The following is a 49,564-nucleotide window of genomic DNA, read 5'->3' on the forward strand; positions in this document are numbered from 1 at the left end:
AATAGAAAAATAGTAAATGACATTAGAGATTTAATGAAATTTAGAAATACTAATCCTGCTTTTGGATTAGATGGAGAATGCATTACAGAAGTTAATGGAAGTGAGCTTGTAATTACTAGAAAATGTGGGGAAAATACTGCAATATTAAAGGCTGATTTGAAAACTCATAATTTTACTATTGAAGCATAGTTTAAGAGGGTATAATTATGGAAAAGTCATGGTGGAAAGAAAGTGTTGTTTATCAAATATATCCAAGAAGTTTTAAGGATTCAAATGGAGACGGAATTGGAGATTTAAGAGGAATTACGGAAAAATTAGATTATTTAAAAGAATTAGGTATAGATGTAATATGGCTATCGCCAGTATATAAATCACCAAATGACGATAATGGGTACGATATAAGTGACTATGAGGATATAATGGACGAGTTTGGCACAATGGAAGATATGGATGAGCTAATTAAGGAAGGTAAGAAGAGAGGCATAAAAATTCTTATGGATTTAGTAGTTAATCATACTTCAGATGAACATAAATGGTTTATTGAGTCAAGGAAATCGAAGGATAATTCATATAGAGATTATTATATATGGAGAGAGCCGGTTAATGGGGAGGAGCCTAATGATTTAACTTCTGCATTTGGCGGCAGTGCATGGGAATATGATGAAGAATCTGGGCAGTATTATTTACACTTTTTTAGTAAAAAGCAGCCAGATTTAAATTGGGAAAACGAAGAAGTGCGTAATCAAGTTTATGATATGATGAATTTCTGGATAGATAAAGGTATTGGTGGATTCAGAATGGATGTTATTGATCTTATAGGTAAGGTACCTGATAAAAAAATAAAAGAAAATGGGCCTAAGCTTCATGAGTACATTAAAGAAATGAATAAGAAGACCTTTGGAAATAAGGAATTACTAACTGTTGGAGAAACTTGGGGGTGCACTCCAGAAATAGCTAAGCAATACTCAAATCCAGACGGCAGTGAGCTTAGTATGATATTTCAATTCGAGCATATCTTATTAGATCAACAGCCAGGTAAAGAAAAGTGGGATTTGAAACCATTAGAATTACTGGACTTAAAGAAAGCATTATCAAGATGGCAAGTTGAATTAGATGAAGTGGGATGGAACAGTTTATTTTGGAATAATCATGATCTGCCAAGAATAGTTTCAAGATGGGGAAATGATAAAGAATACAGAATAGAAAGTGCAAAAATGTTAGCTGCATTACTTCATGGAATGAAGGGAACGCCATATATATATCAAGGTGAAGAGCTTGGTATGACAAATGTAAGGTTTGAAAATATTGAAGATTATAAAGATATAGAATCTCTTAATATGTACAAAGAAAGAAAAGAAAAAGGTTATAGCCATGAAGAGATAATGGAGTCCATTTATACAAAGGGAAGAGATAATGCACGTACTCCAATGCAGTGGGATGATAGTGAAAATGCAGGTTTTACAAGTGGAAAACCATGGATGAAGGTAAATCCTAATTATAAAGAGATAAATGCAAAATCACAACTAAATGATGAAAACTCTATATTTAATTATTATAAGAAATTAATTAGAATTAGAAAAGAAAATCCGGTTGTTGTATATGGAGCATATGAGTTGGTATTAGAGGATAATAAAGAAGTATTTGCATATACAAGGACTTTGAAAGACGAAAAGTTACTAATTATATGTAATTTTACAGAAAGAAAAGCAGTATTCAAATGCGATGAGTTAACCAAGTTTGAGCATAAGGAACTTTTAATTTCAAATTATGATGTAGAGGCAAGTGGATCAATAGATAACATGGAGCTTAAACCGTATGAATGTAGATATTATAAGCTTTTTATGTAAAGTTTATGATAGGGTAAGTTTATAATTAAATATACTCAAATGTATAAGGAGCATGAAAAATATGAGTACAAATATTTTTTGCATAGGAGAACTTTTAATCGACATGGTTTGTGTTGACAATAAAGGATTAATCCTTGGAGAAAAGTTTGAAAAAAAGGCAGGTGGAGCACCTGCTAATGTAGCGGCTAGTATTTCTAAATTAGAAGGTAATGCATATTTTTTAGGTCAAGTAGGGGATGACTTCTTTGGAACATATTTAATTAATTTGTTAAATGACTTAAATATTAATACCGAAATGACAGTAAAAAAGGGTAGCACAACAATAGCTTTAGTTGGAATCGATGAAAATGGCGAACGTAATTTTGATTTTTTAAGAGGCAGTGATGGTGAATATTCATTTGAAAATATTAATTTACCGAAGATAACTAATTCAGATATAATTCACTTTGGATCAGCTACGGGATTTTTAGAAGGTGAGCTAAAAACCACATATTTTGAATTGTTAGAATTTGCAAAAGCTAATAACGTATATGTATCATTTGATCCAAATTATCGCGATGCACTAATCACAGCGGACAAATTAAAGGGATTTATAGAAGACAGTATTTTTTTTCTAGAGCAAAGTGATTTTGCTAAGTTAAGTGATGAAGAATTATTTCTATTAACAGGAGAAAAAGATATTACAAATGGAGTTAATAAACTACATGATTTAGGTGCGAAGGTTGTCACTATTACTTTAGGATCTAAAGGAACCTATTTAAGTGTTAACAAAAAGAATGTTATAGTTCCATCAATTAAAATTAAACAAGTGGATTCCACAGGAGCTGGAGATGCTTTTGTTGGAGCTGTATTAAAGCAACTAAGTGATATTGAAGATAGAGAGAACATTTCATTTGAAGAATGGAGTAATATAATTGCCTTTGGAAATAAAGTAGGAGCAATTACATGCACAAATTATGGGGCAATAGCTTCAATGCCTGTGTTAAGTGACTTAATTAGTCAATGATATTTTTAATTCTCAATCTAAAAAATACGTCATCTAATTTTTAGAATGGCGTATTTTTATCATTTAATTTATTTTAAGTTAAGTTATTTAAAATTCTCTGATTATCCAAGTAATACTTTGATAATCACCTTCCAAGTAAGGAATAGTTATACCACCATACATTAGTTCATCTCCGCCAAACACTCCATCTATTCCGGAGATTGAGTAATTTTTATCTGGATCTAGTCCTCTTAAGCATAATTTTCTTATTGGCTCATTTGGAATTGCAAGAACTCTAAAATATGTTGCAAAAGCTTCTGCTTTGTCTTCTGATACAATTATCCAAGAGGCTTCATTGCTATTAAATGGGTTAAGTAATCTATGCATATCTCCAAATTGAATAAGCTCGCGTAATTCCTTATAAGCTTCTACTTGCTTTTTAACAGTCTCTTTCTCTTCTTCAGTAAATTTAGTAAGATCAAGTTCGTATCCAAAGTTGCCTGACATGGCAACATCGCCTCTCATTTTTAAAGAAGTGTTTCGGTGAACCTGATGATTTGGGACAGCGGATACATGGGACCCCATAGTACTAATAGGGTAAACTATACTTGTCCCATATTGAATTTTTAATCTTTCTACAGCATCGGTATCATCACTTGTCCAAATTTGAGGCATATAGTATAAAATTCCTGCATCAAATCTGCCCCCGCCTCCAGAACAGCCTTCAAATAATATGTTTGGAAAATCGGTTGTAAGTTTCTCATATATCTTGTATAAACCTAACATATATCTATGAGCAGTTTCTCTTTGTCTTTCTGAAGGAAGGCTTGGAGAGCCTATTTCAGTCATATTCCTATTCATATCCCATTTTACGTAACTAATATTAACGGTGCTCAAAATATTAGATAAGGAATTTATAATATAATCACATACATCTTCTCTAGAGAGATCTAATATTAATTGGTGTCTTGCTTGAGTTCGAGACCTTTCAGGAACGTGAAGGCACCAATCAGGGTGGTTTCTATATAAATCACTATCAGGAGAAACCATTTCAGGTTCAAACCATAAACCAAATTGCAGGCCTAAATTATTTATACGCTTAGCCAAATCATCCAGTCCATTAGGAAGTTTCTTCTTATCAACGATCCAGTCGCCTAAAGAGCAGTTATCGCTATCTCTTTTTCCAAACCAGCCATCATCAAGAACAAAAAGTTCAATTCCAAGTTCTTGCGCAGTTTTTCCGATATTCTCAATTTTTTCAGCATTAAAATCAAAGTAAGTTGCTTCCCAGTTATTCACAAGAATAGGTCTGGTTTTATCTCTATAAGTGCCTCTGCATAATCTCTTTCTGTATAGTTTATGATAAGTTCTTGACATTTCACCTAAGCCTTTTGAAGAATAAATCATTACAACTTCGGGTGTTTGGAAACTTTCGTTTGGATTAAGCAGCCAAGAAAAATCAAATGGATTTATACCTATTGAAACTCTCGTGGTCTTATATTGATCCACTTCTGCTTGTGCTAAAAAGTTACCACTATACACGAGGTTAAAACCATACACATCACCATATTCTTCATTTGCATCCTTGCTAAGAAGTGCAATAAAAGGATTTTGGTTATGACTGCTTGAGCCGCGTCTACTCTCTACGGATTGCGTTCCAACTAGTAAAGGCGTTCTTTCAATATGTCTTTCTCTAGCCCAGGCACCATGAAGATGTAGAAAATCATAGTCAGAGCCATTAAAATCTATACTCATACTTAGCGCTCTTAGTAATTTTAAATTTTCGCTGCCACAGTTTATAAAACGTACATTTCTTGTTATAGCATCATAATTTTCGTAAGCTGTATAAGATAGAATTACTTTAAGTCCAATTAATGAATCTAATAATGTTATTTCCAAAGTTTGAGCTTCAGCCTCATCTTCCACATAAGTTGCTGGAAGACCTTCTAATTTTGGCTTTCCTTTTATTATTTTGTGAGATTCATACCTAAGATCAGTTATTGTAGATCCATTTTCAAGTTGAACTGAGTAAGCAGGAGTGCGAAAATCACTAGTTCCATAAGAAGGGTATTCTTGTGGAAGGGAGTCTAGTGAAAGCCTAGTATTGTCAGGATTAGGGTTTGGGGAAAAAGAACTCCTTTCTCTAAGTGATAATAGGTTACCACAATTAAAATTTCTTAATTTTTTTCCAAAGTAAAGATGTGAAAGATAACCATCTTCATGAATGTTTAAAACGTAGCTAATATTCCTGGTTGTTAAGTGAAAACATTTTGTGTCATTATTATATATAATGCTCATATTTATTCCTCCAACGTAATTATATATTTGTTATTAAAGAGTTTATACTTATGTTTAAGTATAACAATGCCAGTAAAAAATCAAATGGAATAATTTAAGATTATTATGGTATAATCTAAGAAATTAATTTCAGTTGCTTAAAATAAAGGGGATTTTTAAATGGAAAAAGATATGCAAATGACAGTTTTACCAACGGAAAATAGAGACGGATTTGATCTGCTAGTATATCAATGTGGTATGGAAAAATGTAAGTCATCCCATTCTTATGGACCGGCGATTAGAGATCACTTTTTAATTCATTTTATACTTAAAGGAAGCGGAAGATTTTTTGTAAATGGAAAAACGTATACTATAAAAGAAAATCAAGGATTCCTTATCTGCCCTGATGTTGTTACTTATTATGAAGCAGATAGTGAAGAGCCATGGACATATACATGGGTTGGATTTAAGGGAATAAAGGCCGAAAATTATCTGAAATTAGCTAATCTTAACCAAGAAAATCCTATTTTTCAATGTGAGAACGGTGAATTTATTAAAAAATGCTTTGATGATATGATAAATGCTACTGAACTAAGATACGGAAGAGAAGTTAGATTACAAGGACTACTAGGTGTATTTTTATCAGAGCTTATTGAGGAAGCTGGAAAACATGTGGTTATAAGCAGTAATTATAAGGAATTGTACATAAAAAAAAGTCTGCAGTTTGTTGAAACAAACTATTCTAGAAAGTTCAGTATAGCAGAAATGGCTAAAAGTGTAGGACTTAATAAAAATTATCTTAGTGGATTTTTTAAAGAAAATATAGGAATACCTCCCCAGCAATATATAATGAAATTTAGAATAAATAAAGCATGTGATCTTATGAGTAATAATGATTTAACAATAAGCGATATTTCACGCTCGGTAGGATATGAGGACACTCTTGGGTTTTCAAAGATATTTAAAAAGGAAAAAGGAGTTTCGCCTAAATATTATAGAGAAAGTTTAAAATATCAAATAAATATAAATAAAAAATAGAACATCTTAATTAACTTGTTAATATACATTTTAAAAGAAAGACTAACTATTCTCTAGCAACCGAGCAATATAGTTAGTCTTTCTTTTTTCAAATGCATATTTAAAAGTAAATTATATGAAAAGGATTAAGGTTTTTGTATTACTTGTTTTGCAATGTTAATTTTATATTAACATTAACTTTACAAATTTTTACTTAAGGATAAAACTCTGTTAACTTAGAGACAATATACTAAATTTAGAACTTTGAATGTAATAATACACAAAAAGACAGGCTTGCTACGGAATAAACTTAAAATGTGTCTTATGGATTAAAAAGTTGATAATTAAATAATAAGGGGGATGTTAATCAGGAATGAATAAGACTGTGAAAAGAATCTTAGGTTCAGTGTTAGCTCTAGCAATTATAGTAGGTGCGGGTTACACTGTAAGCAGTAGGATAAAACCTGAAGAGGCAAAAGCAGTATCAAGTTCAAGCTGGAATGGTAAAACACCAAAGTATATCTTTATGTTTATAGGAGATGGTATGAGTTTTTCACAAATTCAGGCTGCTGAATATTATAAAGGTGTACAAGAACATGGGGCAATTGATCCAAAGAACGGTAATTATCCAAATCCAGAGAAATTATCATTTATGAATTTTCCGGTAGCAGGAACGGTAACTACTTATGATTCAACATCAGTTTGTCCGGACTCAGCATCAACAGCAACTTCGCTTTCGACAGGTAAAAAAACTTTGAGCAGTGTTATTAATATGGATGAAACTAAAACAAAGTCTTATGAAACAATAACTGAAAAATTAAAAAAGCAATTAGGGTATAAAATTGGAATAATATCATCAGTAAATATAGATCATGCGACTCCAGGTGCATATTATGCTCATGTCCCAGCTAGAAGTAATTATTATGATATGGGACTTCAACTTGTGGATTCGAATTTCGACTTTTTTGCTGGTGGAAAATTCTTGTCAGATGACTCTAAAGAAGTAAAAGAACAAGGTAAAACCAAGATACAAGACTTGGCAAAAGAAAAGGGATATAAAGTAGTCAATACAAAGGCTGATATAGAAGGGTTAAAAAATGGGGAGAAAGTAATAGCAGTTTGCCCTGATGATGAAGTAGAAAAAGAGAGTGGTGCATTAAAATATAATATAGATAGAACTGGAGATGAACTTACACTTGCTGATTACACTAAGAAGGGTATAGATGTACTTAACAATGATAAGGGATTTTTTATGATGGTTGAAGGTGGGAAAATCGACTGGGCTGGTCATGCTAATGATGCTGCTGCTAATATTAGTGATACAGAAGCCTTTAGTGATGCAGTTCAAGAAGCTATTAATTTTTACAATGCGCACCCAAATGAAACTTTAATTTTAGTAACTGGAGACCATGAAACAGGCGGACTTTCAATAGGATTTGCAGGAACTAATTATGATACTTATTTGCAGGATTTATCTAGTCAAAAGGAATCATATACTTCATTTGATAGGAAAATTGCAGAATATAGAGATAAGAAGACGTCTTTTGATGACGCAATGAAAGATGTTGAGGCGAGCTTTGGTCTTAAAAGGGCAGGATCAAGCGGGGAATCAACAAAGGGCGGAATGGTATTAACTCAAGGGGAAGAAGCAAGGTTAAAAGCGGCATATGAAAAGAGTATGATTCCTAAGGAAAGTAGAAAGTTAGATGAAAATGAGAATATTTTATATGGAACATATGAACCATTTTCAGTAACTTTAACTCATATTTTAAATAATAAATCAGGAATTTCCTTTACTTCATATTCCCATACAGGAATACCAGTAGCAATGATGGCTAAGGGCGTAGGACAAGATTTGTTCAGCGGATATTATGATAATACAAATGTATTTGATAAGCTTAAAGCTATAACTAAGATACAATAATTGGGTATAAAAGAAATTAAAATTGGGTATAAAAAATAAGAGAATTAAATTTGAGTATAAAATAAGGTATTTGAGAGTTTTTGAGGGTTTTAAGATATATAGATAGGGTATATAAGAGAATTTTTTGGGGATATGGAGAAGATAGATTGTATAGAGGATAGGCATTGTTCTTAATGCTTATTCTCTATATATTGTTTAGGGGTAAATTAATATAATAAAGAGGAGAAAGATTAATGTTTAAAGATTTTAGCAGGAAAAACACAATTCCTATAATAATAACTTTAATGGCAATAATATTTCTTATGTTATTGCCTAATCAATTTCCCGAGAATAAGTATGAAAACACTGAAAGGGTAGCTGCTAAAGTATTAAGTACAGATAATAGTTTTATTAAGGAAACAGGGCTTATAAAAATTGGTGAGCAGCTATGTGATATAGAAATTCTTGAAGGAAGATTTAAGGGAAAGATAACTACAGGAACTAATAGATTAGTTGGATCTCTTGAACAAGATAAAATATTTCAAGTTGGAGATAAAATATTAGTTACTCTTGACTATACAGGAGATGAAATTAGAGTGGCTACTCTTGTAGATCATTATAGATTGAATTATGAAATTATTCTCGTAGGAATTTTTGTTATTGTGCTTGTTGGGTTTGCAGGAATAGTTGGAATAAAGTCTATTTTATCATTTATTTTTACTGTGCTGGCTATATGGAAAGTTTTAATACCTCTATTCCTAAAAGGATATAATCCCGTGGCAGTAGGAGTAACAACCACTATGATATTAATTATTATAATAATTGGATTAGTTTATGGCATAGATAAAAAATCTTTGGCTGCAATAAGTGGGTCATTAGCTGGTGCGCTAGTAACGTGCCTTATGGCAATTTTTTTTGTAAGTAGGTTTAAGATTCATGGTGCTGTTATGGCGTATTCAGAATCTCTTTTATATTCAGGCTTTGAAGACCTAAATCTTACACAAGTTTTTATAGCTAGTATTTTTATAGCATCTTGCGGGGCTGTTATGGATGTGGCGGTGGATATAACATCAGCTGTAGCAGAAGTTGTGGAAAAGAAACCAAGCATAACTAAGATTGAAGCTATTAAGTCAGGAGTAAATGTTGGACGCTCAATTATGGGAACTATGATGACAACACTGCTTCTAGCATATTCTGGAGGGTATATTGGACTACTTATGGTATTCATGGCTCAGGGTACTCCAATTATAAATATATTAAATTTAAAATATGTATCCTCAGAAATACTTCATACCTTAATTGGTAGTTTTGGACTCGTAACAGTCGCTCCGTTTACAGCTATTACAAGTGGTCTTTTGTTAGCAAAGTCAAAAGAGAAAAGTAGTTTAAAATCAGAAATTTTAGAGAAGGATATAGAAACAGAGCTGATAAGATAATTAGTTGTAGTTTATTTTTACTAAGCATATGGGAGAACTTGACAAACATAATTAATTATTATATGAATTATATTAGATATAAAAAAGAGGGAGTGTGTTATTATGAATGAAGTGTTACAAAACATATTATCAAGAAGAAGTGTTCGACAATTTAAGCCAGAACAAATTAAGGATGATGAGCTAAAGTTAATTTTAGAGGCAGGGACATATGCTCCTAGCGGTATGAATAAACAAAGCTGGCAGTTTACAGTTGTTCAAAATAAAGAAAAAATTGAGCAGCTTGCTAAAGTTATAAGAGAAGCATTGGGAAGAGATGCTGGATATAATTTTTATGCCCCACCGACTTTAATAATGTTATCAAATGATAAAGATAATACAAATGGACTTGCTGATTGTGCATGTGCATTAGAAAACATATTTTTAATGGCAAATTCATTAGGAATAGGCTCATGTTGGATTAACCAACTAAAGACTATTTGTGATGAAAAGGAAGTAAGAGAAGTATTAACAAGCTTTGAAATACCAGAAAATCACATTGTTTGGGGAATAGCAGCAGTTGGATACCCTGAAAGTACACCTAAAGCCCATGAAAGAAAAGATGGAGTTATTAAGTTCGTAAAATAAAATTTAGTACCTATATATAGCTTACTAAAAAGGTATTGATGTTAGTCAATACCTTTATTTAGTCATACAGGTAAGAAATTCTAATAAAACAAATTAGTACTTTTGTAAATTGAAATATTTCTAATGCTGTCTTAAATTATATGAAAATGATATAATTTATATAATAATTATGATAGGAAATAATTGTGGTAAAAATTTTGGAGGAAAGTGCTGATGGAAGATATAATTAATAAATTAGATGGGAATGAATTTTTTAAAGATTTAAATAGTGACGAAATCAAGAACCTAATTTCCAATATTTCTTATACTTTAAAAACATATAAAAAGGGAGAAATAATTGCAAATGAAGAAGATGAATGCACTAGTTTAGGATTTGTTTTAGAGGGAATTGTTGAAATTCAAAGGATATATCTTAGCGGAAAACAAATTATTTTAAAACGCTTAAATAATGGCGATGTATTTGGAGAAGCGTTGGTGTTTTCAAAAAAATCAAAGTATCCTTCAACAGTATTAGCTTTTACTGAATGCAGTATATTATATATAAGTAAAGCTGATATACTTAGACTTTGTACAAGTGATGAAAGAGTACTAGGAAATTTTATGTCTGCACTTAGTAATAAAATATTCATGTTAAATTCCAAAATAAAGACTATAGCTTTCAAAAGTATTAAGCATAAGGTTATTAATTATATTTTGGAGCAGGCAAAGATGCAAAAAAGTAAAACAATTAAACTAAAGGATAGTAAAGAAGAAATAGCATCTTCTTTAGGGATACCTAGGCCATCATTATCACGAGAATTGATGAACCTTAGAGATTTAAATTTCATTGATTTTGATAGAAACACAATTAAGATTACAAACATTGAGGAATTAGAGGAAGAATTATTTGATTAGATAATATAAAATTCTAGCATTTTGAAATTAGAATATATAATTTTAGGAGTAATTATGAAAAAAATTACGAAAAATCAATTAGAAGAGTTAGAAATCTTTGCGAATATCTCGGATACTTCATTAGAAAAACTTATTTATTTTGGTGAAGTTAAGAATTGTAAAGCAGGAAGTCATCTCTTTAGAGATAAGGAAAATGTTAATACTTTATATACTGTACTGAGCGGTAGTGTATCACTATATAAATTAAATGAAAGTGGTCAAAAGCGTGTCATATTCATATTTGGAAAAGGTAAGATGATTAATGATGTTATTATACAAGACTTACCTACGTCAATTAACTGCGAAATCTTTGAAGATGCAGAAATATTATGCTACGACAAAAATATTTTTTTGAAGATTATGGAGGGAGATTTTAATCTTTCCAAGAATATAATGAGTTCATTGGCCATGAAAGTAAGAAGATTATATAGGCAGTTAAAAAATGCAACAGGCGTAATACGAATGGAGAAAAGGCTTGCTGCAAAGCTTTGGAAATTAAGCAAGGATTATGGAGTACCTTGTGACAATGGAGTAATTATTAATATGAACATTAGCGTCACATATCTTGCGGACTTACTGGGATCAAAAAGAGAAACTATATCCAGATCACTAAAAATATTAGTAAACGAAAATCTAATTGAATACGAGAATAAAAAGATAAAAGTTATTAACCAAGAAAAATTATCACAATTTTTCAAAGCACCGTGATTTATATCACGGTGCTTTAATTTTTTATAGCTTATAATTTAATTATAAGTAAACGTATGTATGAAGGGAGAAATTATAGTATGTTTTGTGAAGAATTTAACAGTGTGGTTATGGCTGCTAAGGCTAAGGTTAATTTATTAAGAACAAATAAATCAGGATATTTCATAAGTTCAATGCTTGCAGGTCTTTATGTAGGCATGGGGATTATGCTTATATTCTCAATCGGAGGACTGCTAGGAGGTAGTGCATCGCCTGCTACAAAAATAGTAATGGGAGTATCGTTTGGAGTAGCACTTAGTTTAGTTATTATGGCAGGATCAGAACTTTTTACAGGAAACAATTTTATTATGACAGCTGCTTCTTTAAAAGGAAAAGTAAAATGGACAGATACTATTAATATATGGATAGTTTGCTTTATAGGAAATTTAGTTGGGTCAATTATTGCAGGAGTTATGTTTTATTGTACAGGCCTCTCAGCAGGACCAGTAGGAGAATTTATAGCAAAGACTTCAGCAACTAAAATGAGTATACCATTTTGGCCATTATTAATGCGTGGAATATTCTGTAATATATTAGTGTGTTTAGCTACTTGGTGTAGTTTCAAATTAAAAAGTGAATCAGCTAAGCTTATTATGATCTTTTGGTGTTTATTTGCATTTATAACATCAGGTTTCGAGCATAGTGTTGCCAATATGACTCTTTTAACAATTGGATTACTTAATCCAGGCGCAGCAAGTGTAAGTATAATGGGATATGCTTATAACATAGGAGTAGTAACATTAGGAAACATGATTGGTGGAGCTGTATTTTTAGCATTACCATACTATATAATCTCAAAAAAGAAGTAAAGGAGAAAGCAAATGGGATATAAATTAAATAAGAATGATATTAATTGTATATTTAAAAGTTTATCAAAAGAGTATGTAATATATGCACCAAAGCTATTTGAAGGACAAGGTACTTATTCAGATACTGATAGAATACGTTATGGAGAAATAAACACATTAGATGAAATTGTATTTGATAAAAAAGCAGAGTACTCATATAAGGAAGTATTACTTCCTATTTCTCAAACACTTTTCTTTTTCACTGAAGATTCTATAAAGGAAGCTGATGCTCCTAAAAAAGGTGCCATTATTTTCTTAAGAAGTTGCGATTTACATGCAGTAAAACGTATGGATGATATTTACTTAAGAAATGGACAAGAAGATTATTATTATAAGAGAATAAGAGAAAATGCAAAGTTTATTTTAATGGGATGCAAAAATTCATTTGAAAATTGTTTCTGTGTAAGTATGGATACAAATAAAAATGATGAATATGATGCGTACATAAAAGTAAATAATGATGAAGTATATGTAGATGTAAAAGATTCAATGCTTGAAAAACTATTTGAAAATAATGAAACTTTAGATGTAAAACCGGATTTTGTAACAAGCAATAATGTAAGCGTTTCTATACCAGAAAATCTTTCTTTAGATGTTATGAAATCAGAAATGTGGAAAGATTACAGCAGTCGTTGTATTGCTTGTGGAAGATGTAACTTTGTTTGTCCTACATGTACTTGCTTTACAATGCAAGATGTTTTCTATACTGATAATGGAAAAGCAGGAGAAAGACGTAGAGTATGGGCATCATGCCATGTAGATGGATTTACGAATATGGCAGGGGGGCATAGCTTTAGATTAGATAAAGGACAACGTATGCGTTTTAAAGTGTTGCATAAGGTCTATGATTACAAAAAGAAGTGGGGATATCACATGTGCGTAGGATGTGGAAGATGTGATGATATCTGTCCAGAATATATATCTTTCTCCAAATGTGTTAATAAGTTAAATGAAGGTATGAAAGAGGTGTCAGAAAATGAGTAATAATGAATATATACCTTTCTTATCAGAAATTAAGGAAGTAATTAAGCATACAGAGATAGAATATACTTTTCGTATGGAATTTAAGGGAGACGTAAAACCGGGACAATTTTTTGAAGTATCACTGCCTAAGTTCGGCGAAGCTCCTATTTCAGTTAGTGGTATAGGTGATGGAACCGTTGATTTAACTATAAGAAGAGTTGGTAAAGTTACTAACGAAATATTTAATAATTATGTTGGTGACAAGCTATTCTTAAGAGGACCTTATGGTAATGGTTTTGAAATTGAAAATTATAAAGATAAGGAAGTAATTGTAGTTGCAGGAGGAACAGGTTTATCACCAGTAAGAGGAGTTGTTGATTATTTTTCCAAAAACCCAAGGGGTGCAAAAGGTTTTACTTTAATAGCTGGATTTAAATCACCTAATGATGTTTTATTCAAGGACGATATTAAAATGTGGAAAACTAATACAAATCTTATTCTAACTGTGGATAATGCAGAAGAAGGCTATGAAGGCAATGTTGGAATGGTTACAAAATATATTCCAGAACTTCCGATTGACGATATTAATAATGTAGCCGTTATTGTAGTAGGTCCTCCTATTATGATGAAATTTACTGTGGCTGAGTTTTTAAAACGCGGTATAGATGAAAATAATATTTGGATTTCACAAGAAAGAAAAATGTGCTGTGGAATTGGTAAATGTGGTCACTGTAAAATAGATGATACTTATATTTGTTTAGATGGTCCTGTTTTTAATTATTCAAAAGGAAAATCTTTAATAGATTAGGAGGAGTTAATTATGGATTTAAATACAAAGGCAATAAAAAAGAATGCTTTTAGGGTTACTAAGAAAAGAGGATTAACTGCTTCTAGAATTAGAGTTCCAGGAGGGCATTTGGATGCAGAGTTACTCGGAAAAATACAAGAAATATCACAAAAGTATGGTGATGGAACTGTTCATATAACAACACGTCAAGGATTTGAATTGCCAGGAATAAGATTCGAGGACATGGATAAAGTGAACGAACTATTACAGCCAGTTATTGAAAAGCTGGATATAAATCAAGAGATACCAGGAAAAGGATATACAGCTGCTGGAACGAGAAATGTAGCTGCATGTGTTGGAAATAATGTTTGTCCATTTGCTAATTATAATACAACTAATTTTGCTAAAAAAATAGAAAAAGCTATTTTTCCAAATGATCTGCATTTTAAAATAGCACTAACAGGATGCCCAAATGACTGCATTAAAGCAAGAACTCATGACTTTGGTATAATTGGAATGACAGAACCACAATATAATGCAGATAGATGTGTAAGCTGTATGGCATGTGTGAAAGCTTGTAAGAAGAAATCGGTAGGAGCACTTGAAGCTGTTAATTATAAAATCGTAAGAAATGAAGAGAAATGTATTGGCTGTGGTGAATGCGCAAATGCTTGTCCGACTGGTGCGTGGACAAGAAGTAAGGAAAAATATTATAAGTTAGTGCTTATGGGAAGATCAGGTAAAAAGAATCCGCGTCTTGCAGAAGACTTTTTAATATGGGCAGATGAGCAAAGTATAATCAAAATAATATTAAATACTTATAAATTCGTAGAGGAATATATTGATAAAGAAGCTCCAGGTGGAAAAGAGCACATTGGATACATTATCGATAGAGTTGGATTTGAAGAATATAAAAAATGGGCACTAAAAGATGTGGAATTCCCAGAGAAAACTATTATCAAAGAACGTATATATTGGAGTGGAATACATTTCTGCTAGAATTTAAAGTGAAGCAATGACAAACCGAAATAGAATACATATATGTTACTCAGGGCTATGAAAAATTTCGCTGGGACTATCTAAACGGAAGGTTGTACCACTTCTGCATGCTCCTGTGGCAAGCACAGGACAAGCAAAAGTGGTACAACCTCCCATTAAGATATTCCAGCAACTTATTTTTCAATGCCTGCTCCACATATATGTATTCTATTTCTTTGTATTGCTACCACTTTGAGTATTTCCTATATACCTAATGTAGAGAAGCAATAAATATGATTTTTTTAATAGCTTAGAAGAAATAAGTATTCTAGGCTATTTTTGTGCATTTATAAAAATAATTGCAAAAGATTTTTGTATTGTAACAAATGAAACAGAGTATTTTATTATTTCAATGTAAAATAAACTCATAAGGTGATTCAAGGAAATGCACCTAACTGATATAGAAATTTATAAAAATTTATTTAATAGAAATCAAAGATATGGAGGAGAATAAGAATGGATAATAAAATGTTTTGTTTTCAATGTCAAGAAGCAGCAGGATGTACAGGCTGTACTATAAAAGGTGTGTGTGGTAAAACTCCAGACCTAGCAAAAATGCAAGATTTATTAATATATGTAACAAGAGGTTTATCAGAAGTTTCAACAAAAGCTAGAGAAGAAGGTATTGCTGTATCACAAGCTATAAATACTACAGTAACAATGAATCTTTTCACAACTATAACTAATGCTAACTTTGATAAAGAAGTATTCTATGGAAGAGTAAAAGATACATTAAAATTAAAGGAAGAATTATTAGCAAAATTAGCTAACAAAGAAAATTTAAGTGCAGCTGCTTTATATAACACTGATTCAAGAACAGAAATGGAAGCAAAAGCAGAAACAGTTGGAGTTTTAGCTACTGAAAATGAAGACATAAGAAGCTTAAGAGAGCTTATCACTTATGGATTAAAAGGATTATCTGCATATATGAAACATGCAAATGCTTTAGGATATGAAGATGAAAATATATGTGCATTTATGCAAAAAGCATTATCATTAACAGCTGATAATAAAGTTACAATAGATGAATATATAGCATTAACTTTAGAAACAGGAAAAGTTGGTGTTGATGGAATGGCTTTATTAGATAAGGCTAATACAGAAAGCTATGGTAATCCAGAAATAACAAAAGTAAACATTGGAGTTGGAACAAACCCAGGAATATTAATTTCAGGACATGACTTAAAAGACTTAGAGCAATTATTAGTTCAAACAGAAGGAACAGGAATAGATGTATATACTCACTCAGAAATGTTACCAGCTCACTATTATCCACATTTAAAGAAATATTCACACTTAGTAGGTAACTATGGAAATGCATGGTGGAAACAACCAGAAGAATTTGAAAGCTTTAATGGACCAATACTTATGACTACAAACTGTATAGTTCCTCCAAGAGACAGCTATAAGGATAGATTATATACTACTGGATCAGCAGGTTATGAAGGATGTACTCATATTGCAATCGATGAAAATGGAAAGAAGGATTTCTCAGCGATTATAGAACAAGCTAAGAAATGTCCAGCACCTACTCAAATTGAAGAAGGAGAAATCATTGGTGGATTTGCTCACAATCAAGTATTAGCTTTAGCTGATAAAGTGGTTGATGCAGTAAAAACTGGAGCAATAAAGAAATTCTTTGTTATGGCAGGTTGTGATGGTAGACAAAAAGCTAGATCATACTACACAGATTTTGCAGCAGCTCTTCCAAAGGATACCGTTATTTTAACAGCTGGTTGTGCAAAATATAAATACAACAAATTAGATTTAGGAGACATTGGTGGAATTCCAAGAGTTTTAGATGCAGGACAATGTAACGATTCTTATTCATTAGCAGTTATTGCGTTAAAACTTAAAGAAGTATTTGGTCTTGAAGATATAAATGAATTACCAATAGCATTTAACATTGCATGGTATGAGCAAAAAGCTGTAATAGTTCTTTTATCTCTATTACACTTAGGCGTAAAGAATATTCACTTAGGACCAACTCTTCCAGCATTCCTTTCACCAAATGTAGCTAATGTTTTAGTAGAAAACTTTGGCATAGGTGGAATTACAAATGTTGAAGATGATATGGCAATGTTTTTAAAATAAAATAGAGCAAATTTCAAAGATAAATGTTCAAAGTAAAATGGGCTGTCACTAATGTGACAGCCCATTTTTGAACTAATTTATATTAATCTATTCAGATATTTTATCGTTACAATAACTCACGTCAACTTCATCTAGAGGAATAACTTTAGTATTATATTTTATTTTATAGGCTATATATAATACAAGGAATAATGGAAGCCCTATATAGGCTGCAATTAATCCGTTCCAATCAATTGCTTCAGGAGTAATGTATGAATATCCTTGTCCTAGTATTATGATTATGCACATTAACAATGCTAATATAGGACCAAATGGATATAAGCTAGCCTTGTATTTTAAATCTTTTAAATCTTTACCTTGGTGAACATATGCTTTTCTAAATCTGTAGTGACATATTGCTATACCTACCCAAGCAATGAAACCTGCAAGGCCAGATGCCGCAACTAACCAAACGTAAACAGTACTTTCAGCATAAATACCAGTTAAAAAGCATGCAGAAGCGATTAATGTAGTTAAAAGAACAGCATTAATAGGTACTCCTCTTTTATTGGTTTTAGCAAAAACCTTAGGTGCCATACCTTCTTTAGCCATAGCAAAAAGCATTCTACTTGATGCATACATACCAGAGTTACCAGCAGATAATACAGAAGTTAAGATAATTGCATTTATTAATGAAGCAGCACCCGCTATACCAGCTTTTTCAAATACCATTGTGAAAGGGCTTGTATCAAGACCGGCATCAGTGAATGGTATTATTGCTCCTAGCACAACAATTGTCCCTAAGTAAAATATTAAAATTCTCCAAAATATTGATTTTATAGCTTTTGGAATATTTTTTTCTGAATCTTCACTTTCCCCAGCTGCAATACCTATAAGCTCAGTACCTTGGAATGAAAAACCTGCAATCAAGAATATTGAAAATATTGCTTTAATTCCTCCATGGAAAGGCCCATCTTCTATAGTGAAGTTATGGAAGCCTACTTTTTCTCCGCCCATTATTCCAACAATCATTAACACACCAATTACAATAAATACAAGAACAGTAATAACCTTAATTCCTGCAAACCAGTATTCTGATTCACCATATGCTTTAGATGATAAAACATTTAAGCCTACGATGATTACTAAAAACAAAATACTCCAATATAGTGGATTCACATCTGGAAACCAATATTTCATTAATAGAGAACCAGCAACCATTTCAGCAGCAATTGTTATAGCCCAGTTATACCAATAGTTCCATCCGAGTGCAAATCCAAGAGCAGGATCAATAAATTTAGTAGCATAGGAACTGAATGAACCCGATATTGGCATATGAGTTGCCATTTCTCCTAAGCTTGTCATTAAAAAATATACCATTATTCCTACTAATAAATAAGAGGCTAATGCACCACCAGGTCCAGCCTGGTGTAAAGTATCACCCATAGCAAGGAAGATACCAGTACCGATAGATCCGCCTATAGCAATCATATTTAAATGTCTTGCTTTTAAGCTTCTTTTTAATTCATTATTTTGTTCACCCATTTTTTCTCCTCCGTTTGGTTTTATAATTGTATAGGCAAACAACTAAGATAATATATGTATTATAAAAATAAAAAAAGCCATGAGAGCATACTCATGACACAAATACGAAAGTTATAAAAATATTATAAAATATCGTATAAATTACATTGAAAATAGCTCTCCACAAAATAATTCGTGACAGTCTTATGCATGTTCTACATAAGCCCAGCAAATAGCATTAAAGCAATTAACTATTTACTTCGGCGAAAGTTCCTTTCGTATTATTTCTTCGAGCTTACCTCCATAATACTACTTTTAAATTTCGCACCTCTATCTTAGTTATCTATCTATTAATTCATATGTAATTATGAGTTATAATTATAAATAAGTCAACATAAATTTAATATTTTACATGAAATATTAAAAAAGCTTATACTAAATTTAAAAACCGGTTATCTAACATTGCAGATAACCGGTTTTGATAATTCCAAAGAATATATGTTTTTTAGAATATTGTACTATTCTAGGTTTAACTTATTCTTTAATATATAGTGAGTAATTATAAAATATCCTATGAAAAATATTAGGTTATATAAAATAATAAATATTAAAATAGTATGAACAGCCAAAACAGAATGAGCCTCTAGATGAATTGTGTTTGTTTGACCAATTATTGAAAGTGCTATAAAAATAAAAGATGAAATAGCACCAGAAATTATATTTAAAACAATGAATGCACCAAAAGATGATAAAATTCTATGTTTGCTAAATAAATGCCCAATTGATATGGATGAATAAATCATAGTAAGAGACTTCAATATAGATATTAAAATTGCAATCAAGACTTCAACAATTATTATAGATATTTGAAAGCCAAATTCCTTATATGCTTCTGAAAGTGCTCTTGGAATATCATTGAATATTGCGTTGAATGTATTAGGATTAAAAGCCATGATAATAATTGAAAGTATAGCAACTAATCCGCTTATTATAAGCCAAAAAGCAGCAATGGAAAGTTTACTTGTTATATTTGTAATAGTAGTAACTGGGAGAGTATTCATCAGATAACCTTCATCTCCAAGTAAATTCTTATAAAATCTCTGTATTATTACAAAGAATGTAACAATAATTACAGCAGCCATAGTACATCCATATGCAAAGGCACTTAATATGAATGGAATTGAACTAAAGCCTCTAAGTCCAAGGTTTGAAAGTTTAGCAGATAAATTAGTTTCCAAAAAAATTTTATTAATAGTAGCAAATACTAGTAGTACTGCATAAAGCGGGATAAGAATTCTACCAGTTGCTTTTATCTCATATTTCATTAATTTTCCTAACATCTAAATACCTCCCTAAATAAAGCATCAACACTTTTTCCTTCATTTTCTCTAATTTCATCAACACTCTTAGTTAAGAATACATTTCCGTATGAAATAAATACTACATCATCTAGAATTCTTTCAATATCAGAAATAAGATGGGTAGAGATTATAATAGTAGCATTTTCATTGTAGTTTGTAATTATTGTGTTTAAAATATAATCTCTAGCAGCTGGATCAACACCTGCAATAGGTTCATCTAACAAATATAAATCAGCTTCTCTGCTCATAACTAAGATTAATTGAACCTTTTCTTTTGTACCTTTAGACATGGTTTTTAATTTATCATTAGGATTGATATTTAGTTTTGCTAACATGTTATATGCTTTTTCAGGATTAAAATTATCATAAAAATCTTGAAAGAAATTAATAATGTCTGAAACTTTCATCCAATCATTAAGATAAGTTCTTTCGGGAAGGTATGAAACAATTTTTTTTGTTTCAATACCAGGTTTATTTCCAGCTATTAAGATTTCTCCGCTTGAAGGAGTCAAAAGTCCGTTTGCAAGCTTTATAAGAGTACTTTTACCACTGCCATTAGGGCCTAAGAGACCAACAATTCTGCCGCGATTAACTGTCAAGTTTATACCTTTTAAGGCTTCAGCCCCAGCATAGGCTTTGAATAGGTTTCTGCACTCTAAAATAGGGCTATTATCCATGATATTATTTGAAAAAGAAGACATTGTATCAGTTTCATTAGAAGTATACAACATTTTATTATCATCATTATTCATTATTTCATCTCCTTTGATATAAATTCTATAAGGTCTATTGTTTCTTGTTTTGTATATCCAATCTTCTCCATGTTATAAAGAAATTTTTCTATTTGTTCTCGTGCTAAACCGTTTCTAATATCTTTAATCATATTAATATCCTCCGTAATAAATCTACCGCTTGTTCTTTGACTAAAAACTAAGCCTGTTCGCTCTAATTCTGTTAATGCTTTCTGCATTGTGTTTGGATTTACTGCTGCATCGCTTGCCATCTCTCTAACTGATGGTAATTTATCACCTGATTTGTATATGCCTGAAACAATTTTAAGTTGTATTTGTTCCATTAGCTGCATATAGATTGGTCTGTCGTCACTAAAAGTCCATGACATATTCTCACTCCTTTGTAATTGTATTATTGTAGTATTGTACTAAGTTGTTAATACAATAGTACAATTATGGTTATTATTTGTCAATAAAATATTTGAGTATTCTATCGACAAAAATTTTTGATTAACTTAATTGAAGTAAATTGATTTACATAAATAAATTTAATATTTTATTAAAGTTACTAGAGGTTGAAATCGATAAATAATATATAAATTGATGAAAGTTGTCTCAAAAGTATGAAAAAATATTTATTTTATTACGGGATTAATAGGAAGGGTGAGTTTTATGGTAAAGATAAAGGAAAATAATGAACTTGATATGGATGCATTGGAGATAAGAGATATTATTGACATTAAATTATTACAAAAATTCCAAGACGATTTTGCTTTTGCAATGAATTGTGCAAGTGTAACAGTTGATAAAAATGGTAGTCCCGTAACTAATCCAAGTAGTTATACAAGATTTTGCGAAAAATTTGTTCATTCCACTAAAACGGGGGATGACAGATGTGCAGCTTCACACAAAAGAATGGGAGAAGAGGCCGCAAGAACAGGGAAGCCTTTTGTAGGAGCGTGTCATGCCGGTCTTATAGATTTTGCAGCTCCCATAATTATTGAAGGAAAGTTAATTGGGACAGTTTTAGGTGGACAAATGCTGACGGAAACCCCTAAAGATCAAGAGTTTATAAAAATAGCTAAAGAGATAGATGTTGATTCAAATTCACTTGTAAAATCAGTACATGAAGTTAATATAGTAGATTTTAAGCATATAGAAGCAGCAGCTAGTGTATTATTTCTTGTTGTAAATTCTCTTGCTAAGAATGGACATAATCAAATTCAATTAGATATGGTATCTAGAAGGCTAGCTAATAATTTTATGCAAGTATCTGCTACAATAGAAGAACTTTCAGCTTCAGCAAATAGTATTTCCTCTCAACAAGAAAATTTAAATACTGAAATTGCGCAGGTAGGAGTAGTGGCGGAACAAATTAATAATATATTAGCTGCCATAAATAATATAGCTGCTCAAACTAAAATGTTAGGACTTAATGCCTCTATTGAAGCTGCACGTGCAGGAGAAGTCGGAAAAGGCTTTTCGGTTGTTGCAAAGGAAATAAAAAATTTAGCTGAAAATTCAAAAGAAACAGCAAAGAGTATTGCAGATTTAACAACTCAAATAAAACAGTCCGTAAATGAAACAGTGAAAAATTCTCATACAACTCTTGAAACAAGTAAGGAGCAATCAAAGGCCATGGAACTAGTGGGTGAAAATATTCAAGATTCTGTACAACTTGTGGATCAGTTAGTAGACTTAATGGAAAGTTTAAAATAAACAACTAATATTAGTAATGAGCTGTAAAAGCTACCTCAGAATAATCTGGGGTAGTTTTTTTATATATGAAGACTACTAGTTTTAAAGATATGTAGAATATAATACTAAAATTGACACTATTTAAATTAGTTGAAGATATGAAAATATCTGATATAATTAGTTTAATAGGTGTATATACACCTGTAAACTAATAAGAAAGAAGTGTAAATATGGGGGCAGATTTAGTTCAAGAAATATTAAGATTAAAGAAGGAAAAGAATGCGGTTATTCTTGCTCATTATTATCAGCCTGGAATTATTCAAGAGTTAGCTGATTATGTTGGAGATTCTTATTATTTAAGTGAAGTTGCTAGGGACTGTAAGGAAGAAACTATAATGTTTTGTGGAGTTAGGTTCATGGCTGAAAGTGCAAAAATATTATCACCGCATAAAACAGTTCTAATGCCATGTGCCAGTGCAGGATGTTCAATGGCTGATATGGCTAGTGGTAAAGCTTTGCTAGAATTAAAGGAAAAGTATCCAGGTGCGTATGTTGTTTGTTATATAAATTCAACAGCTAATGTAAAAGCACACTGTGATTTAGCTGTAACATCTTCAAGCGCACTTAAGATATTAAAAAATATACCAAATAAGCAAATAATGTTTTTACCAGATAGAAATTTAGGTGAATATATTTCAGAGTTTTTCCCAGAAAAAGAATTTATATTATGGGATGGGTTCTGTAGATGTCATAATAAAGTAAGTAGAGAAGATATATTAAAAGAAAAAGAAAAACATAAAGATGCTAAAGTACTAGTGCATCCGGAATGTACTAAGGAAATTAGAGATATTGCAGATTATGTAGGAAGTACAAGTGGTATTATAGATTACGCGACTAAAGATGAAGGAAATGAATTTATAATAGCTACAGAAGAAGGAATTTTGCATGAGTTAAAAAAGAAAAATCCAAATAAAGGTTTCTTTATTCCTGGAGATAAAATATGCTGTCAGGATATGAAGAAGACAACCCTTGAAAATTTATATGATGCTCTATTGAATGGAAAAAATGAAATGATTTTAGATGAAAATATTAGAAAAAAAGCTTTAAGGTCATTAGAAAATATGCACCTATTAGCATCAGCAAGTGCTAAAAATAATTAGGTAATATAAATGAATAAATTTGTTGATGTTTTAATAATAGGTTCAGGAGTATCAGGTCTTTATTGTGGGTTGAATTTAAGGAAGGATTTAAATATTTTAGTTGTATGCAAGGATAAGATAAACTGCAGTAACACATATCTAGCTCAAGGGGGAATATCTGTTGCGAGAGGTATAAATGATATTCCACTATATATAGAAGATACTTTAAAAGCAGGGAAGTATAAAAATGATTTAGAAGCAGTAAAAGTTTTAGCAGCTGAATCTATGGATAATATAAATAATTTAATAGATATGGGACTTAAATTTGATAGAAATGAAGATGATAGTTTAAATTTTACTAAAGAAGGTGCTCATTCAATAAACAGAATAGTTCATACAAAAGATAATACGGGAGAAAGCACAGCTAAGATCTTAATTGATAAAGTGAAACAAAAGGACAATATAAGTATTTACGAAGATACTTATTTTGTAGATATTATTGAAAAAGAAGAGAAATGTATTGGAGCTGTATTAGTAAAAGAAAATGAACAAATAAATGTTTATGCCAAAGCTGTGGTACTTGCTACTGGTGGAATAGGTGGATTGTTCAATAACTCAACAAATCAAAGAATTTTAACAGGTGATGGAATAGCTTCTGCAATAATGCATAATATTCAGCTTAAAGACATGAATTATATCCAAATTCACCCAACTGCATTTTATGAAGAAGAAGGAAATCAGAGAAGATTTTTAATATCTGAATCATTGAGAGGTGAAGGTGGAATTTTGACAAATGTAAATGGTAAAAGATTTATAAACGAACTTTTACCTAGAGATGTAGTGTCAGATGCAGTATATGAACAAATAAGAGAAACTCAAACACCTTATGTGTATTTAGATATAAGATTTTTAGGAAGAGATTATATTGTAAATAGATTTTCAACTATTTATGAAGAGTGTTTGAAAAGAGGAACAGATATAACGAAAGAGTGTATTAAAGTATCCCCAGCTCAACACTTTTTTATGGGTGGGATAAAAGTAGATCTGAATTCAAAAACTTCTATGGAAAATTTATATGCTGTTGGTGAAACAAGCTGTACAGGAATACATGGAGCTAATAGATTGGCAAGTAATTCTTTACTTGAGGGACTTGTGTTTTCTAAAAGAGCTGCGGATAATATTAATAATTCTGTGGATAATTTGGAAATAAAAGTTACTACAGTGGATAAACTAAATAAATCAATTGAAGAGCTGGCTGATATAAAGAGGGATTTAGCTATACGAGTTATAAAGGAGCAAGGGGGAAAGCTGGATGATGAATTATTTAGCTATCGATAAGATAATAAAAGATGCACTTATTGAGGATATACCAAATGAAGATATAACAACAAACTCAATTATAAATGAAGAAAGCATTGCAACAGTGGAATTGCTTTGTAAAGAAGATGGAATAGTTGCAGGCTTAGATGTTTTCAAAAGAGTATTTGATATATTAGGAAATGTGCAAATTGAGTTTTACAAAAATGATGGAGACAAGGTATATGCAAAAGATAAGGTTGGTTTCTTAAAAGGAAGCACTAGGAATTTATTACTTGGCGAAAGAATAGCATTAAATTTATTACAAAGAATGAGTGGAATAGCTACTTTAACTAATAAATTTGTCAAAGAAATAAGTCATACCAATGCAAAGTTATTAGATACAAGAAAGACAACACCAAATCTTAGAATACTAGAAAAATACTCAGTAAAAATTGGTGGAGGATGTAATCACAGATTTAATCTATCGGATGGTATTATGCTTAAGGATAATCATATAAGTGCTGCTGGAGGAATAAAAAATGCTGTATTCCTTGCAAGGAAAAATTCTTCATTTGTAAGAAAGATTGAAGTAGAAACTGAAAATCTTGAAATGGTAAAGGAAGCGTTGGATGCAAAGGCTGATATAATAATGCTTGACAATATGAACTTAGATATGGCTAAAAGAGCAGTAGAGATAATAGATAAAAAAGCATTAATTGAGTTTTCGGGGAACGTTGAATTAAGTAATATCAGAGAAATAGCTGAAATAGGAGTAGATTATATATCAGTTGGAGCTTTAACTCACTCAGCTAGAATATTGGATTTTAGCATGAAAAATCTTACTTTGCTTTAAATAGTATTAAATAATGTGTTATAATAGTAGAAGAGATTTAAAATCAGTATTATTGAATAAATATAGTATAAGATTAAAGTTGCGCTGAAGTAATATTTTACTTAGGGCAGCTTTTTTTATAAATATTCTTAGTTTGTTTCAAATGTAACAGATTTAAAATCAATATCTTATTATAATAGATTTATAAGGTCAATAAAGCAAAAATCTAATGATTATATAGAGAGAAATTTGATGAATTTAAAATATTAGGAGGGTGAATTTTATGATAAGAAAGGTTATTAAAATAGATGAAGAAAAGTGTAATGGGTGTGGGCTTTGTGCAAATGCATGTCATGAAGGTGCAATTGGTATAATAGATGGAAAGGCAAAATTACTACGTGATGACTATTGTGATGGATTTGGTGACTGCCTTCCTTCATGTGCAGCTGGTGCCATTACTTTTGAAGAACGTGAAGCAGCTCCTTATGATGAAGAAGCAGTAAAAATAAATATGGAAAAAAGAAAAATGGAGGAAAAAAAGATGGAATTAAATAAAAATGCAGCTATTCCAGTTGGATGTCCAGGCTCTCAGGCTAGTATGCTAAGTCATAAGAAAATTGAAGTTAAAAGAGAAGCTGATTCTGGAGAAGTAATATCACAATTGAACCAGTGGCCAGTACAAATTAAACTTGTTTCTCCAAATGCAGTGTACTTTAATAATGCAAATTTACTTATAGCAGCGGATTGTACAGCCTATGCCTATGGTGATTTTCATAATAAATTTATAAAAAATAGAATTACTCTAATAGGGTGTCCGAAGCTTGATGAGGGAGATTATTCAGAAAAATTAACAACAATTCTAAAAATGAATGATATAAAAAGTGTAACTGTTGTTAGAATGGAAGTTCCTTGCTGTGGTGGAATAGAAAATGCGGTTAAAACTGCATTAAAAGCAAGTGACAAAATGATTCCTTGGCAAGTAGTAACCATTTCGAGGAACGGAGAAATTATAGAGTAGAAATAAAAATAAGATATGTCTGTATCTATAAGTTTTAGGTATAGACATATCATTTTTTATTTTAAAATAAAAAAATATATATTCAGTATAACAAATTAGAGGATATTATTAGCAAGTTGTAGAATAATATAAATAACTAATAATATAAGGGGGAGTATATATGAATAAGAGGAAAGTGTTAATACCGATAGATGGAACAGAGAGAAGTATGCATTCTTTAGAGTTTGTAAAAGAAATATTTCCCAAAGACTCAATTGAAATAATAATAATGAATGTTAAAGAATTAGTGTTAATCAATGAGATGATAGTTGCTGATGAAATAAAATTTGCTCAAGAATTAGGTGAAGAAATTTTAGAAGCAGCAAAAGAAAAAATGAAAGATTATAAGGTTGAGACGTTTTTTGCTTTTGGGTATCCAGGAGATGAGATTATAAAGAAAGCAAACGAAGAAAATATAGGTGTAATCGTTATGACAAAGTCCACTAAAAGAGGGTTAACAAGAATGATAGGATCAGTAACAACTAATGTTGTAAAAAGAGCAAAATGTATTGTAATGATAGTTCCTAATGATTTTACAATTAGTATTAAATGATAAAGTGTATGCAAAGCATATATTATAGGCTATCTTAGAAATTGTATTTTAAGGTAGTCTTTGTTATGAATATAGAATTATACTGTATTTAATGTTATAATAATAGGAAATTTGTTTATTAAATTTTTATATTAAGGAGTAAGAAATGAGAGCAGTTTATAGAAATCCAAGAGAATTAGCAACATGTTTAAAGGATATTGTAGATACATATTATGATGATTTAATTTCATATGAAAAGATGGAAGAAAGAATCATGAAAATTGTCGATGCAAATAGGGAAGCTATTTATAAGGAGAAAAGCATGTCTATAAAGATAGCTAATGTTTTAGGAGATAAAAGAGCAGAAATAATTAATAAAGTTGTTGAAAGTAAAACAAAAGTAGAAGTTTAATTAGTTTTGCAGATTAGTTTAGGAGTGAATTATTAATGGGTAAGAAAATAATACTAACCGGGGATAGACCAACTGGAAAGTTACATATAGGACATTATATAGGTTCTTTAAAGAATAGAGTGGCACTTCAAGAATCAGGATTATATGAAAGTTTTATTATGATTGCAGATCAACAAGCTTTAACTGATAATGCGAGAAATCCAGAAAAAATAAAAAATAGCTTAATTGAAGTTGCACTAGATTATTTAGCTGTTGGAATTGACCCAGCTAAATCAAATATATTTATACAATCTCAAATTCCAGAATTAAATGAACTAACAATGCATTATCTTAATCTTGTTACATTATCAAGATTAGAAAGAAATCCTACAGTTAAGCAGGAAATAAAGCAGAAGGACTTTCAAAACAGTATTCCAGCTGGATTTCTTATTTATCCAGTAAGTCAGGCAGCTGATATTACAGCATTTAAGGCAGATACAGTTCCAGTTGGAGAAGATCAATTACCTATGATTGAACAAACTAGGGAAATTGTTAGAAGTTTTAATTCTATATATGGTGAAGTATTAGTTGAACCTGAAGCAGTGCTTCCAAGTTCTAATGCGGGAAGATTACCTGGAACTGATGGTAAAGCAAAAATGAGTAAATCAATAGGAAATTGCATATATTTGTCTGATGATGCAGATACTATTAAGAAAAAAGTTATGTCAATGTATACTGATCCAAACCACATAAGAGTAGAGGATCCAGGTCAAATTGAAGGAAATACTGTATTTACTTATTTAGATGTTTTTGCAAGTGATAAAGATACAGTTGAAGAAATGAAAGAACATTATAAACGTGGCGGTCTTGGAGATGTAAAAGTTAAAAGATATTTAAATGAAGTTCTTCAAGCTGAGCTAGAACCAATAAGAAATAGAAGAATAGAACTTGAAAAAGATATTGATTCAGTATATAAGATGTTAAAAGACGGAAGCGACAAAGCTAGAGCAGTAGCAGCAAATACATTGAGAGAAGTACGTGAAGCAATAGGCTTAGAATACTTCGCAGGTAAATAAATAAAATTTATTAGGGGGTAAGCCAAAATGAAGGCTATTGCGATTTTAAATTATCCAGTAGAAGATGTGTTCCATATTTTTATTAAAAATGCAGGAAAAGATTTTGATAATTTTAATGAGGATGACGCAACAGGTTGTAAAATTGAAAAGAGCATAAATACAGGAAGACCAACGCCAGTACAGTGTACAGTTGAAATAACTGAGTATGCAAAAAATGAAAAATATCAAATTACAACTTCAACAAGTTTTTCGAAATGCATATCAACGTATAACTTTAAAGGACAAAAAGATGGAAGCACTAAATTAATATTTGAAGAAGAACAATCAACTGATAAGTTTTTTGGATACTTGTCGTTATGGGTTCAAAGATTTATGGCTAGACGTGCTTTTAAGGCAAAATATAATAATATTGTTGAGGCCCTTAATAATGAATTAAAAACATACATCAATAATAAAGAACGAAGTAAGCCTAAAAATAAATAGTGAAAAGAGTAATAAACTAGGATTGTTTTAAAATGTTTAACATAAAGCAATCCTAGTTTATCATTTTAATAATAAACTAGAATTATAAGGCGCAATTATGGAAATAATATGATATAAATTCTATATTAAGTAGGATAGATATATACTTTAAGTTATGCAATATAGTATAATGAGTTTGAACAATAACTTAAATTTAAATAAAGTTTTTTATACTTTTAGGAGGTTTTTAATGAAAAAATTATTGATTTTAGATTCAAATTCGCTTATGAATAGGGCTTTCTATGCCTTGCCTCCTCTTACAAATAGTGATGGAATAAATACTAATGCCATTTATGGCTTTGTTAATATGTTATTTAAGATGAAGGATGAAATTAATCCTGACAGCATAATTGCTACATTTGACTTAAAGGCGCCAACCTTTAGGCACAAGGAGTATTCAGATTATAAGGCAGGAAGAAATAAAATGCCGCCAGAACTTGCAGAACAATTTCCTATTATAAAGGAATTATTTAAGTTCATGGGAATAAAGATTTTTGAAGTAGAGGGCTTTGAAGCAGATGACTTAATTGGTACAGTATCTAAATTTGCTGAAGGTAATAATACAGAAGTTTTCATAGTTACAGGAGATAAAGATGCATTACAATTAGCATCTGAGAATACAAAAGTTGTTATTACTAAAAAGGGTGTTAGTGAAACAGCGATTTATGATAAAAAGAGTTTTATGAATGAATTCGAAATAACTCCAGATCAGTTTATTGATGTAAAAGGTCTTATGGGAGATAAATCGGATAATATTCCAGGAGTTCCAGGGGTTGGTGAAAAAACAGCATTTAAGCTAATAAAAGAATATGGATCTATTGAAGAAGTCCTTAAAAATATAGACAAAATTCCAGGGAAAAAACTCAAGGAAAATTTAGAAAATAATGTTGAACAAGCAATATTTTCTAAGAAGTTAGCTACTATCATGAGAGAAGTTCCAATTGATTTGTCTTTAGATGATATTAGTTCTAATAATCATGAAAATATATTAGAAATTAAAAAGATGCTAATAAAGCTTGAAATGAAATCTATTTTATCTAAATTTAAAGATGATACTGCTTATGAGGAATCTAAAGTTGATGTGAAAATTATTAACACAATTGAAGAAATGAAAGCATTATTTTCGGAAAAGAAAAATAGAATTTATATAGATTATACTTTAACAGATGCATCTGTATATTCGAAATTAGAACTTGAAAATTTATATTTAGGTCTAGAAGGCATTGGAATTATTATTAATTTTAAAGACATATACTCTGAAAATAATAAAGAAGCCCTAAAAATTTTAAGAGATTTAATGGAAGATGAGACCATTAATAAAGTCATTCATGATGGTAAAAACTTTGTTACCTTCCTAAATAAAAATGAAATTCAAATTAAAGGTTTTGATTTTGATACTGCAATTGCAGCATATTTAATTGATTCATCAAAGAGTAAATATGAAATTTTAGAGTTAGTCAATCATTATGTTGGAGAGAATCCGAGTGGAGAAGATAGCAATATTAGAGGAATCCTCTGCAGCTATCTGCCAGTGATTTATGAAAAATTAAAGGAGAATCTTCATAAAGAAAATATGGATAAACTTTATTATGAAGTTGAACATCCATTAATTTATGTACTTTCATCTATGGAAAGCATCGGATTTAACATAAATGAAGGTATGTTAGATGAATTACAAGTAAAATTTAGAAAAGAAATTGATGAAACACAAAAGGAAATATTTAAGCTGGCTGATGAAGAATTTAATATAAGTTCACCAAAGCAATTAGGAAAAATATTATTTGAAAAATTAGATTTACCAGTTATTAAAAAGACAAAAACCGGATATTCAACTAATCAGGAAGTCTTAGAAAAGTTAATGAATAAACATGAAATAATACCTAAGATAATATACTATAGACAAATTACTAAAATAAATTCTACATATGTGGAAGGGTTAAAAAATGTAATTGATAAAGATGGACGTATTCATTCTAACTTTAACCAAACTGTAACTACAACAGGTAGATTATCGAGTACTGAGCCTAACTTGCAGAATATTCCTATTAAATATGAAATGGGAAGAGAAATAAGAAAAGTATTCATTCCAATGGAGGAAACTGATATATTAGTTTCTTGCGATTATTCTCAAATTGAATTAAGAGTATTAGCTCATATTGCCGGAGATGAGAATATGATAGATGCATTTGAGAACCATAGTGATATTCATACAAAAACAGCTTCGGAAGTATTTAAGGTTCCGATAGATCAGGTTACTTCTCTTATGAGAAGTAGAGCCAAGGCAGTAAACTTTGGAATAGTTTATGGAATAAGTGCATTTAGTCTCGCTGAAGATTTAAAAATTACTAAAAAAGAAGCTGAAGAATATATGTCTATTTACTTAGAAAGATATCCTAAAATAAAGGAATACCTAGAAAGCGTCGTTAAGGAAGCAGAGGAAAAAGGATATGTATTAACAATCCTAAATAGAAGAAGATTTATTCCAGAAATAAAATCTTCAAATAAAATAGTGAAAGCCTTGGGAGATAGGTTAGCAATGAATGCGCCAATCCAAGGAAGTGCAGCTGATATAATAAAGCTTGCTATGGTTAATGTTTATAATAAATTAAATGAAAAGAACCTAAAAAGTGAATTAATTCTTCAAGTACATGATGAACTTATTTTAAATGTAAAAAAAGATGAATTTGAAGAAGTTAAAAATTTAGTTGCTTATGAAATGGAAAATGCAATTAAATTAAAAGTATCACTTGATGTGGATGTTAACTATGGCAGTACATGGTACGAAGCGAAATAATGAATCTAGAAAATTAACTGTTAACTGTTAATTGTTAACTGTTAACTGAACAAAGGGTGGTTTATATATAAAAATGATTAAGATTGGTTTAACAGGTGGAATTGGTACAGGAAAAAGTACTGTATCTAATATTTTAAAAAGTGAAGGTTTTGTTATTATTGATGCAGATGCTATTTCAAAAGAAGTTCTTGAAAAGAATCCGCAAATATTAGAAATGGTACGCACACAATTTGGAGCAGGTTTTTTTGATTGGAGAGGGGAATTTAGAAGAAAGGAATTTGGGAACCATATTTTTAGATTTCCGAAGCAAAGAATAAAGTATGAAAGTATAATCATCCCTTATATAAAGCAGAGTATTGAGGAGCAAATAAAACAATATGAAAAAAAAGGTGAAAAATTAATTATAATTGATGCTCCGACTTTGATTGAAAATAATATGCATCAAGAAATGGATTATATTATACTTGTATATGCTGACAATTCAGTTCAAATACAAAGAGTTATGGATAGAGATAAATTAACTAAAGCGGAAGCAGTTAGCAGAATAAATTCTCAAATGTCAGTTGAAGAAAAGAAGGAGTTTGCAAATATCATTATTGATAATAATACTGATTTAATTGATACACAAAAGCAAGTTTATGATTTAATTGATTTTATGAAATTAATATGCTAAGTTAAGGAGAAAATAATGAAATTTCTAAAAAAAACCTTTCGTACTCTAATATTCTTATTAGCAGTTATAATAGCAATCGGGATAGGTTCTAGATATGTTATAAAAGAAAAGTTTTTTCCTTATAAGTATAAAGAGTATGTGGATAAGTACAGTTCTCAGTATAATTTAGATCCGCTTTTAGTATTGGCAGTAATAAAGACTGAAAGCAAATTTGATGATGATGCTCATTCACATAAAAATGCTGTAGGACTTATGCAAATAACTGTTGAAACAGGGGAATGGGCAGCTAAAGAAATGGGATATAGCACATTTACTAAAGAAGACCTATATGATGAAGAATACAATATCAAAATGGGATGCTGGTATCTTAGAAGGTTAAATGATACTTTTAATAATGATTTAGATTTAACAATTGCTGCTTACAATGCAGGTCCAACGAATGTACAATCTTGGCTTGTAAATAGCAAGTATTCTTCAGATGGAAAAAGTATTGATTATATACCTTTTGGAGAGACTAAAAAATATGTAGATAAAGTTAATACTTACTATAATGTATATGCATATCTATATAGAAAAAAAGATAGTGATTTTGATGGAGATAAAATAGTCAATTTGATTAAAAGTTTTTTAAATGTACATTTTCTAAGTTAATTACTAACTTTTAAGTTAGTAATTAACTTAAATTATAAATAAAATCTACTTGAAATTTTTCAGAAAATGAATTATTATTAAATAGTTAATTTTACATTTTGCAGGTGTGCTGGAACTGGCAGACAGGCACGTTTGAGGGGCGTGTGTTGAATAACGTACGGGTTCAAGTCCCGTCACCTGCACCAAATTAATAGCTCTTAATCCTAGTAGAATCAATGGGTTAAGAGCTTTTTTTATTTTAGTTGAGGTGGTTATCTTTAGATACTTATTGCTTTTTCTATTTGAGCTTCATTCGTTTTTCGAGTTTTGTTAGAGTAGTAATAATACTCTTTTGTAATTGTTATAGCAGAGTGACCCATCTGCTGCGCAATGGGAATCTCATCTACGCCCTCGTCTGTAACTCTCATAAAAATAATTCTATAGAAATTTATACAGGTACTATAAATTTGGATAAAGGGCTTGTCCATTTTTCAAATATTTGTATTTGAATTGCAATTATAATTCTAATTTCTATTATATCAATAGTGTCATATATGACACCGCATCTGCAAATTGAACTAAGCAATGCACTAATATTCCTAATTTTAGAGAGTCTTTTTTATATACGAAATAGTATAATGGTAATATTGTAGCAATCTTTGTAATAATAAGCCAAGGTGTATAAAGATGGTAAACTGAAAATAATATTACATTAAATAGAACACTATATTTTCCCATCCACTTCATTCGAGCTAGTAAAAATCCTCTGAAGTAAAGCTCCTCAATAATTGGTGCTATAAGTGTAAGAATGAAGAAGTCTACTAAAATTGCTATGATGATATAATTTTTACTAAACAGACTCATATCTTGGATAAAATTATACCAACTTGGAATCCAACAAAATACAGTTTTTAATAAGTAATTTGGAAGTGGCTTTAAAGCAATTAAAAGGATCACTCCTACTATAATCGATGCAAGAGAGTAAAATATAATTACTTTAACCTTCAACTTACCTTTTAAACCTAGTATTTTAAATATATTAAAAGTTCCTTCTTCCTTCTTTGCTACATAAAATAGATAGCCAAGTTCTATAGGAATTGTTGAGAAAATCATAGAAAAGCCTAATATAACTACCCTGGGATATCCTGCTAAGATTCCCACCTTCGAAAAAAATATATACATAATGCTTAACGCAATTCCAGGAAACAGATGAAGAAATATAAGTTTCTTTGTACTCCTGATTTCTTTATCTACATTCATACGCCATTCCCCCTTAAATTTTTGATTACCATAATATAGTAGCACTTGTCGGCCCATATTTCTACAGTAAATCACAAGCCCTGTCGACTCTTTAGGGAGAATGGATGATAAAGTAAAGCACTTGCAGATAAAACGGCTTGAACACTGGGATTTGCGTATAGCGTACAAACCTCCTTTCATGCTTGATTACCTCTTGATTACCTATCCTCAGAAATACCTTATTTATAAGGCTTTACAATAAATATATGGGGTTCAAGTCCCGTCACCTGAACCAAAAAGGAAGTCGTAAACCTAGTTAAATAGGTGTTTCGCAGACAATTGAATAAAACGAAAAAGGCACGTTTGTATACGAATTTGAAGTATATGGACGTGCCTTTTTTCTTCGCCATAAGGCGCGCTGAAGGAGGATTTTATTTGAAAAAGATTGAAATGCAATATACTGCTCAAGGAATAACTCTTGATGAAAGTGTTGATATTTTTGTAAGAAGTTGTGAGATAAAGAATTTAAGAACTGCTGCAGTTCTACATTATGAGAATACATGAGATTAGGATATAAGATTATTGAGCCTAAAGCTTTGATTAATGGCATTATATCTAAATTTAATTGTATTTCAAAAAATGGAGAGTGTAAGGTTTTATTTTATATACCTTTTTTGGAGGCTGGTTAGTTCAAAAATAACTGATAAATTTTCAAACAATATTACTTGTATTGGTTAAAATCAAGAATTGAGATTCTATTATATAAATTCAATGATAAGAAATACTATTTATAGGAGTTCTTTGGAGGTGATACATTTGAAAAAGATTGTGTTTGTAGTAAGTATTTTAACCGTAGCAATATTTTTTATATTTCCATATCATGCATATGCGACTATTATAAAGCAGCAATCTCAAATGGCAGATGAATCAAAAGAAATTATTTATAGAGATGTAGTTCTTTCGCTATTTGTTCCATGTATGCAAGAAGAAATCAATAATTACTACAAAAAGTATTTAATAGAGTCTCCTACAATTGCGCCATATAGTGTTGATATAGTAAATGTTAAGAGATTAAGTGGATATAGAATCCAATTCGAGGTGATTGCACATCCTTACGTTGGACTACATATTACCGTTGGTGATGATAGAATGATAGTTGAGACTGCAGCGGATGGTTCGATTGAGATAAAGAATTTTGAACACATAGAAAGTTATTCATTGCCTTGGAATTGGAAACACATAATAAAGAAATAGTATTAAATTAAATTTATGGCAGAAAAAAATAAATAAAGATCTAAATATCTCATTTTTAAAAGTGAATTTGTGATATTTTTGGATGATATTTTAGTATATAGACATTGATTAATTATTGTTCATAAGTCTAGAGAATATTGCCTGAAATAAAATAGAATGATTAATTTTAATATATTACGCTTCATGTGTAAAATTAGCTATTTTACATAGACTAATTAAAAATATAATGGAGGCGATTATATTGAAAAAGCTAATGTTAGTTGTAGTGTTCGTATTATGCTTAGGGATTTATCCAGAAAAATCTTTTGCAATAGATATAAAACAATATTCCAATGAAGAAATATCTAAATTAAATGAAAATTCAAAAGAAAAAATATATCAAGATTTAATTATTTGTTTATTTAGTCCATACATACAAAAAGAAGTAGATAATTACTATCAAGAATACTTAAGTGAAATGCCAACCGTTTTTCCAGATAGCATTGATGTAATAAATATTAAAAGAGAAAGTGGATATGGAATTCAATCAGAACTTATAGTACACCCATTCGTTGGACCTTATAATTATGTTGGAGATGATAGAATAATAATTGAAACAGGAGCTTATGGATATGTAAAGGTTGTTAAGTTTGAACATCTTAAAAGTTATAAGTTGCCCTGGAATTGGCAGCATATAATAAAAAAATCATAACTCGCAGGTCGAGAACAAATAAATTAAGAATGCTTCCTAATCTATTGCAATATATTATATCGTTATACATGATGATATAATATATGGTTGGAGGAAATTAATATGTCAGGGGAGTTAACGGGACTTATTATAACTAGATCAGATAAAAGCTATAATCTTGTTCGGAGGGATGAAAATTTATATTTTAGTTATTACCCAATGTTAATAGTATATCCTAGTAATGTAACAGATGTAGTTAATGCAGTAAATTGGGGGAGAAAGCAAGGCTTAAATATACGTTGTAGAAGCGGTGGTCATAACTATGAATCATTTTCTGTGGGAGATGATATTATTGTCATAGATGTTTCTAATTTACTTAACTTTGAAATAGATACTAATAAAGGTTATGTGAGAATAGGGGGAGGATATAATCTATATCAACTTTATAACAAGGTGGCCAAATTTGGCTTTGCATTTGTCGGAGGAAGTTGTGGATCTGTTGGTGTTTCGGGAATTACATTAGGAGGAGGAGTTGGATTTTTACAAAGACAATATGGGTTAGTATGTGATAATTTGGTAGAAGCACAAATAGTAGATGCTTCTTGTAGTGTAATAACTGCTAATTCATATCAAAATCAAGATTTACTTGCAGCATTAAGAGGAGCGGGGAGTAACAATTTTGGGGTAGTAGTATCAATGACTTTTAAAGTATATCCGGTCTATAATGTAACAGAATTGACTGCTGAATGGCCTAAAGAGAGAAGATATGAAGTGATTCAAGCATTTCAAAAGGCAGGAGAATATTTAGATAATAGATATACGATCAAAATTTCTATAAAAGAGCGTACCATTGGGTTATATGGATTAGGCTTAAGAAGTACGGAAAAAGAAATGGAAGAGGCTTTAAGCGTTTTATTAAAAATTCCTAACAAAATTAACTATACAATAAAGCATATTGGTTTTAAGGAATATGTACAGAAATGTCCAGAATTTGAGCCTTCACCAAAAGGATTTAAAATTACAGGATTATTCGCATATAAGCAATTAGGAAAGGAACCTTGCCAAATACTATTCGACTATTTAGATAATGTACCGCCTATACAGCCGCCCATAGAAATTGGATTTCTCCTATTAGGGGGGAAAATTGCAGAAAATAAATATTTACCTAGTGCTTATCCTCATAGAGATGCTAAAATATTAGTGCAAATTAATGCCGAATGGAATCTTGGGTATAGCATGTATGCTGATGCTACAATTAAATGGGTAAATAATTTAAGAAAATCTTTACTTCCATATGCAGGTTTTGGATATCTTAACTATTGCGATATTAATATACCTAATTATTTGTATAATTATTTTGGAAATAACGCATCCTGGTTAAAAACTGTAAAAGAAAAGTATGACCCGTGTAACTTATTTTATTATCCTCAAGGAATAAATTTATAGACATTAGATACATTAAATTCTAAAACCAATTTTAATATAGAAAAGCAGTAGCAAGGAGCAATTCAACTACTGCTTATTTTTTAAAACATAATATTTGTATAACAAAATATGTTATATTTATAATATTATGTTAAAATGTAATAAAGAATAAATAAGATAAAAGATGCTAAGAAAATGGAGAGTTATAAGATTAAAGCTATTATATTCGATTGTGAGATACCCTAATGCGCTATTCTAATAATGAAAATTATCCTAATCAGTTAAAGTTATAAATTCTAAAGGCTAAGCGTTTAATTTTTTTGTGATAGTAACAGGATTAATTATTGCGAAAAACAGAATATAAGAATCAAAAATATTGGACAATCCATTTTAAATATGCATGAGTTAATAAAGCAAAGAATATAATGAAAGGAGAATTAACCAGGTGCATGAAAAAATAGTAGTTAGTAATGAGGTATTTAAATAAGGATGTGATGCAATGTCGTTTTTACAATTTAATTTTTGGCTTTTTTTGTGCATATTAATCTTGGCATATTATTTTTTGCCTAAAAAATTCCAATGGATATGTTTACTTTGTGGCAGCTATGTCTTCTATTTATTCACTGGGATAAAGACAATTGGGTATATACTCTTTACAACACTCAGTGTTTGGATTGGTGCAGTACTCATTACCAAAATTAATGAGCAGAAAGAGAATGAATTAATTAAAAATAAAGAAACTCTTACACCAGAAATTAAAAAGAATATAAAAGCCAAGGCAAAGAAAAAACAAAAAATAATTTTCTTGTGTGTTTTGTTAATTAATTTTGGAATCCTTGGATTTTTGAAGTATTTTAATTTTATTGCAGAAAATATTACTTGGTTATTTAATGTATCAACAGGAAATAAAATAGAACCTATTATGTTAGGACTATTGCTGCCACTTGGTATATCATTTTATACATTTCAATCAATTGGATATTTAATTGATGTATATAATGGTAAGTATAAGGCTGAAAAAAATCTGCTTAAATTTGCATTGTTTGTTTCTTTTTTTCCGCAAATAGTGCAGGGGCCAATTAATAGATTTGATACACTAGCAAATCAATTATATGAACCTCATAAATTTGACCTGAAAAAATTTGAATATGGGCTGCAATTAATTTTATGGGGACTATTTAAAAAAATGATAATAGCAGATAGAGCAATTGCAGTAGTTAATGAAGTCTTTAATCATTATGACAAATATGGTGGGGGAATCACAATATTTGGAATACTGTTTTATTCACTGCAACAATATACTGATTTCTCTGGCGGAATAGATGTAGCAACTGGAATAGCTGAACTACTGGGAATTAATATGTCTATAAATTTCAAACGCCCTTATTTTTCAATTTCCTTATCGGAATTCTGGCGTAGGTGGCATATTACACTAGGTTCTTGGATGCGGGATTATATTTTTTATCCTCTGGCACTTACAAAAAAGATGTCTCAAATAGGTAAACTATCAAATAAATATATTGGAAAAAGGGCAGGAAAAATTATTCCGGTTGCTATTTCTAATATTGTAGTGTTTTTAGTAGTTGGGATTTGGCATGGACCATATTGGCATTATGTGGTATGGGGATTGTACAATGGTATCATAATTGCCTTTAGTGCTGTTCTGGAACCTTTTTATATATGGTTAAAAAAAATAACTAAAGTAAATACTGATTGTTTTTCATATCATTTATTTAGGATACTAAGGACATTCTTTATTGTAAACTTGGGGTGGTATTTTGATAGAGCAGATAGCTTACAGGTATCATTTTATATGCTGCATAGTACCATAATGAATTTTAATATTAACCAATTGGCTGATGGAACAATTCTTAAACTCGGATTAACGGAATTTGATTTTAATGTTTTATTTGTGGCAACTATTGTTCTTGTTGTGATAAGTGTAATGCAGGAAAATGGAATAAAAATTCGGGAGTTTTTGTCTGAACAAAATTTGGTTTTTAGATGGATATTATTGTACGTGTTGATTTTTGCCATTATCGGATTGGATGCTAGTTCTAAAAACTTACTAGGAGGTTTTATGTATGCACAGTTCTAGAGCTGCTTGGTTTAGGGCAATAGCATTTGTAATAGTATTTATTATTATAAACTATGCTTTAACATTTATATTTGTTCCAAAAGCCGGAGTCGAAAGAATGACAATGCGCGAAATGTATTCACAAAAAGAAAATATAGATGTAGCGTTTGTAGGTGCATCATTATCTGATAGAGATATAAATCCATATATTATGGATAAAGAACTAGGCTGTAATACTTTTGATTATGCATTTCCTCAACAAATGTATACTGGGACATACTATTCTTTGAAAGAATTATTTAATTATCATAAGCCTAAATTAATTATTTTAACAGCAGAGCCAATTAATTATACAACAAAGGAAGAAAAACCACTAATATACCTTTTATCTGCACCATATATTAAATCATTTATTGATAAGATAGAATATTATTTTGCTGTCTCATCACAGGATGGAGCTTATTTAGATAGATTGTTTGAATGGCGTGGATATAATGTAAAATCAATGCAAGATGCAATAAAGAATATTTATGGAAAGTTAGATTCATCCTATGTTAATTACCCAGAACCTGGACAAGTAGAGGCTCTTGAAAATAATAAAAGTGGGTATATAGGAAAAGGTGGATATAGAGTTAATCCTAGTGATTCAAAAGGGACTATTAGTTATGATAACTTAAAAAGTTCTTATGACACCAGAAACATAAGTGATATACAAGAAACAAATGTAGAATATCTAAAAAAGATATCTGAACTGTGTAAAGCTAATAATTGTCAATTAATTCTTTTGACTCCACCAGCTCCAGTATTTCAAGTACTTAGAATAAAGAATTATTTTGAGTTTGATAATGAGATTGCTAAAATTGCGAAGAATTTAAATATTGAATATTATAATTATAACTTAATTAAACCTCAATTACTTACACTAAAGGGAGAGTATTTTAGTGATTCCGAGCATTTTAATAGCAATGGAGCAGAAGCTTTTTCAAAATCCTTAGCTGAATTCTTGAAATTGAGGCAGAACGGTGAGGATATGAACAAATATTTTTATACTCCAGAGGAATACTCTACATCTATAAATTATGTTGCACTTACTTGGTTTACCTTTACAAAGAAGGATAACAAAATAACATTAACAGCAAATTCTTTTCATGGAAGTAAGGTTGTACCAGAATATCAGTATATATTAACAGATTCAGAGACTGGTGAACAACATATAATACGAGATTATGATAAAAATTCAACTTTTGTTTTTGATCCTTCAGCATATAAAAAATATAAAATACGTGTAAATGCTCGAGTGTGTGGAGCTAATAATGATAAATTAACTAGATATTATGAAGAAGAAATTTCAAAATAATAATTTATAAAAGATGGAGGAAATAATATGGAAAAAAATATTCTAGCATATCTTGAAAAATCTGAACAGGCATTTCCAGATAAAATTGCTTTTTCTGATAATAAATATGAACTGACATACCATGAGTTAGCTGAAGAGGCCCGAAGTATAGGAAGTTTTCTTATAGAAAAAATAGGAACACGCAGAGCAGTTGTTGTTTATATGGAAAAAGGTGCGCGGAATATTGCAGCCTTTATGGGTGCTGCATATGCGGGATGTTTTTATGTGACTTTGGATGCTCAGATGCCTATGGAACGCATTAATATAATACTAAAAACTCTGCAGCCAGCCGCTGTAATTTATGATGAAAATACTGAAAAGTTTCTTTCTCTTATGGAAACAGGCTGCATAAAAGTACCCTATGATGAAATTTGTATGCTGCCAAAGGATACGGAGAAATTGCAGAGTGTTAGAAGAAAAATGATTGACACAGATCCTTTATACATTCTTTTTACAAGTGGATCAACAGGAATTCCTAAAGGTGTTATTGTATGTCATCGTTCAGTAATTGATTATGCTGATTGGGTTGTTAAAACATTCAATTTGAATGAAAGCACTGTTTTTGGAAATCAGACACCATTTTATTTTAGCATGTCTGTATTAGATATATTTGCAACAATTCGAAGTGGTGCAACATTGCATATTATCCCTAAAATGTTGTTTTCGTTTCCAATAAAACTATTGGAGTATGTAAGAGAAAAGGAAATTAATACAATCTATTGGGTTCCTTCAGCATTAAGTATAGTAGCAAATTTAGGAGCTTTAGATGTTGTAAAACTACCTAATTTGAAAAAAATTTTATTTGCAGGAGAAACAATGCCAACTAAACAACTTAATACTTGGCGCAAACATGTTCCAGATGCAATCTATGCAAACTTGTTTGGACCTACTGAGATTACGGATATTGGGATTTATTATATAGTAGATAGAGAATTTAATGATGATGAACCTATTCCAATAGGAATTCCATGTGACAATGTTGATGCGCTTGTTGTAGATGAAAATGGAAAGCTTGTTGAAGAATGTGGAAAGATTGGTGAATTATTAATTCGTGGCTCTTTTTTAGCTTGTGGGTATTACAACAATCCACAAAAAACAAAGGAAGTATTTATTCAAAATCCATTGAATAATAGTTATCCTGAAACAGTTTATTGTACAGGTGACTTAGTTTATTGGAATGAAAACAGGGAATTAGTATACGTATCTCGTAAAGATTTTCAAATTAAACATATGGGTAACCGTATAGAGTTAGGTGAAATAGAAAATGCAATGAGCGCATTAGATGGTGTGGACATGTGTTGCTGCTTATATAATAAGAAAAATGATCAAATTGTTGCAGTATATTCAGGAAATTTAGAAAAGACCAAGCTGTCTCAGCTTTTAAAGAAAAAGTTACCGCGTTATATGATACCGAATGTTTGCTATAATAGGGAAAGCATGCCTATTAATATGAATGGAAAAATTGATCGTAAAAAGTTAAATGACGAATATATAAAATAATTATGTCTATCAATAATTATTGCAAAAAAGGAGAATTATTATGGAAAAATTAATAGAATTATTAAAGGGTGTTAGGGATGACGTTGATTTTGACAAGTGTACAACATTGGTTGATGAAGGAATTTTAGATTCATTTGATATTGTTGAAATTATTAATGTAATTGATGAAGAATACGGTGTTGAGATCCCAGCTATCGAAATAGTTCCTGAAAACTTTAATAGTGCAGAGGCAATTTTAAAGATGATTCAGCGCTTGCAAGAAGAATAAATATTAAACTTGAAAAATGATACTCGGTAAAATGGTAAGCAGGCTTTATGTCTGTGTTATTAAAATATAATATATAAATAAACCTCAGTAAAATCTATAAATTAGGTTTTACTGAGGTTTTGAATGTGTTACCGAATTACAGTTAAGTAAAAAATAATTAAATCTAAAAATAAGAAATGACTTTTAGTCATTTTTTGTGTTATAATTTTAGAAAGAAGCTAGACTTTATTTAGTTTATTACATATTATTCGATATTTATAATAGAGAGATAACATGCGAAAATTTGGCATTAATTATTATTGATTTACATATACCTAGAGTTAGGCAGCTCTTAAAATTCATAAAAATTTTAACATCAATTAAGGCACCATTAAGTGAAATTTTGTTAAATAGAGGGATAAGGTATGAGAAATATAATAGAAATATTTAAGAGAGATATTAAGAGGATAGTTACTAATTGGATTACAGTCGTTGTAGTAACAGCTTTAGTGATAATCCCTTCTTTATATTCCTTAATAAATATAGAGGCATCTTGGGATCCATATTCTAATACTAGCGGCATAAAAGTTGCAGTTATAAATGAAGATAAGGGTACCGTCTTTAAAGATCATGACATAAATATAGGAAATGAACTAGTTGATAAGCTTAAAGATAATGATAAGCTAGGCTGGGTTTTTGTTGATAAGGAAAATGCTAAGGAAGGCCTAATAATGGAAAAATATTATGCAACTATTGAGATTCCAGAAGATTTTTCTGAGGATGTCACTACTTTAGCAAAGAAGAATATAGTAAAGCCTCAGCTAATATATACAGTGAATGAAAAGAAAAATGTCATAGCGTCTAAAATAACAGACTCAGGCGTAAAGTCAGTTCAAAATGAGCTGGATAAGAATATAACAAAAACTATTTCGGGAATAGTCTTCAGATTATGTGATGAAATAGGCGTAGATATAGAGAATAACCGGTCTGAACTCAGAAATATAATGGATTCTGTGTATAAATTAGATGATAATATGCCGGAACTCGAAAAAGTATTAGATGAAGCTATAAATGGGACAATAAGTGCTTCTGAATTACTGAATAAGACTAATGAGATTTTACCAACAATATCAGATACTATTGATGGAACTTCGGAATTTTTAAATAGTACCCAAAGCTTTTTAGATGAGACCCAAAATAATTTACAGAAGGATTCTCCAATGATTAAGGATGATTTAGTTAAATCAGAAAATATGCTTGACACTGCGGGAGTAGAGCTTGGTAATATTGATGATAAAATATTACCTGAAACTGAAAAGAAAACATTATTACAAGCTCGGGATACAGCAAATGCTACTAAAGTCAGTGTAGAGGATGCTAAGTCTAGACTTAAAAAAATAAAAAAAGCTATAGATAAAATTAGTGAAATACAAATACCTAGTCCTTCAATTGATCAATCTATCCAGGGCTCAGAACAAATAGCTAAAATTCAGGAAAGCATTGATAAGCAAGTAGACGCACTGAAAAATGCTCAAGATGCACTAAAGGAAGAAAGTAAGACAATTTCTAAAATAATAGATAGGTTAGATACTGTAGATGATAATCTTGATAAGTTACTCAACAGAATTAATGGCGATCTTGATAAATTAAATAATGGAGAAAAACTATTAGATACGCAAAATCTTACTGATACTAGAAAAGTATTAGATGATGCCCATACGTTAATTTCTAATATTACAGATAGCTATGATTCTGAAATTACACCAACAGTTGATAAGGGGTTTGACTCCATGAGAGAGATTTTAGACAATGGATTAAATTTATCCGCTCAAGGAAAGAAGACATTACCAGAAGTTCAAGAAATGGTGGATACATTTAAGAATACATCAGATTTATCTAATGACGAATTAAATAAATTAAAAGATAAGTTTCCAGGCATAAAGGATAATGTTCATGAGTTAGCAGTGAGGTTAAAAAAGATAGATAATAAAGAGGACATTGATGAGTTGTTAGATATGATAACAAATAATTGGGATAATCAAAGCGATTTTTTATCTAGCCCTGTAGAGGTTGAGGATAATAGAATGTTCCCTTGGCCTAATTATGGATCTACTGTAACACCATTTTATACAGTTCTTTGTTTATGGATTGGTGGATATGTACTTTCAGTATTAATTGGGACTGAATCAGAACCTTTAGAGGAAGGCAAAGAATTAAAGAATTATGAAAAATATTTTGGAAGATTAACATTATTCATATTCATTGCAATAGGACAAGCGATAGTAGCAAGTTCTGGAGCATTGCTTTTATTACATTCTTATGCGGTTCACCCTGTAATGTTTGTTCTATATAGTGTGTTCATAAGTATAGTGTTTAACTGCATAATTTATACTGCTGTAAGCCTCTTTGGATATGGTGGGATAGTAATGGGAGTGGTATTACTTGTTTTACAAGTTGCTGGAACTAGTGGTAACTTTCCTATAGAGGTTAATCCGGTAGGTTTCCAAGAATTATTTCCATTTCTTCCGTTTACTTACGCTATAAGCGGTGTAAGACAAATACTAGCAGGAATAGTTTATTCAATATTATTAAGAGATAGTGTTATTTTGTGTATATTCATGATAGGCTCAATTACCATTGGAGTGCTATTTAAAGAAAAGGTGAATACAAAAAGGTCAGACATTGTTAAAATGTTAAAGGAAAGTTCCATAATGAATGGTTAGAATAATTTATATTGTGAATATCAGAGGAATTAGTTATGAAAAATGTATTTAGAATTTATAAAAGGGATATTAACAGAATACGCACCAATTGGGTAGCAAGACTTATGATTATAGTGATTATTATTATTCCATCCATGTATTCGCTGATAAATATTAAGGCATCATGGGAGCCGTATTCTAATACAAGTGGAATTAAGATTGCGGTTATTAATGAGGATAAAGGAACGATTTTTAAGGATAAAGATATTAATTTAGGTAACGAATTAGTAGATAAATTAAAAGAGAATAACAAGTTAGGCTGGGTTTTTACAGATAAGGATAATGGAAAAAAAGATTTGTTGCAAGAAAAGTATTATGCAACAATTGAAATTCCAGAAGATTTTTCTAAGGATGCAACTACACTAGTTGAAAAAGATATTAAAAAGCCAAAACTTATATATACAGTAAATGAAAAGAAAAATGCTGTGGCTCCTAAAATGACAGATTCAGGAATAAAGACTGTACAAAATGAATTGGATCAAAACGTAATAAAAACTGTTTCAGGAACATTAATTAGAATTTGCAGTGAAAAGGGTGTTGACATACAAGATAATAGATCCAAACTTAGAAAAATTGTAGATAATATTTATGAATTAGATGACAATATGTCAGAGCTAGATGAACTTTTGGGCAGTGCTGCCAGTGGGACGGAAGATCTTCAAAAGGTACTTACTAAGACTAATGATATGCTGCCAACAATATCAGATACCCTTGATTCTTCTGAAGATTTTTTAAATAATAGTAAGTCGGTTTTAGATGATACCCAAGGGCAATTAGCCAATATTTCTCCAACAATAAAAGAGGATTTGGTGAAATCAGAAAATATTCTTGATAATTCAAGTGTGGAGCTTAAAAATTTAGATAAAAATATATTGCCTGAAACGGCCAAAAAGACGCTGCTAAATGTGCGTGACTCTGCAAAGGCAACAAAAGAAACCCTTAAGGATACAGAAACTAAGCTTAATAGCATAAAGAAATTTATTGATACATTAAGTAAAATAAAAATCCAAATACCTGCTCTTGGTAATAATGTTATTAATTCAGAGCAAATTAAATCATTGCAAGATCAACTAGATAAACAAGCAAGTGCACTGAATAGTATGCAGGATAATTTAAAAGATATAAGTAAAATAATTTCAGATACTACAGATAAGTTAAGCACTATAGAGGATAAATTGCAAGTTGTTGTAGACAAATCTGACGAAGAAATTGATAAGATAGATAATGAAGGGCTAAATACTCAAACTTTAAAGGATGTCATAAAAGTATTAGATGAAGCTCATACTTTAGTTGCAGACATTACAGATAGTTATGATTCAGAAATTGTACCAGGCGTAGAAAAAGGAATTAATTTAACGAGAGATGTTTTGGATAATAGTCTATCTATTGTGGATGAGGGGAGAAAAACATTACCGGATGTAGAAAAATTGCTAAGCATATCACAAGATGCTGCACATTTATCTAATGATGAATTAAATAACTTAAGAGATAAATTTCCTGAAGCCAGAGATAAAGTACATAAATTAGCAGATAAACTTAGAGAAATGGACGAGGATGATAAAATTGATGAATTACTAGATGTAATAACAAACAACTGGGAAAATCAAAGTGATTTTTTAGCTAGTCCAGTTGAAATTCAAGATAATAGATTGTTTCCTTGGGTTAATTATGGAACTGCTACAACGCCATTCTATACAGTACTTTGCTTATGGGTTGGAGGATTATTAGGATCAGCCTTGTTATCTCTAGAAGCACCAGAATTTGAAGACGGAACAAAGATTAGGCCCCATGAAATGTACCTAGGTAAATTACTAATATTTTTATCTATTGGCGTCTGTCAAGCACTTATTGCAAGTTTTGGAGCATTATTTGTATTAAAGAGCTATTCTGTTCACCCAATCATGTTTGTATTATTTAGTATATTTGTAAGTATAATATTTGTTATTATTATATATACTGCTGCAAGTTTATTAGAGGCTGTAGGAAAGGCTATAATTGTAGTTATATTAGTATTACAAATGGCAGGAGCAGGAGGAAATTTCCCAATTGAAGTAACTCCAGTATTATTTCAAAAAATATATCCATTTTTACCTTTTACCTATGCTATAAGTGCAATGAGACAGATTATGGCAGGGATCATATATCCAATATTGCTGAAGGATATGGGAATATTGAGTATTTATGCTATAGCAGCCTTAATAATGGGAGTATTCCTTAAAGGAAAAATAAACAAATTTACAGAAAAAAATATGAAAAAACTTAATATGAGTGGAATATTACGGCATTAGATATTGGACTCAAGAAAAAATAACAGGTCTATCTGTCTTTATTCATAAATTGCAATATGTAAACATATATTAAATCAAATATGTAATGTTATAATTATATAAACTTTGAGGTGATATATTATATGAAAGGTAAGTTGAAGAATAAAAGAAAAGTTAGGATTATTCCCTTAATAATATCTATAGCTATTCCACTTATTTTAGGTGGATTGACAACAGTGATTATACCTAATATTCAAGCAATATATGAAGGCTTAACAAAACCAGCATTTTTTCCTCCAGCATTTGTGTTTCCAATTGTTTGGAGTATTCTTTACATACTTATGGGAATAGCAGCCTATAAAGTGTATATTCTAAAGTATGATAATATTGATGTAAGTTCAGCAATATTTGTTTATGGAATACAACTATTATTAAACTTTTTATGGACAATAATATTCTTTGGATTTAGGCTTTATGGACTAGCATTTTTAGAGCTTATTATATTAATCTTATTTGTATTATTAACAATAAAAAGATTTTATGAGAAAGCTGGCAAAAAAGCAGCTCTCTTACTACTTCCATACCTAATATGGCTTATCTATGCCGGAGTTTTAAACTTCTTTATTTGGATGTTAAACGAAATGTAATAAAATAAAAATTCACTTTAAATATAGCTTAACCGAAATGAGTAACATACTTTTGTTCCAGTTTCTAAGGAATTTTGATGGATGATTCTAAGAACAAAAGTGTCTTACTCATTTCTATTTAAGCTATATTTAAAAGCATAAGTTTAAAGGTAATTTATATAGATAGACACTTAAGTTTTTTAAAAAAATATTTCGAAATAAATCTTATTATATAAATATACTTACATATTTACTAAAACTTAATATGGATATATTTACCAGAAATCATAAATATTTTTATGAAAAAGACATTTGAAAATGAGCTGTTAAAGGTTCTTAGTTGTAGGTTGTTCCACTTTAGCTT

At 30.3% G+C, this 49,564-nt stretch carries 43 protein-coding genes, 1 tRNA gene, 1 pseudogene and 1 riboswitch; of the genes and pseudogenes, 38 read left to right on the forward strand and 7 right to left on the reverse strand.

From position 1 onward, the window contains the following. The 3 genes and pseudogenes from COL3_RS14340 to COL3_RS14350 all read left to right on the forward strand — a co-directional run. Positions 1–189, forward strand: a pseudogene (locus tag COL3_RS14340) (sucrose phosphorylase); the annotation flags it as partial. Positions 190–206: 17 nt separating this feature from the next. Then, positions 207–1,847 carry an alpha-glucosidase gene (locus COL3_RS14345; RefSeq protein ID WP_008429788.1) on the forward strand — a complete coding sequence of 547 codons (1,641 nt, stop codon included), beginning with the start codon at positions 207–209 and terminating at the stop codon, positions 1,845–1,847. Between the two features lie 61 nt (positions 1,848–1,908). Further along, entirely contained in the window at positions 1,909–2,853 is a 945-nt protein-coding gene (locus tag COL3_RS14350) for a carbohydrate kinase (protein WP_008429785.1), read from the forward strand. Positions 2,854–2,940: 87 nt separating this feature from the next. On the opposite strand, the gene COL3_RS14355 is transcribed toward COL3_RS14350, so the two are convergent. Continuing rightward, positions 2,941–5,130 (reverse strand): alpha-galactosidase, encoded by a 2,190-nt coding sequence (locus COL3_RS14355; RefSeq protein ID WP_008429783.1) that lies wholly within the window; start codon positions 5,128–5,130, stop codon positions 2,941–2,943. 159 nt (positions 5,131–5,289) lie between these two features. On the opposite strand from COL3_RS14355, the gene COL3_RS14360 reads away from it, so the two are divergent. The 11 genes from COL3_RS14360 (at position 5,290) to hcp (ending at position 17,499) form a co-directional block, all read left to right on the forward strand. Continuing rightward, positions 5,290–6,147, forward strand: a complete 858-nt coding sequence (locus tag COL3_RS14360; RefSeq protein WP_008429780.1) for an AraC family transcriptional regulator — start codon at positions 5,290–5,292, stop codon at positions 6,145–6,147. 352 nt (positions 6,148–6,499) lie between these two features. Then, the gene (locus tag COL3_RS14365) at positions 6,500–8,050 is read left to right on the forward strand and encodes an alkaline phosphatase (RefSeq protein ID WP_008429779.1); all 1,551 of its coding nucleotides are present in this window, start codon (positions 6,500–6,502) and stop codon (positions 8,048–8,050) included. Positions 8,051–8,283: 233 nt separating this feature from the next. After that, a complete protein-coding gene (locus tag COL3_RS14370; RefSeq protein ID WP_008429777.1) occupies positions 8,284–9,465 on the forward strand; it encodes a YibE/F family protein in 1,182 nt (393 codons plus the stop codon). Positions 9,466–9,567: 102 nt separating this feature from the next. After that, entirely contained in the window at positions 9,568–10,089 is a 522-nt protein-coding gene (locus tag COL3_RS14375) for a nitroreductase (protein WP_008429775.1), read from the forward strand. Positions 10,090–10,302: 213 nt separating this feature from the next. Then, a complete protein-coding gene (locus COL3_RS14380) occupies positions 10,303–10,983 on the forward strand; it encodes a Crp/Fnr family transcriptional regulator (protein ID WP_008429773.1) in 681 nt (226 codons plus the stop codon). Positions 10,984–11,037: 54 nt separating this feature from the next. After that, on the forward strand, positions 11,038–11,730 hold the full coding sequence (locus COL3_RS14385; RefSeq protein ID WP_008429771.1) for a Crp/Fnr family transcriptional regulator: 693 nt from the start codon (positions 11,038–11,040) through the stop codon (positions 11,728–11,730). Between the two features lie 80 nt (positions 11,731–11,810). Next, on the forward strand, positions 11,811–12,578 hold the full coding sequence (locus COL3_RS14390; protein ID WP_008429770.1) for a formate/nitrite transporter family protein: 768 nt from the start codon (positions 11,811–11,813) through the stop codon (positions 12,576–12,578). A gap of 12 nt (positions 12,579–12,590) precedes the next feature. Next, positions 12,591–13,601, forward strand: coding sequence for an anaerobic sulfite reductase subunit AsrA (gene asrA / locus COL3_RS14395; protein WP_008429767.1), 1,011 nt, complete (start codon positions 12,591–12,593; stop codon positions 13,599–13,601). Next, a complete protein-coding gene (gene asrB / locus COL3_RS14400; protein WP_008429765.1) occupies positions 13,594–14,388 on the forward strand; it encodes an anaerobic sulfite reductase subunit AsrB in 795 nt (264 codons plus the stop codon). Before asrA ends, asrB begins: the two co-directional genes overlap by 8 nt. Positions 14,389–14,400: 12 nt before the next feature. Next, positions 14,401–15,366: a sulfite reductase subunit C gene (gene asrC, locus COL3_RS14405; RefSeq protein WP_008429763.1), complete on the forward strand. Its 966-nt coding sequence runs from the start codon at positions 14,401–14,403 to the stop codon at positions 15,364–15,366. Positions 15,367–15,861: 495 nt separating this feature from the next. Next, a complete protein-coding gene (hcp, locus tag COL3_RS14410) occupies positions 15,862–17,499 on the forward strand; it encodes a hydroxylamine reductase (protein ID WP_008429761.1) in 1,638 nt (545 codons plus the stop codon). A gap of 87 nt (positions 17,500–17,586) precedes the next feature. On the opposite strand, the gene COL3_RS14415 is transcribed toward hcp, so the two are convergent. The 4 genes from COL3_RS14415 to COL3_RS14430 form a co-directional block, all read right to left on the reverse strand. Further along, complete coding sequence (locus COL3_RS14415; RefSeq protein WP_008429759.1) at positions 17,587–19,023, reverse strand: amino acid permease; 1,437 nt, start codon at positions 19,021–19,023, stop codon at positions 17,587–17,589. Positions 19,024–19,168: 145 nt separating this feature from the next. Further along, a riboswitch (Lysine riboswitch) is annotated at positions 19,169–19,343 on the reverse strand. A 177-nt stretch (positions 19,344–19,520) separates the two neighbouring features. Further along, complete coding sequence (locus COL3_RS14420; RefSeq protein WP_008429757.1) at positions 19,521–20,342, reverse strand: hypothetical protein; 822 nt, start codon at positions 20,340–20,342, stop codon at positions 19,521–19,523. Then, positions 20,336–21,040 carry an ABC transporter ATP-binding protein gene (locus COL3_RS14425; RefSeq protein ID WP_180277947.1) on the reverse strand — a complete coding sequence of 235 codons (705 nt, stop codon included), beginning with the start codon at positions 21,038–21,040 and terminating at the stop codon, positions 20,336–20,338. Before COL3_RS14425 ends, COL3_RS14420 begins: the two co-directional genes overlap by 7 nt. Before the next feature lie 74 nt (positions 21,041–21,114). Further along, the gene (locus tag COL3_RS14430; RefSeq protein WP_008429753.1) at positions 21,115–21,483 is read right to left on the reverse strand and encodes a GntR family transcriptional regulator; all 369 of its coding nucleotides are present in this window, start codon (positions 21,481–21,483) and stop codon (positions 21,115–21,117) included. Between the two features lie 283 nt (positions 21,484–21,766). On the opposite strand from COL3_RS14430, the gene COL3_RS14435 reads away from it, so the two are divergent. The 13 genes from COL3_RS14435 to COL3_RS14495 all read left to right on the forward strand — a co-directional run bounded on the left by COL3_RS14435 (position 21,767) and on the right by COL3_RS14495 (position 33,943). Continuing rightward, positions 21,767–22,813, forward strand: coding sequence for a PocR ligand-binding domain-containing protein (locus tag COL3_RS14435; protein WP_008429751.1), 1,047 nt, complete (start codon positions 21,767–21,769; stop codon positions 22,811–22,813). Positions 22,814–23,022: 209 nt separating this feature from the next. Further along, positions 23,023–23,952, forward strand: a complete 930-nt coding sequence (gene nadA, locus COL3_RS14440) for a quinolinate synthase NadA (protein WP_008429749.1) — start codon at positions 23,023–23,025, stop codon at positions 23,950–23,952. A 9-nt stretch (positions 23,953–23,961) separates the two neighbouring features. Next, positions 23,962–25,269: an L-aspartate oxidase gene (locus tag COL3_RS14445; RefSeq protein WP_008429747.1), complete on the forward strand. Its 1,308-nt coding sequence runs from the start codon at positions 23,962–23,964 to the stop codon at positions 25,267–25,269. Next, the gene (gene nadC / locus COL3_RS14450) at positions 25,247–26,083 is read left to right on the forward strand and encodes a carboxylating nicotinate-nucleotide diphosphorylase (protein WP_180277948.1); all 837 of its coding nucleotides are present in this window, start codon (positions 25,247–25,249) and stop codon (positions 26,081–26,083) included. The genes COL3_RS14445 and nadC overlap by 23 nt, the downstream gene beginning before the upstream one ends. 262 nt (positions 26,084–26,345) lie before the next feature. Further along, positions 26,346–27,080, forward strand: a complete 735-nt coding sequence (locus tag COL3_RS14455; RefSeq protein WP_008429744.1) for a 4Fe-4S binding protein — start codon at positions 26,346–26,348, stop codon at positions 27,078–27,080. Between the two features lie 160 nt (positions 27,081–27,240). After that, complete coding sequence (locus COL3_RS14460) at positions 27,241–27,672, forward strand: universal stress protein (protein ID WP_008429743.1); 432 nt, start codon at positions 27,241–27,243, stop codon at positions 27,670–27,672. A gap of 145 nt (positions 27,673–27,817) precedes the next feature. Next, complete coding sequence (locus tag COL3_RS14465) at positions 27,818–28,063, forward strand: TIGR04540 family protein (RefSeq protein ID WP_008429740.1); 246 nt, start codon at positions 27,818–27,820, stop codon at positions 28,061–28,063. A gap of 35 nt (positions 28,064–28,098) precedes the next feature. Further along, positions 28,099–29,118 carry a tryptophan--tRNA ligase gene (trpS, locus tag COL3_RS14470; protein WP_008429737.1) on the forward strand — a complete coding sequence of 340 codons (1,020 nt, stop codon included), beginning with the start codon at positions 28,099–28,101 and terminating at the stop codon, positions 29,116–29,118. A gap of 27 nt (positions 29,119–29,145) precedes the next feature. After that, positions 29,146–29,601, forward strand: a complete 456-nt coding sequence (locus COL3_RS14475) for a DUF3284 domain-containing protein (protein WP_008429735.1) — start codon at positions 29,146–29,148, stop codon at positions 29,599–29,601. Positions 29,602–29,830: 229 nt separating this feature from the next. Continuing rightward, a complete protein-coding gene (gene polA / locus COL3_RS14480; RefSeq protein ID WP_008429733.1) occupies positions 29,831–32,434 on the forward strand; it encodes a DNA polymerase I in 2,604 nt (867 codons plus the stop codon). A 73-nt stretch (positions 32,435–32,507) separates the two neighbouring features. Beyond that, on the forward strand, positions 32,508–33,107 hold the full coding sequence (coaE, locus tag COL3_RS14485) for a dephospho-CoA kinase (RefSeq protein ID WP_008429731.1): 600 nt from the start codon (positions 32,508–32,510) through the stop codon (positions 33,105–33,107). Positions 33,108–33,122: 15 nt separating this feature from the next. After that, entirely contained in the window at positions 33,123–33,758 is a 636-nt protein-coding gene (locus tag COL3_RS14490) for a lytic transglycosylase domain-containing protein (protein ID WP_008429729.1), read from the forward strand. A gap of 100 nt (positions 33,759–33,858) precedes the next feature. Continuing rightward, positions 33,859–33,943, forward strand: a tRNA-Leu gene (locus tag COL3_RS14495). A 72-nt stretch (positions 33,944–34,015) separates the two neighbouring features. Here COL3_RS14495 and COL3_RS28830 read toward each other — a convergent pair. Continuing rightward, on the reverse strand, positions 34,016–34,165 hold the full coding sequence (locus tag COL3_RS28830) for a hypothetical protein (protein ID WP_180277946.1): 150 nt from the start codon (positions 34,163–34,165) through the stop codon (positions 34,016–34,018). A gap of 106 nt (positions 34,166–34,271) precedes the next feature. Beyond that, the gene (locus COL3_RS14500) at positions 34,272–34,997 is read right to left on the reverse strand and encodes a CPBP family intramembrane glutamic endopeptidase (RefSeq protein WP_008429726.1); all 726 of its coding nucleotides are present in this window, start codon (positions 34,995–34,997) and stop codon (positions 34,272–34,274) included. A gap of 414 nt (positions 34,998–35,411) precedes the next feature. Here COL3_RS14500 and COL3_RS29595 point away from each other — a divergent pair, with 414 nt between their 5' ends. From COL3_RS29595 to COL3_RS14550, 11 genes are all read left to right on the forward strand, one after another. Beyond that, complete coding sequence (locus COL3_RS29595; protein WP_278286673.1) at positions 35,412–35,540, forward strand: hypothetical protein; 129 nt, start codon at positions 35,412–35,414, stop codon at positions 35,538–35,540. A gap of 252 nt (positions 35,541–35,792) precedes the next feature. Then, a complete protein-coding gene (locus tag COL3_RS14505) occupies positions 35,793–36,230 on the forward strand; it encodes a DUF3888 domain-containing protein (RefSeq protein WP_242982138.1) in 438 nt (145 codons plus the stop codon). A gap of 241 nt (positions 36,231–36,471) precedes the next feature. Further along, complete coding sequence (locus tag COL3_RS14510; RefSeq protein WP_008429718.1) at positions 36,472–36,921, forward strand: DUF3888 domain-containing protein; 450 nt, start codon at positions 36,472–36,474, stop codon at positions 36,919–36,921. Between the two features lie 102 nt (positions 36,922–37,023). Beyond that, positions 37,024–38,346, forward strand: coding sequence for an FAD-binding oxidoreductase (locus COL3_RS14515; RefSeq protein ID WP_008429716.1), 1,323 nt, complete (start codon positions 37,024–37,026; stop codon positions 38,344–38,346). 478 nt (positions 38,347–38,824) lie between these two features. Continuing rightward, a complete protein-coding gene (locus COL3_RS14520) occupies positions 38,825–40,423 on the forward strand; it encodes an MBOAT family O-acyltransferase (RefSeq protein ID WP_008429714.1) in 1,599 nt (532 codons plus the stop codon). Then, a complete protein-coding gene (locus COL3_RS14525; protein WP_008429712.1) occupies positions 40,410–41,759 on the forward strand; it encodes a hypothetical protein in 1,350 nt (449 codons plus the stop codon). The genes COL3_RS14520 and COL3_RS14525 overlap by 14 nt, the downstream gene beginning before the upstream one ends. A gap of 27 nt (positions 41,760–41,786) precedes the next feature. Further along, entirely contained in the window at positions 41,787–43,298 is a 1,512-nt protein-coding gene (locus COL3_RS14530) for an amino acid adenylation domain-containing protein (protein ID WP_008429710.1), read from the forward strand. Between the two features lie 40 nt (positions 43,299–43,338). Continuing rightward, positions 43,339–43,566, forward strand: a complete 228-nt coding sequence (locus COL3_RS14535) for an acyl carrier protein (RefSeq protein WP_008429709.1) — start codon at positions 43,339–43,341, stop codon at positions 43,564–43,566. A gap of 404 nt (positions 43,567–43,970) precedes the next feature. Next, positions 43,971–46,268, forward strand: coding sequence for a YhgE/Pip domain-containing protein (locus COL3_RS14540; RefSeq protein WP_008429708.1), 2,298 nt, complete (start codon positions 43,971–43,973; stop codon positions 46,266–46,268). Positions 46,269–46,303: 35 nt separating this feature from the next. Beyond that, the gene (locus tag COL3_RS14545; protein WP_008429707.1) at positions 46,304–48,595 is read left to right on the forward strand and encodes a YhgE/Pip domain-containing protein; all 2,292 of its coding nucleotides are present in this window, start codon (positions 46,304–46,306) and stop codon (positions 48,593–48,595) included. Positions 48,596–48,717: 122 nt separating this feature from the next. Next, complete coding sequence (locus COL3_RS14550; RefSeq protein WP_008429706.1) at positions 48,718–49,221, forward strand: TspO/MBR family protein; 504 nt, start codon at positions 48,718–48,720, stop codon at positions 49,219–49,221. Positions 49,222–49,564: the final 343 nt, after the last annotated feature.

The sequence above is a fragment of the Clostridium sp. LS genome (assembly GCF_002760435.1).
Taxonomy (GTDB): domain Bacteria; phylum Bacillota; class Clostridia; order Clostridiales; family Clostridiaceae; genus Clostridium.

Bases quoted from the DNA above. Each gene is read 5' to 3' on its own strand.
- COL3_RS14345 (WP_008429788.1), top strand. From the start codon at position 207: ATGGAAAAGTCATGGTGGAAAGAAAGTGTTGTTTATCAAATATATCCA.
- COL3_RS14350 (WP_008429785.1), top strand. From the start codon at position 1,909: ATGAGTACAAATATTTTTTGCATAGGAGAACTTTTAATCGACATGGTT.
- COL3_RS14355 (WP_008429783.1), bottom strand. From the start codon at position 5,130: ATGAGCATTATATATAATAATGACACAAAATGTTTTCACTTAACAACC.
- COL3_RS14360 (WP_008429780.1), top strand. From the start codon at position 5,290: ATGGAAAAAGATATGCAAATGACAGTTTTACCAACGGAAAATAGAGAC.
- COL3_RS14365 (WP_008429779.1), top strand. From the start codon at position 6,500: ATGAATAAGACTGTGAAAAGAATCTTAGGTTCAGTGTTAGCTCTAGCA.
- COL3_RS14370 (WP_008429777.1), top strand. From the start codon at position 8,284: ATGTTTAAAGATTTTAGCAGGAAAAACACAATTCCTATAATAATAACT.
- COL3_RS14375 (WP_008429775.1), top strand. From the start codon at position 9,568: ATGAATGAAGTGTTACAAAACATATTATCAAGAAGAAGTGTTCGACAA.
- COL3_RS14380 (WP_008429773.1), top strand. From the start codon at position 10,303: ATGGAAGATATAATTAATAAATTAGATGGGAATGAATTTTTTAAAGAT.
- COL3_RS14385 (WP_008429771.1), top strand. From the start codon at position 11,038: ATGAAAAAAATTACGAAAAATCAATTAGAAGAGTTAGAAATCTTTGCG.
- COL3_RS14390 (WP_008429770.1), top strand. From the start codon at position 11,811: ATGTTTTGTGAAGAATTTAACAGTGTGGTTATGGCTGCTAAGGCTAAG.
- asrA (WP_008429767.1), top strand. From the start codon at position 12,591: ATGGGATATAAATTAAATAAGAATGATATTAATTGTATATTTAAAAGT.
- asrB (WP_008429765.1), top strand. From the start codon at position 13,594: ATGAGTAATAATGAATATATACCTTTCTTATCAGAAATTAAGGAAGTA.
- asrC (WP_008429763.1), top strand. From the start codon at position 14,401: ATGGATTTAAATACAAAGGCAATAAAAAAGAATGCTTTTAGGGTTACT.
- hcp (WP_008429761.1), top strand. From the start codon at position 15,862: ATGGATAATAAAATGTTTTGTTTTCAATGTCAAGAAGCAGCAGGATGT.
- COL3_RS14415 (WP_008429759.1), bottom strand. From the start codon at position 19,023: ATGGGTGAACAAAATAATGAATTAAAAAGAAGCTTAAAAGCAAGACAT.
- COL3_RS14420 (WP_008429757.1), bottom strand. From the start codon at position 20,342: ATGTTAGGAAAATTAATGAAATATGAGATAAAAGCAACTGGTAGAATT.
- COL3_RS14425 (WP_180277947.1), bottom strand. From the start codon at position 21,040: ATGGATAATAGCCCTATTTTAGAGTGCAGAAACCTATTCAAAGCCTAT.
- COL3_RS14430 (WP_008429753.1), bottom strand. From the start codon at position 21,483: ATGTCATGGACTTTTAGTGACGACAGACCAATCTATATGCAGCTAATG.
- COL3_RS14435 (WP_008429751.1), top strand. From the start codon at position 21,767: ATGGTAAAGATAAAGGAAAATAATGAACTTGATATGGATGCATTGGAG.
- nadA (WP_008429749.1), top strand. From the start codon at position 23,023: ATGGGGGCAGATTTAGTTCAAGAAATATTAAGATTAAAGAAGGAAAAG.
- COL3_RS14445 (WP_008429747.1), top strand. From the start codon at position 23,962: ATGAATAAATTTGTTGATGTTTTAATAATAGGTTCAGGAGTATCAGGT.
- nadC (WP_180277948.1), top strand. From the start codon at position 25,247: ATGAATTATTTAGCTATCGATAAGATAATAAAAGATGCACTTATTGAG.
- COL3_RS14455 (WP_008429744.1), top strand. From the start codon at position 26,346: ATGATAAGAAAGGTTATTAAAATAGATGAAGAAAAGTGTAATGGGTGT.
- COL3_RS14460 (WP_008429743.1), top strand. From the start codon at position 27,241: ATGAATAAGAGGAAAGTGTTAATACCGATAGATGGAACAGAGAGAAGT.
- COL3_RS14465 (WP_008429740.1), top strand. From the start codon at position 27,818: ATGAGAGCAGTTTATAGAAATCCAAGAGAATTAGCAACATGTTTAAAG.
- trpS (WP_008429737.1), top strand. From the start codon at position 28,099: ATGGGTAAGAAAATAATACTAACCGGGGATAGACCAACTGGAAAGTTA.
- COL3_RS14475 (WP_008429735.1), top strand. From the start codon at position 29,146: ATGAAGGCTATTGCGATTTTAAATTATCCAGTAGAAGATGTGTTCCAT.
- polA (WP_008429733.1), top strand. From the start codon at position 29,831: ATGAAAAAATTATTGATTTTAGATTCAAATTCGCTTATGAATAGGGCT.
- coaE (WP_008429731.1), top strand. From the start codon at position 32,508: ATGATTAAGATTGGTTTAACAGGTGGAATTGGTACAGGAAAAAGTACT.
- COL3_RS14490 (WP_008429729.1), top strand. From the start codon at position 33,123: ATGAAATTTCTAAAAAAAACCTTTCGTACTCTAATATTCTTATTAGCA.
- COL3_RS28830 (WP_180277946.1), bottom strand. From the start codon at position 34,165: ATGAGAGTTACAGACGAGGGCGTAGATGAGATTCCCATTGCGCAGCAG.
- COL3_RS14500 (WP_008429726.1), bottom strand. From the start codon at position 34,997: ATGAATGTAGATAAAGAAATCAGGAGTACAAAGAAACTTATATTTCTT.
- COL3_RS14515 (WP_008429716.1), top strand. From the start codon at position 37,024: ATGTCAGGGGAGTTAACGGGACTTATTATAACTAGATCAGATAAAAGC.
- COL3_RS14520 (WP_008429714.1), top strand. From the start codon at position 38,825: ATGTCGTTTTTACAATTTAATTTTTGGCTTTTTTTGTGCATATTAATC.
- COL3_RS14525 (WP_008429712.1), top strand. From the start codon at position 40,410: ATGCACAGTTCTAGAGCTGCTTGGTTTAGGGCAATAGCATTTGTAATA.
- COL3_RS14530 (WP_008429710.1), top strand. From the start codon at position 41,787: ATGGAAAAAAATATTCTAGCATATCTTGAAAAATCTGAACAGGCATTT.
- COL3_RS14535 (WP_008429709.1), top strand. From the start codon at position 43,339: ATGGAAAAATTAATAGAATTATTAAAGGGTGTTAGGGATGACGTTGAT.
- COL3_RS14540 (WP_008429708.1), top strand. From the start codon at position 43,971: ATGAGAAATATAATAGAAATATTTAAGAGAGATATTAAGAGGATAGTT.
- COL3_RS14545 (WP_008429707.1), top strand. From the start codon at position 46,304: ATGAAAAATGTATTTAGAATTTATAAAAGGGATATTAACAGAATACGC.
- COL3_RS14550 (WP_008429706.1), top strand. From the start codon at position 48,718: ATGAAAGGTAAGTTGAAGAATAAAAGAAAAGTTAGGATTATTCCCTTA.